Source organism: Pedobacter sp., assembly GCF_965249885.1.
Lineage (GTDB): Bacteria > Bacteroidota > Bacteroidia > Sphingobacteriales > Sphingobacteriaceae > Pedobacter.
This window is the reverse complement of sequence record NZ_OZ252254.1, coordinates 3,056,587-3,114,257: the sequence shown is the minus strand read 5'-3', so window position 1 is coordinate 3,114,257 and position 57,671 is coordinate 3,056,587. Positions and strand designations below refer to the sequence as shown.

Sequence of the window (57,671 nt, the reverse complement as noted above, 5' to 3'; positions counted from 1 at the left end):
TTAGTACTTTCTTCTGGGCATTATTGAAAACTTTCGGGAAAAAGCTAACTTTGTGAACTGGAGATAGCCTATGTAACTGGGTATATCATCAAATTTATCTGAATTATGGAAGATATTAATGCTGTATGTGATTATGTGATTTTCCGCTTGAAAGCGGAAGGTAATGGAGAGTTAAGCCATCTTAAGCTTCAGAAACTATTGTATTATATTCAATCGTGGCACCTGGCTTTTTATAAAAAACCGCTGTTTGAGGGAAAGTTTCAAGCATGGATACATGGACCTGTTAACAGGAGAATATACAACAGATTTAAGGATACAAAGTATATGTACTCCTCTATCAACATTTCAGACATGCACCAAGAGAATATCGTCGAGATACTAAGCCCTGACACCAAAGAACATATAGATAATGTTCTTGAGGTTTATGCCGGTTATTCTGACACACAATTGGAAAAGAAAACCCACTCAGAACAACCATGGATAACTGCAAGAGATGGATATGAGACTTACCAAAGGTGCGAAGAAGAGATTGATGAAATACAGATGGGTAAATATTACGCAGCGCGTCTATAAAAATTTGAAATGGGCAAACCTAAACCCGCGAAGCCTGTTGACGTTTCAAATGATATCCAACTCAAGCCAAAAGATATCAAATCAACTCATGAGCGACTACTACCGAAAGATACTACCAGGGTAAAGAAAGTCTATTGGTCTTTTGGATTTAAGTTTTTTGAACAAGTAGAGTATTTCGGGCTGAATAAGATGGAGACTAGTTGGTTTGTCTCCGTGATTGAAAGGCTTAAGGACACTTCAAAAATGGAGTACACAGGAGTAACGGAAGTACTTGAAGATGGCTATAGATACCATGAGATCAATTGGAACGCCAAAAATATACCTCTACAACGTAAAGATTTTACTTGGGTCCATAAGGACTACCTGGACAATGAGCTGGAATTTCCTTTTTGTCAATTTCATGTATCGAAAGGAAAAGGACGAATTGTGGGGTTTTGGGACGAAAACAACGTATTCCAAATTTTGCTCTTAGATCCACTGCACAATTTGCAGCCGTCTAGTTTTACCTCTTATGAATTAAGAGATTGCTTTCCCGCAAAAAGCGAATATGATATTCTCCACTGCGAGATACAAAATATATCTGCGCAGTCGTGTACAGATCCCAATTGTAAAATTCTGGACGCGGTAAAAAAAATCCCGAGTTATGCCAACCATCCAAATATTGTACTTGCACATTTGGATGATTCCTTCCATGCAAAACATATTGAAATTCTACAAAAAAAGACATTCACAGAAATACTAGAAGCCGGGATATTCTCAATGATCACTTAACCAGCAGAGATTTCACTAACTCCCTGGATATGCCTGTTATATCTCCCCCTGTCGGGAACTAATAAGCATTTAAAATACTGAATTGCTTAGTTATATAACGCTATCCAAAAACACCTATACGATTGACCTGTAGGGCTGCGCATTAATCAGATCATGTTTAATCCCAATTGCCGACCAATGCTATGCTTGCCGATCAGATAACGTTCTATCTCAAAGGCGTCCACTCGGGTACGCCCTGCAGCGCAGACAACGTGGTAAGATCCAGTTAAGATATGCTGATGGTCATCATTCAATCCTAACACCTGCGCCCTACGGGCCTTGATGCTTTCGCCCAGGAGCTTTGGAAACCTTCTGTGCGTCCCGCGCATAGCCAACTTGACGTGTTCTTGAAAACGCCTCATCCAACCTCTCTTTGTCACCCCATAATACACAAAGGTTTCCCCTTCATCAATGATCAGCGCATGTAGATATACCATGTATGTTGCAGTCAACGGGGGAAGCCCTTTGAGCAAATACCTTATCGGTATTTCGACACGTTGAGGGATATTCAGCGCAGGCGAATGCAGATTGATGTGCATCATTGGGGGCAGGCCGAGATCATCCAATTTCCTTCCGACGGTAAAGGTACTAAACGGCCTACCGTCTTTCAGGTACTTATCAAACTTCATGATGATCTGCGCTCCGTCGACTTCAAGCGTGGAATTAGCACCGTGGCTTACATTATGGGAAACGATCTGATCTAGCAGGCCCATCTGCCCGTTAAGTTGTTGCAAAGATTGATCGATCATTTCCATGTCGGAAATAGCTAAGGTTAAATCCTTGCACAGATAGCGAAAATTCTCCTGGTTCAAATATTTAAAGCTCATTTCGAATTGATTTTATTGATCCTACCAAAGGGCGGTCGTAAGACAACTCTTAGCATCAATCCAAAATACACTAAGCATTCGGTAAGATCAAGGCCATAGCATAATTGGTGATCGGGATTGATGTAACTCAGAAATGTCTGTACATCTAAATTGAGGCCTGGCAATACAACGGACAAATAAGTATCTTGGATTATAAAACCTTATCAGCATTATGGCCAAAGTAGATGACGAACTAAGACAAGTAAGAGGATACCTCACATTTTGGACTTCAGGAATAAAAATCGCCAACGCTACCGGACTTTACGATATCAATAAAGTTTCCGAAGGGATAGCGCAACAAGTATTAAACATGATCTACGGCTACCAACTGAAAGACCTGAACCGGCCCAAGATCAATTTTCCTGGCATTGATCTTGGGGACCAGGAGCATAGCATGCTCGCCTTTCAGGTAACCTCTGCAATCAACTGGGGCAAGATCAACCAGACGATCGATACCTTTAAGTCATACCAACTTTATGGCAGTTATACCCATGGGCTCAAGTTTTTTGTGCTTGGCGACAGAAAGAGAATAAGGCCTGTTGTTGATGATGATATCAATTTTAACTCCGCAAGGGATATTATTTTCGTTGAAGATCTTATGGAGGAAATTTCTGACCTCTACTATAATGACCAGTCCAGGTTCCAGAGTGTCAAAACATTTTTAGCGCGTGAATTCCCTGCCATTTCCAACGAAGACGATAGCGTTGCTCCCAGGCCAACCCTTCCCAGTATCAGGACGGACCTGATCATTCTGGAAATAGACCGAATTTGGTACCACTTTAATCACGTAGGAAATGATTGGCATGATAAAAGCCCGATATTCAAAAAGCTTACACGGTTCTTGGATCACTCCAATGAACATGTAGCTGATCGGGTCTTTGCCTTTATTGAAGAAATATATGATCTAAGAAATGAAAAGAATGCAGAGTCTAAAGCTTCCGACATCAAATCGATGCTTTTGGATTTCCTCCCAAAAGGTCTGGGCAACGGCAATCCCATGGGTGTAGAAAATGGAAGAACCTGCTGTCATATCGGACACGATTTTGCCTACGACGGCCTGATACATCTCAATGATTTAAGGGTGGCAACCCATGGTCTATGGATTATGAAATACGTTTATCGGCTAGGTAAGAGGAATGGCATTGAAGCACTGGTCGATTACGTTCACGCTGAATATGATCACCTACAGATGCAACTGGACAGACCCGAAAGAAACGACTTGGGGAATGCGCAGCAATTGACTTCGATCTTTAGGACAGATCTGGATGCCCCTGGTATGTTCCTGCCCAAACTGCCGACAGAATTGATGATTTTAGTTTAAGGCGAATCTTTTTTCAACTACGCAGCTAGGAAGCGTAGCTGAAAAATAACTTTGAACAAACTTTAATTCCTTAACTATGGAATCGCAACCATCCAAAGATCAAGATAAGTTAAGTAAAAGATCCCTTGCCCTGAAGGAAGAGGCTCAAAAGATCGCAGGGATCCTTGGCGAAGCCTAGGAAAGCCTGAAGATCATGGAATACCTTACCAAGGGAGACCCTGCAATAGATTTCTACAGCGTAACCCACAAGACATGTGCCGGATCCTGCAGTACCAATCATCGCGCCGGACAGGAACTGCTTGGCAATCGACAGAGACCTCACTTACCTAAGTACCATCCTTTGCTCCCAGTTGCGGAGCAGCCATAGCCTTACCTGAAGGTGGGTGAGCCGCTTTTCGGGAAGAAAGATCAACATCTCTTCTATTTTCAGTAGTTGATGGTAGCGTATGCCGCTGTCATCCATCAGCTTGTTGACCATGCAAAGCACCTGCGGGCCATCGTGCCTGGCGAAGACGAAATGGTCGCCGAAAACAGAAGCTGATGAAGGTGGAGATTGGTCCGGACTCCAGGTGTAGCGCGACTTGAGCAATAATTCTTTTCTGGTAATTTTCATGTTGTATGGAAAGTGGTGTACGGTGAATGTTTTTCTATTGACAAATCGACTGTTCTCAGGCAGCACCCTGTTTAGGATACGATCCCATTCTGCACGGCATACCTGATCAGTGAGGTGAAGCTTCTGGTACCCGTTTTTTTAAAAAGGAGCCCAAAGTGCCGCCTTACAGCGGGCAGGCGCATAGAAAGCTGGCGGCCGATGGAAGCTTCGGTCATACCTCTGGCCAAAAACTGTAGCAGCTGCACCTCGTGCCGCGAGAAGGCCGTCTGCTGGCTGGCAAAGGTTTCTAGAAAGGGACTGTGCCTTAATTTGTCGGCCATGATGGCAAGGTACAGCTCACTGGACAGGTATCTTCCGCCGTCGCTGACCAGCTGCAGGCAGAACAGCAGCTCTACGGGGTCAACGTTCCTCAGCAGGTAGGCATCGATCCCGTCTATGAACTTAGGAACGGCAAAACTGCCGTCCTGGTCGACGGGAACGAGCCAGACGATACTGGTGGCCGGCGAGACCGATTTGGTCCAGCCCACCAGTTCTGCGCGTTGGCCGAAGGGAAGCTCCAGTCCGATCAGGATGGTGTCGACCGGCTGACCGCTGAGGTAGCCGCCCAAGTCCCCGGCATCGGGGCCCTCCCCGAGGATGGTCCATTGGCTGTCGGCCCCAACCGAACTGGCAATGTTGCTCCTGAACATTGGATCAGCGTCGAATAGCAGTAAATTTTTCATTAAAACTGGATAAGCCTATGTTAAGGTAATCAAGATCGGGATTATAGGCGGTCCAGAACCGGAAGAGGGAAACTACTTGATAAACAAAGATATCCGCAAAAGGTTTTGGTTAAAACACGAACATATCATTATGAGCGCCGGAAATATAGTCCGTTTGCAAGGAGCGAAAAACTTTGGAGGCTTAACAATACAGCTCTACCCTTTTAAACTTATAGTGGACAAACGCAATAATAGTTTTTTTGTCCTGTTCATGGCAAATGCTGCACTTAGAGCGCACAGATGAACTAAGGTTTGACAGTTCCGAACAATGCCCCTTACCAATCTGTAGCGGATAGGCGTTCGACAATCAAGCAATAGATACACCTGTAGGAAAAGAAACGACCAGGCAATTAATCTGATAAATAATCACGGACTGATCGAAATCGCTTCTTTCACTGCAAAAGTCCAATTCCGATGCGTTTTGCCCGATGAGTTTCTATATTTATAAAATGGAAATAAATGATTTTATCGGGGATATCAAATTTGTAGCGACACAAAACCTGTTCTACCAATTGGCCAACGAACTGGTCGTCAAAAAGCTGGACCCCACAGGCGTTACGTGCCAGATCGAACTGGTGGGAGAAGGCGAACTCCATCAGACCAACGAATGGCTTGCCGTTCCATCATGGATAAACATGGTCGTCTCGCCGACCTTTATAACCGATCATTTGATTCCCCAGACCGATGGGTTTTCTAACTTTCAGGAAAACTTCATATCGCTATCAGCAATGCTCAACCATAAGGGTGATGGGCAAGGAAAAGAAAATGAGTCTCCTTTTGATAACTTTCATCCGATCACCTTGATCTTCGTGACAGACAAGGGGGATAAGCTCAGGTTTCTAATAACGCAGAATAATAAACAGAAAATTACAGAAGCCTATCTGGCTGCCCTGGATGTCATCAAAACGATTGTCAGGGGCAAGAGTAGTCCAACCACGGCTGCCATTAATTCTGTTTTCAAACAACCTGACAACATGGTATACTTAACATTTACCGAAAGTGGTTGGAAGGTCATCGATATCTTAGGGCACGAAAGCTCGAAGGCCAGTGAAACATACTTGAATAGAAATGACTTCCGAGTCAAAAAACCGTGGATTATTTTCCAGAAAAACAATGTCCATCGCTATAAGATCATGGACAATAATTGGGTACTGAACTTTGACAACTTGGAAACCCTGATGTTGCAGCCCAATGATGTGTCTATCTATTCAAACATCTGCCAACAAAATCTGCAGATGGCAAGTGAATTCTATGGCGAACACATCTTACCAAGGCAAAAATACCACGATGGCTCGTTTCCACCTATCGAACAGCAACGGGAATATTTCGATTACTTTCAACTGATCATTACCTCGGTCATCTTTGCCTACACCGCAGTTGAAGCTTTCGTGAATATCTGCATCCCCCAGGGATTCGAGCATGTCGAGGAAAAGGAAGGTAGTCGAACGATCTATTCAAAGGAGGGCATCGAGCGTAAATTCTCATTAAAGGACAAGCTCAAAAAAATATTACCGAAGATTCTGGAATCCCCAGATCCGACAAAAGAGAAATGGTGGGGCAAGCTTGTTAACCTAGAGGACATCAGGAACGAGATCATCCATACCAAGGAGGCCAGATCAGAAGAACGATACTCCAAATTGCTTTCCAAGAATATCTTTGAGCTGATCAGGGCGCATGGCGAGATCATCCGTTATTATGGCAGATATATCGACCGCAATAAACCACATTGGCTAGAGAAATTCCCCTATAATTTTGGATATAACGGTGTAGTGCCAGGCTTATCCGATTCTGAGGAATGCAAAGAATGGACCGTCGACGTTGTACGGCACCGGCGACTAACCAAATTGAAGGATAAAAACGACAGGATAATTTGATGTCGTATATGCCCAAAATATCAACACCTTGAATTGATTGAGGTCAGATGATCCTTCATGTGCCAATTTTGATCAAATTGTCGAGAGTTTAAACATTAACTTATTTTAAGAAACGTCGCCGACAGGCTGTAATTATGCGTTAACCAGCGTGTTGCCTTTTATGGACTTACCGAACAAGGCCGACCACCTTATACAAGACATAAATAATAAGCTTTAACAACAAGACAAGGAACTCGTATTTGAGTTACTTGATTCCTTTATCTCCGATAGAAAAATAAAAAATGCACTGGGGTGAGGTTTATTTGCTGTTAAATATCTACAAATAGAATTATATTACCCTATAAGAAATATGTCTGCTACTTGCAGATCTTGAGTTAGTTCATCACTATTGGGGGATATTCCAAAAGTGGCCACCTTTTTTTTCTCCAAAGTGGCCACCTATTACGCTCTAAAGTAGCCACCTGATTTCGCTTAAAAGTGACCACTTGACTGATTTTAAAGGGTTTTAAGCATTGAGATTGTTGTTCTGGATTGATGTGTAGTCACTATGTTTTACATGCTTTAGAGCTTCTTAAACTTATCTAAAATCGAAAGATTGTTGCCTGTTCCGATGTAGTTGAATTCTTGTTCTATATTCTGTTGATAAACGGAGTAGATGTGGCCTTTTGCGTAGCAAAAGAGGTTTGGAAAGAGTAGCTACTGGAAATTCCCTGGATCCCAGATTATGAATATCGTATTACCGATGGGATAGGTTCGCAAAGGCTGAACAATCGGTTTGGTGGCCAGTTTGGAACGAAAGATGGTGGTTACTTTTGACGAAATCTACACTTAGCCATTGTCCTAGCTGCTATCATCGCTTTCTTTTCTAAATTGTTATTAAATAGACTGCAGCAGTCTGGCAAGTACCAGGGCGACAAAAAAATCGAATTCCAAAGGGGAGACATTGCCAAGTACAATGCAATTCTCTCCTCATTTTTTCAAAACCACCTTGCAGCTTCCCAGAAAATATTCGACACTAGGGTAAAGGCTTACGAAGCTCTGTGGGAAAAGGTATTAAAACTCAAAGAAGAGTTTCCAGCGGGGATAGCTTTGGTTTATCAACTTCTAATGGATGACGAGCTAAATGCAGAAGATGCATTCCAATCATTGGACAAAAATCCTAAATTCGGTCCAACCCTTAGAAGCTACGATCACGATAAGGAAATGATAAAACTTGTAGACAGCAAATCTTTGCTTCCCAAATTCAGACCATACATTGCCGACAAATCACACCAATTATTTGTAACCTATAATAGTTTGTACGGTAGAATTACGCATTCATTTATTTGGAATTATCAAAAAGGCATATTATACAACTGGAAAAAAGACGAAGCTCTTATAAGCATTCTACAGATAAGTCTTACGGCAAATGAACTAAAATTCGTAATGCAACAGAAATCCAGAGCTCTAAATTCTTTGGCAGAAATGTTAGAATACAAGATCATGGCCGACATGAGGGAGCAACTGCAAATTTCGGATAGTCAAAAGGATTCAATCCAATATATTAAAGACATCGACAGACTGATCCATCTAAAAGACTAGCTGCATAATTAAATTCATAAATACCAGAATGCCTAAATTCCGAACGCACCTCATCATTGAAAAAAGGGAAGCCGATAAAATCAGGAAACTTTCCTTCCAAAAATTTAAACTTGAATTTGTTCCTGAGCCGACCAATTGCTACTGGGAGGACATTGACGGCAAATCAAGCATGATCAGTTACGGAGGAAGAGATCCCAAAACGATAAGAGAAGATGAAATACCAATGAGCGAAATGCTGATCGAAACAGATAGTTTAGAGATTTGTGAGGATTTTATTTCGATAGTTCAGGGCGGAATTTTATTGGCCTATCCCGATATCTCCTTTACGCATCATTTTCCCTTTATCGATGAGTATATACAAGAGCGCGACAGACTATATTCTGATAAGGCGTTTTTTGACTATTTGAAGAAAATCGAAAACGTAGCATTTGGATGCATTATCGCTGAAAGGGTAATTGAAAATAACCAATTAGTCTATGCCATTGAAAAATATAAAACTAGTCTAGGATTAGCTTCATTTAATCCTAATGCGATTAATCCCAGGTACGGCCAGTATTTTGACCACTACGACATAAAAAGGGAATTCCATACAAAGGCAGCCTTTGCAATCATAGCGGCTTTTTCTGCCATTGAAGAATTACAACTTGAAGTTCGATCGAGCGCAAAACATCCGCGGTTTTTAAATACCGATACTGGCGAATGGAACCCCGTCGTTCTTGAAGATGTAAAAAAACGTTTGAAGGACAACAACATTCCGCATGCTTTGACAATGGATTGGGTCTATAGAGGAAAACCGACTTTTATTGAAAAGGATATCAAACCTTACTTTGGCTTCAATTCGCAATGGATCAAGTATGGAGAGAACGTGAGAGATCAGACATTAACCATACCTGAAGCTATCCATAATGCAAGTTATTTGCGAAATTATATCGCGGCTCACAAATTTCAAAAACTCACTCAATACATCAGCCCTTACGATGTTTACAACGTTCAGGCATTAGTGAGGTTGCTTATCCTGCACAAACTCAATTTTTGGGAGGTAATGCTAAAGAGAAACAAATAATCATTTTGTTTTACAATCATCCATCTTGATTGAAGTTATTATTAATTAGTAAGTTGCAAGGGAGATTTCATAACTTATAGTTTAAAATACAGTTTGTAATGGGAAACTATCAATATGATATCGCGATCCACGGAGACTATTTTTTATCAATCAGACTGAAGGCGACAGGAAGAGACACTTTTTCCAGTTATCGTTCCTAGATGACGAAACGTTGATCGGTAAACACAAACATGATTTTGTTTACGTTATTTTCCAAGGCCAAATAAAGGAATCAGCCCCAAAAGAAATTTGATTATGCGAAAGGAGTTATAAAGGGCCACCTCTTTCGATAAGCTTCAAAAAATCCTCCCGATAGCTTTTGCCAAGGGGGACTTCACGATCCATGTTCAGCACAATGGTGTTGCCGTAAAACTTGGTGATCTTGCTGAAGTTGATAATAAAAGAACGGTGCACCCGCATGAAACCCCTACCTAGTAGCTTTTCCATATCGCTCAGGCGCACGTGCGTTCTGATGGACGGCAAATGGTCAGTGAAAACAACACAGTAATGGGAGCTTGCCTCCACGTGCGTAATATCCCTAAGTTCCACATACGTAATGGTATTGTTCAAACCATGCCTGACTCCAATTTTCTTACCTTCGGGAAGTTGTAACGGCTGTGCTGGCAACATCAAAGCTTTAACGCGGTTAACGGACTGGGTAAAGCGGGTAAATAGCACAGGCTTCACCAGGTAATCTACCACGCCCAACTCGTAAGCCTGAAGGGCTAACCTATTGTCACCGGTTACCAGAACGATGTAGGCCAGGTGACCAGCCTGAGCGGCGAAGTCCAACCCATTGAGCTGGGGCATTTCAATATCAAGAAAAATGAGATCTACCACCAGTTCCTTGGCGATCAGCTTGTGCAGGGCATCTAGTGGATCGATGTAAGTGCCCGCCAATTCCAATTCCGGTGTGCGCTCTACCAATCTTTTCATGAACTCAATGGCGTAGGGTTCATCATCAATTATCAAACAGCTAATTTTCATAAAATCATTTCTAAGTAAAGGTTGTAGTGGTTGCGTTCTTCGGTGCTACGGAAAAAGTAACGGCCGGGATATAACAGATCTAGACGTTTGCGCAAATTCTGCAGGCCAATGCCGGTTTTACGATAAATGCTTTCTGGCCGTTTGAGATTGTGGATTTGGACAAGCAGCTTTTGATCCTGTATCTCAATAATGACCATGCCGCATTCATCTCCCCTACTTAAATCTCCATGCTTAAACATATTCTCGATCAAATTCCCAAGTATTCCAGAGGGCAGCTGCAAGTTTGAGGCAGCGGCCTCAGCGTTGATGTTTAACTGCAGATGCTGCTGGTTATCGCTACGCAGTGTGGCGAGTTCTATGTATCGTTGTATATAAGTGATTTCGTCCCGCAAGGGGACGGTATTGCTTTCAGAAGTAGCTTTCAATGAATAATGCATCAACTCGGCCAACAATTGTAGTGCCCTTAACGCCTTGGGCGAATTGAGCTCAACCTGATATTCAATAAACTGTAACGAGTTGAACAACAGATGTGGATTAATTTGAGAACGTAGGAAAGCATTTTCAAGTTCAACCTGATTGCGCTGTCGCTCAGATATGACGAGTTCTTTCTCGCTGGCCAACTTGGCTTTTCGAATGCCAATACGAGCCTGAAAGTAGGCAAAGCTCAGCACAACAAGGTATATGTATCTGCTCGAGGCTTGCTTAAAGAAAAAAGGCGTAACACTCAATTGAAAGACCCCTGTCTTTAACATCTGAATGGTCGAAGCAATGACAGCATGAAGGGCAAAAAACAAAACGATCGCCAGTAGACCGACACCAACCAACCGTCTTCTTTCAATTTCCCTATCGTTAATTTTGAACATGAGCGATGCAGAGAAATAGAAAAAAGGGATTTGAACAAGATAGTATAAAAGATCGGGGACTATTATTCTACCGTAGAACATGAAAATGCTACTTTGTTCATAGGCAATTGCGCATACAACTCCCAATACGTGTCTCCAGTTTTTATTATAAATTTTCATATTATTTATCGTGATATCATTTTTTCTACGTTAGCATTTAATATGTCTACGCTATCATTTCAGCTTTCTGGGCATACATTTACATCGATTCACAGGTATGAAATAATTTAGCGTTGAACTTAAAATCCGAACGAGATGAAAAAACTAAAAATTCAAAAGCGTATGCTCTTCAGCTATCAATCAGTGCGTGACGTGAAAAAAAATGGCGAACTGAGCGGGAACACGACGACGGTAACCTCTATGATCCCGACCTGTCCCACAGGTACAGGTCTGAAATAGATAGAGGCACAACCAATCGAGCAAAAAGACGACAATGGATATTCTCCACTCAGAGTTTATCCATTGCCTTTTTTAAATGTACTCTCTTTTTATTTGTTATCACTCAATAAGTCCTACGGACTTATCCATTTTATCATTGCGAAAATCTTTCTATTCTAATTCGGTCAATGCGGTAGAGTAGTTACACTTAAACTACAGACGGTTAACCCTTATCCATACTTCTCCCCGCAGGCCACCACTAATTTATGTATCACTCTTCCTTTGGATCGGACAGTCCGCCACTGGAAAGATTACCGTATACATTTTATTTGTTTAAACAATTCGCCATATTAGGACCACGTTATTAATCAATCCCGATAAATTCTGTTCATGAATTAAAATTTAGACATGCCCAGTTTGAATGACATTGAGCACCTAACAGAAGATTTTACCAAACAAATACTTGGAGAAACAGATTATAAAGAGATGTGCTATACAGTTTGTTACCCCCTACAGATATACTTGGAAATAAAGCAAATCAAATGTTCATTGGAAGGAGGCCAATATCAGCTATATCCTGCTACCGAAGGTCTGCGTGATCATTTCTGGCTCAGTCTCTTGGATTATCCTGGCATGGTCGTGGACCCAACAGTAAAACAGTTTGGACCAAACGCTTTAAAGGGCAACGTTTTTCCTATCACAAGTAGCTACCTACCGCACCAAGATATCGATTGGCCTTCAATACAAAAAGCATGGTGCAGCCCGTTGATCAATCAAAGTACAACTGGGGTTGACATTCGGAAATATGTTCCGGTTAATTTAAAAGCCGCAGAATTCGTGCTTTCCCGCAAGGAAATTGAAAATCAAACCCAAGAATGGTGGAATGGGCACGGCACTTACCTAAAGGCCATAGAACAGATCTTTTTGATCTATCAGGGACAGATGGGCATCGATTGCAAGCAATATCCCAAAGTATCTGAATTGCTGCTATAATTCGCTGAGATCCAAGTTGACAGTCAACAATCTACTTTTTTTTGCTTTAGACGCCACTCCATATTCAAGTTTCAACTGTTTGCCTTCGAAGTAAGAACCACTGCAAATTACTAAATTATTTAGTAATATTGCCAAACTCAAATTTTTGTGCCATGGCGGAGTGCTTCTATTTTCTGTGCAGCAAAGGTGTGGTGGAAATCAGCCAGAATAAGGGTGAGAGAAGCTACAAGGTCTTTTTGAATCGATTTTATATCGGCAGCATTACCAATTTCAATAACGAGGGCCTTTCCTTTATCCATCAGGTAAGGGACAAGCCAACTTTTACACCAACGGAAAGTAAGATGCTTGCCGATATTGCATCTGGGAAGATCGTCCCAAAAAGTATCATTATCCCAAAGCCGATCCGCATAAATGGCGAGCGTTGGACCATTATGATGTTTGCACCAAACCAATATGAACTTAAAAACGAGCAGGGAATGGCAAGTGGCAAGTTATGGCCAGCGGTATTCAATGGCCGTATGACCTGGGTATCGGAAACATTAGATCCCGCCATCCTACAACAGATTGGCCTACAGATGCAGGTGGTTGATGGCATTGATGGCACTAAATAAAGATCCCGTCTAAAAAGACGGGATGTAAACGAGCTACCACCATAGCTACATCTTTGGAGCCACCACTCCGTTTTTTGTCAAGTATAAGGATCCCGATTGGGGGCAGTAAGATAATACAGATCGACATATCAACCTCGTAGATTACACGGTAAATCCGCACGTTTTTTCACCCTTGTTATACAGCTAAACCCAACGCTAAGCAATAACCCTTAAGTGTTTTCTATAATGGGTTTTATGACGTAAGTTGTATCGCTATTATTGCATTCGCACCACCATTTTGTTCGTCTGCGTACTGGAAGGCTTTATCCACGCAAGAAACTTGGTCTGGCTATCGCTCCCATCCTAAATTGCTTTCTGTTGATCGTCTGTATATGGACAGCCCAGTCTCCGTGGGAGAACGCTGTTCCAGATTTAACTAACAAGAATGCTGTATATGAAAATGCAAAGGATTTTCATTGCGTTGATCTGTGTATTGTTCGGCTTCCTCTGGCTGTACGCAGGCCTGCAGAAACTTGGAGATCTGCCAAACTTCCGCAACCAGATGTCGAAGAGCCCGATGCTTACCGGCATCGCTCCCATACTTGCATACGCTGTACCCTTAGTTGAACTAGCCCTTGTCTATATGCTCATCTACAAGCGCACAAGGCTATTTGCATTATATGCCTCGCTCTTTCTGATGGTCCAGTTCATTACCTATCTCTTTCTGATTCTCAACTATAGCTTCTATGTGCCCTGCGCCTGTGGTGGCATCATCAGTGGAATGAGCTGGCACGTACACATACTTTTCAATACGGGCTTTGTAGTGTTAGCCGTAATGGGCATTGCAATGGAGACCAAGCGAAGATACGCTCCTTTGTTGAAAGAGGGTGAGCTCGATCATCTGACGATTAGGTACACCTGACCGGTTTAGGACTGCAGCATGTAAAGCCGCCGTGCTGCGAGCTGACCAATAAGTGACATAGCGGAATTTTCACACATGCTGCCGCTCTGCTTAAAAATCGAAGTCGAGGGCATAACAGGTATTTTTTAATCAAAATTTCAAACAACATGAAGATCAATTTAAAAAAAATCTTGCCCGCACTGGCCTTAACGGTTTTAATTGCCAGTACCGTAGCCGCAACCAACGCCGGTACAATAAGTTCTTTTAAAACTGAGGGACAATGGTACGGATTGCCGCAAAACCAACCCCGTCAACAGTTAGATCCAAACACGCAACCGAATCCCGAAACCGATTGTGACGGGTCTAACCACAATTGTGCAGTGTATGTTGATGGGGATACCGAAACGCCTTTCCCCGGTGGTTACTATATGCCACAATAACAGCTGAATAAATACAATTCGGATGTACTGAACAATCACTTATTCATAATTTAAAAATCAAAGATCATGAACAACAGAATCAAAGCGTTGATGCCTGCATTGGCCCTTACCGCTATTTTAGGCGGTACATTCATCGCAAATGCGATGGAACGTAAAAACAATGATATTGACCTCACCTACTATGGCGTACGTAGTAATGGACAAAGGGTGCTGCTCGATAATCCTCCTTCGTCTAGCGATTGTGATGGGACAAATAAAATCTGCTATTTGACGGTCGATGAAGAACAAAACGAGGCACCATTTGGTGGCGGAGCTTACATAGGCCAATGATCACAATTCAAAAACTATTGCCAGGTACTGTGCCCTGGCAATAGTTCTTAATATTTCTTTTATGAAAACAATCAAAGCTACTGCCCTTACTATATTGACGGCCAGCCTTTCTGTACTGTTACTAGCAATAGTAACAGGCTTGTTTAAACCCATACCTAAAAATGGGTTTAACAGAAAGATCCTTACTCAACTGCAGGCCATCCACCAGATAGAAAAGCCCGAGCAATTACTTACCTACATTGGTAAGTATCATAACCGCTACTACTTTTCTGGAAAGAAAGTAAACAAGCTGTTTAGCTATGGGACAAACCTAAACGGTTTAAAGGAATATACTTTAGACATACCATATAATCAGAAATGGCAGAATAATTTTGCACATGCAATAAATGGTGACAGTATTTATAGTTGGGCAGCACAGGTGCCCGCAATTTACAGTTTTGCGATAAATGGTACACATACCCTTACCACCACCAAACTGCCGTACACGTTTACTAGGGCGCAACAAATTGGTGGGCGTAACTACTTGCTCAGATCTTTTGATCCAACCGACAGTGTTTTTGAGCAGGTATTTATAAAATATAACGCGGCAACTGGGAGCATGATCAAAAACACATCCGTAACTGAGCACTTAAATGATGGCGGGATGCTTACTGATGGCATGCTGTTGTTTGATAGCTCAAGCCTTACCGCGCTATACATCTATTTTTTCGCCAACCAATTGATATGGCTGGACACCAATTTAAACATTATCCGTAGAGGCCACACCATAGATACCTTTGCTACCGTAACGGGTAGTATAGAAATATACCAAAAAGGCAGCGGCAAAAGGGCCACCTTTAATGCGCCACCCAAAATTGTAAACCTTTATAGCCAGCTTAGCGGTGGCTATTTGTTTAATCTTAGTGCCAAACAAGAAGACAATGAGACCAAAGAACGTTTTAACGGAGGCAACAAAATAGATATATACAAATTTTCAAATGGCCAATATGTTGGATCATTGAAAATACCGTCGATCAACAAAGAACAGTTTGAAAGTTTTGCAATTGTAGATGGTCAGCTGTTAGCCATCTACAAAAGCTATTTAGTAAGTTACCCCTTAGCTGAACTATTGTTGAGTGGAAAAGAAGAAAGGTGATTTTTTATCACTAATTATTACCATATCAATTACCCTTTCAGCTTCTTCAAAAGTAAGATCGTATTTGACCAATGCGGCATTTACACTTTTCCAGTTTGTCATTTTTGCATCTAGGTTAATATCAATGAGTTTATCGCCCGCAAAGCCAGTTTCGTCCACGATTGGCGTTTTTAGGTTTTGAAGGTCAATTGTTAGCTTCATCATAAATTTATAAAAGGTCTGACCACTCATTTGAGAACCATAAAAGGTGGGTTTGATTTTGTCTAATGAAGTCTGCATTCCATTATTGGCAGCAATTCTATCAGCTTCCGAAGTTCGTCTTAATACTAGGCACTTTACTTTTCTTTTCTCGGCATAGGCCGATAGATTTAAAAGTGATTTGAATTTATTGTTGAGATCGTTAATGGCTTGCTTAGCCAGTTTTACTCGATCAGAAGTATCGGTAATTTTCATTTCATAACAAAACCTATGAGCATCCATAGTTTTCCTCCAATTTGGATCTTTATCTTTAATCAGATCGTCAATATAATCGTTACTATACTTTAATAAATCCGAGTTATTAACATCCCAGATCACCCTATTGTCATAAAAAAAATAAAAGTGACCAGATTTGGGCTTACCACCCGTAAGTACAAGACCAAAAAGTGAATTAAAAATATTGCTTATTCCAGTGTTTAAAATTAGAATATGACCTTCCGACCATATATAGGGTAACACTAATCCATCAATCTTTCGGGTAAGGATACTTGATGAATAAAGATTCTCAACAGGAATATTTTCCTTTTGCTTTTCTCCATTGATCGTTACGGGCACGAAGAGATTAAAGAAGGTTGGAGCTGGATCGAACCTTTTAATTACAGTAGATTTATTGTTAAACATACTTGATTGCCCCAAAAGCAACTGGTCAATGTTTTTATCATTGATCTCCTCCTCTTGGGCATCAGCTATGTAAACCCCTTCTTTATTTATAATGACAAAATGAGGTATGGCCCTGAAATTAAATAAATTCCTAATGGCTGTGTCTGCCACTACCGAAAACAGATCTATTCCTTTGTCATTTTTTATGGCCTGCAATAGCGGTGCGACTTTTGTCAAAGGGTCACTTGTCACCGGTAATATCTGTATTTGCCCATTATATTTTTTCCGTAGGGCCTCCATTTTAGGGAAAGCGGCAATACATGGCCCGCACCATGTGGCCCAAAAATCGAGGATCAGAATTTTTCCTCTAAACTGGGAAAGAGCTTTCTCTGGTCCTTTGTAATTGTAAGTTTGTGCGATCGGAAGGTCTGGCATTGTATCCCCAATTTTCAGCTTGTTATTAACTGTGTTTTGGGCAAAACCCACTAAACTGCCTATACCAAGTACCAACAGTATCATTATAAATATCTTTTTCAACTCATTTTAAGGTAATGGAACTTTCATTCCTGTCATACATCATTATTGGGCGTTGCTTAGATGATGGGAATAGTGACTGAATTATACTAAGCCTCGCTCCGAGCGAAGTCAAAGTATTCGTTACGCCAAGATATCCTCTAGTGAAGTTACCTCTCGTTTTGTGGCATACCGTAATTACGTATTTCTATTTCCGGGATAGCATAAGTATAACGCTTATCGTTCGGCGGTAAAGTATAGTTTTCACCATTAAGTACTCGGACGAGAGTAACGGCAAAGCGATTGTCTTGATTAAGACGGCGCAGGTCTGCCCAGCGCAGTCCTCGGTAGATCAATTCCTTTCGTCTTTCGGCTAAAATTATTGACAAAGCAGCATCTGCATTGGAAGCCGTTAACGGTACGTAAGTTCCCATAAAACGTTTTGCCAACAGGGAGTTTAAATCTGCCATCGCGTCGACTGTTCGCCCTAACCGGGCACAGGCTTCAGCTCTGATAAGATAAACCTCATCAACAGCTAACCCTCCGAAAATAGAAGTAGTCCCAGTGTAAGAAGATTTACGTGTCAACTTCCCATTGAGGGTGTAAAAATAAATAACCTTGCGAAGGTCGTTGGCGCTGTACATCTGATAAACATTGCTTGGTACAATTAAGTTAGCAGCAAGCAAGTTAGTAGAATTGGAAAAGCCACTGTAGTAGATGGTTTCTACGTTATCTCTCCCTATTGGTAACGTGCTAGTCAAACTCAAAGTATTAAAATCGATCAAAGTATTTTTTAGCTGTAGGCAACTGTCAGCATATTTTTCTGCGTTGACATTTTCGCCACGTATTAAATAAACTCGGGCTAAAAGGGCATAAGCGGCAGGTTTGCTTGGCCTTGTGGTAAACAGAGGCGTAACGGGTAACAAAGGAATGGATGCTTTGGCATCGGCAATAATCTGATCGTAAGTTTCCTGTACGGTACTGCGAAAAGACCTTTCATTGATATCAGCACTTAACCTTAACGGAATGCCAAAATCATTATTGGATGTGTTCTGTAAATAAGGCTTGGCATACAAAGTAGCCAAATGATAATTCGATATTGCTCTTACAAAAAGAGCCTGTCCTTTGGCAAGGTTATAACTTGAAATATTGTTGTTATTAACTGCTATCTTCCCAAGTGTTTCTAATGCTACATTGCTCACAAAAACATATTTATAAAAATTATTCCAGTCCGCCTGAATATCACCTTCCCAAATATCGCTTTTCCAGATATATGCATTTCTCCATCCCACTAGTGCCGCGCTTAACCATGAAGTATACGTTAGCTCGTAATCATCTGACCCTAACTCCAAAGTGGGATAAATAAGATTTATATTATTATTATCGTCCAACAGAGCCTGTGCATCTGCAATAGTGGTGGGTACGACTTGGCTATCGCGGGGTTTCACATCTAGCCAATCTTTTTTACAGCTTACCAAAGCAAAAAAGCTCAACAGTATACATATTTCAAATATTTTTTTCATAATTCCAAAAAATTAAAAGTTCGCACGTAGGGCCAATGAGTAGCTTGTAGGGATGGGATACAAGCCAGTTGTGTATAAATCGGGATCGAGACCTTGTTTATTGGCTCGCCAAACAACACCTAGGTTGCGGGCATAAAGGGTTAAATTAAGCTGTTTAATACCTAAACGCTTCAAGTTGTTATTAGTAAAGGCATAGCTTAGGTTTATATCCTGCAAGCGAATATGATCGCCTCTTTGCACTACAGCCTCGCTACGGTTGTAAAAGGTATCCCTAGTGCCTGCATTTACCGTTAAAGACGGAATGGAGGGTACATTCGTGCGCAGTTCATCTCCAGGTTGTTGCCAGCGTTGGGTAAAATCGGCATAACCGGCTCCATCACTAAACAGACTGCTGTAGTAAATAGAATTTTGACGTATATAATAGCCCAGTTTAAAGTTGAGTTGTACAGAGAGAGTAAAGCCGCTATAAGAAAAAGTATTTTGTAGCCCACCAGAATATACAGGTTTAGCCGGACCACTGTATACAACATCATCGATACTACTAGGATTGATCAGATTGGTGTAATTTTTAGAAATTGTACCATTTTCGTATCCTTGAGGATCACCAGTAGCCGGGTCTAAACCAGCCCAACGGTAACTAAATACACTATAAACTGGATAACCCGCTCTTGGATAAATAAGCCCTGAATTATCATTACCGTTTTGAACTATGTTCTGCACGGAAGTCAACACATCATAAGCGGTCACCTTGTCTGTCGCATAGCTAAACAATAATCCGGTTTGCCAAGTGAGTTTCCCGTTGAGATTATTGGAGTTCAGCGTCAGATCTACACCATTGCCCGAAGTTTGTGCGAAGTTTCCTCTCAATGCGCTTACTCCTGTACTAGGAGGGAGTTCGGCATCGCCAATGATATCTTCTCCATTGCGCTTGAAGTATTCAATACTGCCAGATAACACCTTGTTACTTAACCCAAAATCAATTCCCAAATTTAAAATACGCGTACGCTCCCAACGCAGCTGAGGGTTTGGAGGATTGGTAATAGATGCATAACGCAAACCGGTGTTTGGTGCAGCACTTAAATAAAGCGCAGTGGTGTAAGCTGATAAGGTCGAGTTCAAGTTACCATTATAGCCGTATGTTGCACGTAATGAAAGTTTGGAAAACAAGGCCAATTTATAAAAACTTTCCTTATCAAAATCCCATTTTACACCCACGCTCCAAAGTGGAACAAACTTTTGATTCGTTTTTACACCGAAGTAATTGGAGCCATCTACACGGCCGCTGCCCGATACCGTGTAACGGTTTTTAAAAGTATATGCTGCATTGCCATACCACGAAAGATACCGGTTGATGGTATTGTTGATGCCGTCTGTGTAAGGGATGGCGCCGCTACCGTTAGGCTGCAAATTAAAACTGGCCGTAGTATTCACCTTGGTAACGGTAGCCACATTGGGATCATAACCATAAAATGTACCACCTGTAAAAGTTTGCTTAATCTCCCTGATCTCATACCCGCCCAAGGCCGTGAAGGAATGATCACCCAAAGTATTATTGTAGTTGAGCTGAGTTCGCAGGTTGTTGGCTACAATCTCATTGCTGCTAAAAGTAAGAATATTGCCCTGCGGTATATTATTCAGCGTAACGATTCCACCTGTGTTTACCGTAGAGTAACGATTAACCAAATTTCGGGTATAAAAACTCTCCGAGTTTGCCAAAGTATTATTCTTGATCATTTGCTTTTGGTACTGATACCTTACCTCAGCCGATAAACCTTCAATAAACGTATACTTCGCAGCAGCATTGAGCCTATTCTCGTTGTTGTTACTTTTGGTAACCTGTTTACCAAATTCGTCTAAAGGCACAAATGCCCAGTTCAAAAAGCCCTTGCTTGGCGCTTCGTTCACATAAGTCATCCTATAGTTGTTCACAATTGGCAATGCAATTCCATTTGGATCAGCCAATTGCGTATAGGGATCTACATAAGACGGGAACCTTGTCAAAACATTGTCTGATAGATTGTTGCTCTGCACATAAGTCAAACCCGCGCTGAACTCCAAATTCTTAACAGGGTTATAGGTCGTCTGTACATTGAAGGAATAACGCTGGTATTCGGAACCTACTGCAATCCCACGGTTCTGATCCAAACCGCCAGACATGTAATAGGTCATTTTATCAGCACCGCCACTCAGGTTCAGCGCATATTGTTGATTTACGTTCTGCTGGTAGAAGTATCTGGAAAGATCATCACGGTAGTCTACGCTGCGCAGACTATTAATCTGCGCATCTATGACCGCAGCCTGTGAAGGATTGTCTCTTTTCTTAATTAGCAATTCTACAACTGGTGAAAGGGGAGCCTTTGCTACTGAGTTTTCCGCCGCCGTATAGAAACCTGCTGCAAATAACTGCTGTTCTACGTTGATAAAGTCGTTGCTATTTAAAAAGGCACGATCATAATACAGATCGGGCTTATTGCCAATGGTAACATTGCTATTGAAATTGATGTTTAAGGGCTGATTTGCCCTTCCTTTTTTAGTAGTGATCACGATCACCCCATTTCCCGCACGTACGCCCCAAATACTAGCTGCTGAAGCATCCTTCAGGATCGTAATGTTCTCTACGTCGTTCGGGTTAATGTTGTCCAAACTTCCCTCATAGGGAAAATTGTCGACCACGATCAGCGGTTCCGCATTGGAAAAGATCGTGTTCTGTCCTCGTACACGAATCTGCCTTGCCCCCGATCCGCTCCTGTTGAAGACTATGCCGCTGGCTACGCCTTCCAGGCGATCAATGATATTGGTGCTGATCTGCCTTTCAAGTTGCGGACTGCCAACGCTGGCAAAACTACCAGTAGCCCTTTCCTTTGGAATCTGTTGGAAACCGGTGCTAACGACATTGACTCCCGAAAGCTGTCCAACGATTTCCTTCATTTCCACATCGAGCGTACTACTAGTGCCAATGTTGACCTCTTGTGTTTGGTAGCCAAGATAGCTGAACAGCAGGACAGCACCTTCACCAACTTCGATAAGATAGGTTCCATCGCTACCGGTGACCGCCACCCTATCGGTACCCTTGGCCCGAATACTTACCCCAGCCAAGGGCTGGCCCGTACCATCGGTGACCTTTCCGCGAATTTTCCGTTGTGGCTGAACCGCTCTGGTGGTCGGCGTTGGCGTTGGTTTCTCCCTGAGTACGATGCTCTTTCCCACCACGTGATAAACCAATGGGTATTTGCCGAACAGCTTCTGCAACGCACCTTCCAATTGATTATCGGAAATGGAAAGCGTTACCGGAGGTTGCTGCCGTAATAGTTCTTCATTATAGATAAAAAGGTAGCCTGTCTGTTTTTCAATCTGTTTCATTACACCAAGTAACGGCGTATCGGTCACATTCAGGGTAACGCGCTGGGCCTTTACCGCTGCCGAAACCTGCATGCTGGCTACGAATAGAAACAGTATGAATTTCATTGTTACAATGATTTTGAATGGCCTGCCCTGCCAATGGCCGGCTGCCATTGGGAAAGGTTTGAAAAAATTCATAAGTTTGTTCTGTTAGGGTTAGTTGATTGAGGATTCTTCAATAGGTCATTAGCCCAAACGCTGCCGATGGTTGTTCGAGAACCATCGGCTTTGTTTTTTTACGGGACTATTAATTAACCTAATTATTTAAAAATTTTATGTTCACTTCATTGGCGTTTGGTTAAGGTTATACATTCTGTTACTTGTTCGGTCTATCTGTGTTGATATCATGGGGTCAACCGGCACCCTTTTTTTCGTTGTTCATCCATCCTTTACCTGTCAAGGACGATGAGCCTTTGTCCGGTTGGCGTCTGCTCGATTTCGAATTTCAGTCCCTGCAGGGCCAGTATGCGCAAGAGCACATCCAACTTGTCGCTCCGCCTGATCCCTCCGCTCAATCTCTCACTTGGCAGCGCTCCCCTGTAGATGATCTCTATGTTGTACCAACGTGCAGCCTGCTTGAGGATCTCATGCAACGGCGCATTCCTGAACCGTATTTCGCCGTTCTTCCAGGCGACGGCCAGCTCGGTATCCGCTGGGATAACCTCCAGGCCATTTTTGCCAATGAGCGTCTGTTGCCCGGGCCTGAGCAGTGCGGAAGGTCTATCGCCCCGTAGTGCAGAAACCTTTATGCTTCCCTCGAGCAGCGTGGTTACCACATTTCTCTCATCGGCATAGCTGCTGACATTGAAATGGGTGCCCAGCACCTGGATCTGTTGGGAGGCGGACCTGACGATGAATGGCAGTCGTTGCTTGCCCGCACCTGACTGCTGTGCGGAGAATATTTTAGCGACTTCAAAGTAGGCCTCTCCGCTCAGTTCCACTACGCGAGGTTGGGATAATGACATATTAGCCTGGTAGCGGAGTGTTGAGGCCGCGTTGAGCCATACTTTAGAGCCATCAGGCAAATGCACCTGAAATTGTCCGCCCTTGGGTGTACTGATGGTATTGTAGCTGCTAACCTGGCGACCCTGCTCATCGCTATCATTGGAACCGTGGATTGCTTTCTGGTAAACGAGTTGTCCGCTGGCAGACTTGCTGATCTTTACACCCTGCTCGACAGCAACTGTTCCGGTTTCCGTTCCACCTAGGTCCACGACCTTTCCTCCCGCTAGTGTCAATGTTGCCCTATCGGTTCCCGGCCGTACATTTCTGGCAATGTCAAAAACATCATCAGTTTTACCGGCACGGTGCAGGTCAGCAGTGAGCAGCAACCAATAAATGCCGTATGACAGCAGTGCGGATAGAAAAATAGCTGCCCACAGGATGATGTTGTTCCGCTTTCTCCTGCGAACATTGATAAGGTACCTTACGCTGGACAACGACCTTTCCGTATCGTCGATGCGCCAACCGGCGATCTGTTCTGCTATGGCCTGCCCATCGGTCAATTGGATAAATGCATCACGGTTCTTCGGGCTGCTGGAGGCCCATGCGTTCAACTCCGATTGTTCGGCATAGTTTAATCTTCCGGCGTTGTAGCCACTGATCAAATAGAGTATGCGGGATTGCGACGATTCTTCCATTTTTTTTAAACTATGTAACTATAACCGCCCGTGGAAGAATTAGTACCTAATGGTGAAGAAAAAAATTAAACCACATCACCAGATCAATGCATGATACTGGTTGAAGACAGTCAAGCGTTTTGTAACTTAGCTTGCAGAATGGTTAAAGAAGATATCCTGGCCGCCTATGAGGCGATGGCCGAAAAATATAATGAACTGATTGACCACAAGCCGCACAACGCATATTATGATCGTCCCAACACCTTGCGTTTGCTGCCAGAGGTAGCGGGCAAGGTTGTCCTTGATGCGGCCTGTGGCCCCGGAAAATATGCCGAGATCCTGATCGGCAAGGGAGCAGAGGTGGTTGGCTTCGATCTTAGTCCCAAGATGGTCAAGTTAGCAAGGGAAAGAAATGGCAGCAACGGACAGTTCTTTGTCCATGACCTTGCCCAGCCTATGGAGATGATAGAAAGCAGTTCATGCGATGTGGTACTTTGCGCCCTGGCGATGCATTATCTGCAGGACTGGACCAATACTGTCAGGGAATTCCATCGGGTATTAAAGCCGGATGGCATGGTTGTCATTTCCATTGAGCATCCTTTTTTTGAGTATACCTATTTCAGGTCGAAACGATATTTCGCCGTGGAGCATGTAAAAGCAACGTGGAGCGGCTTCGGCAAAAAGATCGAGATGAACAGTTTTAGGAGATCATTACAGGAATGTATCGCTCCGTTTACCGCCAATGGGTTTTATCTCCGTGAACTGGTGGAGCCCAAGCCGGTCAGTGAATTTGAAAAACTCGATCCCAAGCATTACAGGGAGCTGAACGAGTTTCCCGCGTTCATGTGCATCAGTGCCGTTAAGAAAAACTGTTGAGGATTATTTCAGATGGGCCAACATCAACAGCAATATCAATGCGCTGTCGGACAAGTTATCCTTCAGGATCTTCAGTCCACGCGTCTTATGGTTCTTTACCGTTTGCTCGGACAGTCCCATTTCCTCTGCGATCTCCCCATTGCTCTTTCCATCTACATAGCTCAAGGTGATAACCCTGGCGCATTGGAGCGGCAACTGGTTGATGGCACGATAGACTTCGGCCAGCACTTCTGCGTGCATCATCGTATGCAGGTGGCTTTCCACATCGATCAGCGTCTGATCGGCCACGACCCGATGTCGTTTGTTGGTGTTGTTCTTTCTTTCAATATGATTCAGACATGCATTCCTAACCGATAGGTAGAGCAGCTTACGGATATGCTCCTCGTCGTTAAGGGTCGTCCGCTTTTCCCACAACCTGACGAAGATATTTTCTACCAGGTCAGATGCGTCTTCGGCATCCACGAATTTTTTGGCGTAGTAGACCAATGCCTGATGATAGGTCCGGTAGACCAGATCAAAGCTCTCATGTTGCCCCATGCAAATGGGAAACTGCATGATGGTGATGGCATTTGGCGTATCCATTGGTTTTCAACAGGTTTGGTTTATCAAAGTTAAAAAATTACAGGCTCGTTTGCAAGCAAAATCTCATAACGCTTTAGTCATCCCCATTTTGAGGCGTTGTTCGGAACTGACGAAGCGGTAGGCCGAGCAGTGGAAAAAACAAGGCTGTCCCGCTGAACTGGATCGGTTGGCGCCTACCCACCACTCACACCCATGGGTTGTCCGTGGCGATCTCTGAAATGAAGGACTGCCCGGCAGGACTAAATAAAAATGATCACTGCAAGGGGATCAAGGTCGATCTTGTGATCAAGGCCAACAGGCAGCGTGGACAGGGATGACCATAAGGTCCGACAGAACGGGAATGATGCGGGAACCGGGCCGAGGGTTTGCTCGACGTGCTACCTATGGCAGTCATGGCCATAGGCCGCCTCAGCAATCAGACCGGGGGAAAGATCTCCCGCAACATCCGGCCAATGTGCATCGGACACTGGACATCCCTAATTTTTGACCGGGGGATTTCCGAGCAAAAAAGCGCAGGCACGGGGACTAGAATAAGGTCAGCTGTACCTGCGAATGCTGAAATGCGACAATGTCGGCAAGGGTCTTTACGATCACGGCCTGTCTGTAGTTCATGGTATCGGGATTGCCGAGCACTTTGGAGAACTTGGCCTTCAGGTCGGCAAGCCCCGCATCGATGGCAGCCTGGCGGGAAGGAAGCGGCGGGGCATACACGCTCAGACCATTGACAGATCCTGCCGTACCATAGGAACACCAAAGGCCATAGGTCCATTTGCCGTTGGGACCACGACCGATCTCCAGTTTACTTTCACAGTGCAGACGTTTGGCGTCACCAAAAGCAAACTCTTCCTGGTCCAGGAACAGGGCCCGTTTGAGCCAGCCATATTGATTAAACTCGATCGCTGTAAAACCATACTCCAGTCCATGCCGGTAGCTATGGACGTTCCTGATGATCTTGTGGAAGCATTCGCCAAACTGTCGGAAGAACCCGAGCTGGGCGACATCACTGGCGGCGATGTGTGCGCTGAGTTCCCCGGCGATCTGCTGTTCATCGCAACCGAGCGAATGTTCATCGAGATAGGTCTGTAGCTGCTGCGCCGTAAAAAGGCTAAGGTTTACTTTTTCCATGATCATAATGATTTATTTATGGAATGGTAATGGAGATGTGCCATGGGTCAAGGGCGGATGGTACATCCGTTCATATACCCTTTACCCATGAAAGCCCATCGGAATAACTTTGCATCAATAAATCGTCCATGGAAAAGTAAACGCCGGCAAAGGACAGGCATGCCAGTCCGAGATCAGTTCCGCTGGGGATAGATCGCTGGCGGGGCTATTCTTTTCCATCACCGCCATGCAGCAGCAGCCTCGTGGTTACGGGCAGGCTGACCGTTCCGCCAGCCCGCCGGGTCCAAAGCGGCCCCGAGAACTTCGCAGTAATGATCGAGCTGGCATTTTTCCACCGGCCAGAATAGATTCAGGCCCATTATGTATGTAGGGTGTTGGTACGATTGGGCGCACAGACGGTTATGTTTCTAAAGTCTGTTATCCCGAATGATGAAAGCACGAAATCAAAACGAATTAGAGGTCCCTTGCCGGGCAGTCTGCCGCAGTCCGCTGTTTCCAATAGACACGACGTTGGATCGGGCCTGGCCGACGCTGAAGCGGCTGATCAGGGACAGTGCGCCGGAGTTCTACCCGATCATCGCCGAACTTGAAGCGGAAGATCTGGCGGCCCAGTCCGAAAAGGTGCGCTTCACCGTATGGAAATATTTCAACCGCAGCCGATACCGCGCCACTCCCTTCGGCGAATTTGCATCCGTGTCGCTGGTCCCCATCGGGGGCGATGGGGGCACGATCACACTTGAACAGCAAATGCAGGTCCTTGCACGGCCCGACTGGAAGGCTGTCCAGCAGATCGACTATAAGAGCCGATCGTTGGTGAGGGCAAATTTTCGCACCAATCCCCTGTGCTATGTCCATGGCCAGGAGTTCCACTACCTGTACCGTGGCCAAAAGCAGTTTGAGCTCAATGCCATCGGACGTAGGGAGGATATTGATCTGCTGCTGGACTACTGTAGGACACTTCGGTCCTTCGATGAGCTGGCACTGCTGGTGTGGGATAAGCTTGCCATGAAGAAAAGGAGCTTGCTCGCCCTGTTGAAGCAGCTGTTGGAACTACAGGCACTGGAATGCGACTTGCAGGCAAACATCACCGGAGAGGACTATTTTGTGCGGACGCAGCAGGCTCAGACCACTGGACAGGGTTACGCCATTGCCAGCCGCAGTCACCTTGGCGGCGGATTGCAGGATAGCATCGCGGGCGAGCTGAAGGATTACGCCCGTTTTATCAGCAGGTGCCTTTGGCCGCCATCGAACCCGCTGCTGGAACAGTTCAAAAGTAGTTTTTTGCAATTATGGGAGCAGCGCAGCGTGCCGCTGAGCCTGGCCTTGGATCCCATCCTGGGCATTGGCTATGGCAATGCAGCCGAGATGCCACAAGATGGCGTGGTGGGCAAACTGCAGCAACGAATCCATGGCGAAGAAGTTCCCCGCATTGCCTATGGAGCGTTTGAACAGTTTGTCCTTTCGAAATTGGCCAAAGGGGGAGCCATCCAGTTGGCCGACTTCAAACCGGCACCATCCGCACAGCCGCTGCCCAATACCGTTAGTATCCTATTTCATATCTATCACGGCCATGCGGTGATCCATCAAGCCGGGGGAGCAACGGCTACGGCCCTGTTGGGACGCTTCACGGCAATCGAGGGGATCAGGGAGCTTAGTCTTTCCCTGTCGGAAATCGAACAGGCTTCCAATCCCGGAGCGGTCTTCTTTGATCTGGCCTATCAGTTCGAAGGGCGTACGGACAACGTGAACCGTCGGGAGCACCTATATGCCACCGAACTGCCCATCGGCAGTTGGTCTACCCTTGCCGAGCCACTGCGATTGGAAGATATCATAGTCAGCGTTAGCGAAGGACAGATCTTATTGCACCATGCCCGAAGTGGCGCAAGGCTGGTGCCGCGACTAGCCTCTGCCTATAACCACGGGCGTTCCGACCTGGATCTGTTCCGCTTTCTATGTGACCTGCAATACCAGGGCATCCAGTCCAGATTGGGCCTAGACCTGCAGGCGATGTTCCCCCATCTGGAACACTATCCCCGGGTTTACTTTCAGGAAACGATCGCCTGTGCCGCCAAGTGGAGATTGCCACAATCGGTAAGCGCCGAAAGCCTGCCGGGATGGTTAGCCGCGCTGCAGATCACCCATCCATTTACCGTTGGCAAGGGGGACCAGACCTTGGTGATCGATCCGGCGATTGCCGCGGACCTGAATTTTCTGGCGATGTACAGGAAGCAGCAGCAATCCGGGGATATCTACCTGACCGAGTGGGGGATATTCCAAAAGTGGCCACCTTTTTTTTCTCCAAAGTGGCCACCTATTACGCTCTAAAGTAGCCACCTGATTTCGCTTAAAAGTGACCACTTGACTGATTTTAAAGGGTTTTAAGCATTGAGATTGTTGTTCTGGATTGATGTGTAGTCACTATGTTTTACATGCTTTAGAGCTTCTTAAACTTATCTAAAATCGAAAGATTGTTGCCTGTTCCGATGTAGTTGAATTCTTGTTCTATATTCTGTTGATAAACGGAGTAGATGTGGCCTTTTGCGTAGCAAAAGAGGTTTGGAAAGAGTAGCTACTGGAAATTCCCTGGATCCCAGATTATGAATATCGTATTACCGATGGGATAGGTTCGCAAAGGCTGAACAATCGGTTTGGTGGCCAGTTTGGAACGAAAGATGGTGGTTACTTTTGACGAAATCTACAGCCAGGAAGAACTATTGAGAAAATACTGCGCCCTAAATGACATCGCAGTACGTGAAGTCTATGTTGAAGACCACTCGGCAAAAAGTTTCGATAGGCCAGCTTGGAAGACGCTGATATGGAAGTTGAGAAGGTATAGGGGAAAAACGGACTTACTGCTGTTTCTAAAATGGGATCGCTTCAGTCGCAATGCTGGCGATGCCTATTTCATGATAGCCACGCTTCGAAAATATGGCGTCGAACCACAGGCCATTGAGCAGCCTCTGGATTTAAGTATTCCAGAGAATAAAATGATGCTCGCCTTTTATCTTGCCGCCCCCGAAGTGGAAAATGATAGAAGGGCATTGAACATTATTGATGGTATGCGACGGGCCCGAAAAGAAGGGCGCTGGATGGGCTCGGCTCCTTACGGCTACATCAACAAAATAGATGATAGCCGAAGGAAATATATCGAAATCGACAAAAGCCGAGAGGATCTCATCAGATGGATATTCCAAGAAGTCGCCAACGATGTTTATAACGTCCAACAAATTTACGTCAAGGCAAAAGACAAAGGCTTCAATGGTGCAAGGAGTCTTTTCTGGTCAATTATTCGTAGTCCGGTCTATTGCGGAAAAATCTTTATTCAGCAATACAAGAATGAAGAGAGTTTATATGCTAAAGGGCAACATGAACCTATTATCACTGAACAACTTTTCTTCAAAGTCCAAGAAATTCTCGATAAACGATCAAGAGGTGATTACAAGGTAAAGTACATCTCCAAAGACCAACTTCCATTACGGGGTTTCATACAATGTCCGCAATGTAGTAATACTTTATCTGGCAGCACCTCAAAAGGGAGGTCAGATTATTACTCTTACTATCATTGCACTGGAAAATGTAGATTCAGGGTCAACGCGGTCACAATAAACAATCAGTTTCTGTCAATACTAAAAAAATCGGTACCCAAGGCTTCTCTCATTTCCATTTACAAAAAGGCGATTCAAGATGAGTGGACAAAATTCAAAATTGATTCTACACTTCAACAACAGACAATCTCAGAAATAAGAGAGATAGAAAATAAGACACAATACATCCGAGAACTGCTTTCAGCGAGGGAAATTGATCCGGACGACTACCGGGAAATGAAGTCTGGCTTCAATGAAAAACTAGCTAAATTGAAAGCTATTTTAGACATGAGCTCAATGCAGACCGACAACATTAAAGAGCTGCTGGATAAGGCGATGAAGTCACTTTCAAGGCTGGAAACTATGTTTTTAACGGAGGATATAGAGAAGCAGAGAAAAATAGTTGGTTCGATGTACCCTGGAAAACTCTATTTTGAAAATAATGCTCTTCGAACCGCTAATAAAAACACTATCGTCGATCTAATACACATGATAGACAACAAGTTAGAAGACAAAAAAAGAGGACAAAAAACACTAAGTCGATTTTTGTCCTCTCAGGTGGAGAATATCGGATTCGAACCGATCACCTCTTCACTGCCAGCGAAGCGCTCTAGCCAAATGAGCTAATCCCCCATATTTTTTATACCATTCCCGGTCACCTTCCCGAATCAGTCGGGACGCCTAGCCAAATGAGCTAATCCCCCATATTTTTTACACCTATCCCGGTCACCTTCCCGAATCAGTCGGGACGCCTAGCCAAATGAGCTAATCCCCCATATTTTTTATACCTATCCCGGTCACCTTCCCGAATCAGTCGGGACGCCTAGCCAAATGAGCTAATCCGGTGTGCGAGCAAAAGTAACGATTTTTGATAATTCTGCAAGTACAAAATAAAAAAAGGGAAGACTATCCAGCCCTCCCAAACACAATAACATAGTTAAGCGGAGAATAGACAAACAAATTCTGTTTGCTTAACCTAAATTTGTTCAAATATAAATTGGTTCACTTATGGATAAAATACCCAGAAGTAGGTATTTTTATTTCGTGTATGGAAAATTACGAGAAACTTTCCTCATCATCCTCTCCACCAATACATCAGAAGACGAGAGTACATTATCATCCATACTCTTGAAAAACCTCCAAATTAATGAGCCTTTTTCTCCATCGTTGATGGTAAGCGTTAATGTTCCTGTACCTGTTTTAGAGCCAATTCCGCCAAATAAAATCGTGGTTGCGATAGCTCCAGCTTCCGAGCGTGTTTGTTCCGTTTCAAATTGCCCTCCAATAACTGCATCAACTTGCAAAATCTTTGCAATTTCATCCTTCGTCATTTCATTTAACTTATCAAACACACCTGCTTTTTTTAACAATATGTTTGTACGCTCTACATCCTGAAATTCTACAGTGTAATTAGAAGCTTTACGCAGTAAAAAAGTATACAAACTTGACTGGATAGAAGTTGACAATTTGTCTTCCTGCGCTTTGTTGGACTCTGCACTGTAATCTTTTGGTGGTTTCCTGAATGAAATCCTTGTAGCAAATGGCAAAATTGCTACGATTTTGTGTTTGGCAATTTCACTTTTCAGGTTAGGACTTTCAAATACTTGCTTACTTCCTTCAAATTGGGCATTTGCCGCAAATGTTGCAACTACGAGTAGCGCTAATAATAAGATTCGTTTCATCTAAATAGTTTATTAATCCGCAATTATAACTAATAAACTCTTCTTATTTAATATTTTGTACGATTAATTTTGCAGTCCTTTCAGAAGCACCCGCATTCCCCATTAATTCGTGAAGTTTCTTATAGTCCTGTAACATTTGCTGCCTTCCCGTTCCAGAAACGATCTGTTGTAGCTCCTCAGTAACTTTCTCGGCAGAACAATCTTCCTGAATCAACTCTGTCACTATTTTTCTATCTACAATTAAATTCACTAACGAGATAAAACGGATTTTAACCAACAACCTAGCGATAGCAATTGAAATGGCTCCTCCTTTGTAAACCACCACTTGAGGCACATTAAAAAGTGCAGTTTCCAATGTTGCTGTGCCCGATGCCACTACCGCAGCATAAGCACGATGTAACAAATCATAAGTTTGATTGAAAACCAATGTCACATCTTTATCTCCAAGAAACTGCTGATAGTAGTTGGCGCCGAAAGTTGGTGCAGCTGCTATTACAAACTGATAATCGGGAAAATTCTCCGTAACACTTAACATCACGGGAAGTAATCTTTCTATCTCTTGCTTTCTGCTACCTGGTAAAAGGGCGATAATTGGTTTTTCACTAATCCTATTTGCTCCCATAAAACTTGCATTGGGTTCAAAAGCAGCAATTTCATCTAATAGCGGATTTCCTACGTAGTCAACCTTCATGCCCCATGTTTTGTAAAAATCAACCTCAAAAGGTAGAATACAGAACATACGATCAACAATACGCTTAATTTTTAACACTCGCTTTTGGTTCCAGGCCCAAACTTTAGGTGAAATGTAATAGCAAACCTCAATACCTTGAGCTTTTGAAAACTCCGCAATTTTCAAATTAAAGCCTGGGAAATCGATCAGAATTAAAACATCTGGCTGATAAGCCAATATATCTGCCTTGCAAGCTTTTAAATTTCTGAATATGGTACGCAGGTTCAACACCACTTCGGTAAAACCCATAAATGCCATATCCGCATAGTGCTTCACCAATGCACCGCCTTGGGCTTGCATCTTATCGCCACCAAAATACCTAAACTCGGCGCTAGCATCCTCAACTTTTAAAGCTTTCATCAAATTTGCTCCGTGTAAATCTCCCGAAGCTTCGCCTGCAACTAAGTAATATTTCATTTTTTAAGGTACCAGTAGTCAGTGGTTAGTAAACAGTTGGTAGTGTTCGGCTAGCAGTTAACCAGCGCTAAACTTCTTGCATAATTTTATAAAAGAAAAACGCAAAAGCACACAAAAAAGTAGCGCTTACTATTCCTCTTGTGACGTTTTCTTTATTTAAGTGGTTAAAGTATTTCACCCAAGCCAAGTTTACGGCCACACATCCAATCAGCAGCAAATCAGCTTTGCGGAAAACAGTGGTATAATGCATTAAGTACCACGCTATGGAACCTAATATTAACGGGCTAGCAAGACCAAGGCCTAAGCCAACCAGCACATGATTTTTTACAGATGAAAACAATTTTGCCATTTTAACCTAAATTGGAGCCATCGGCGCCGTGTGTTGTTTTAGCTTGAGTTGAATTACCTTCGAAATCCCAAGAGTTAAGTTCTTGAATGGCATGATGCGCAGTCAAGTCAAATTGTACAGGAACTACCGAAGCATAGCCGTGGTCCAAAGCCCAAACGTCAGTATCTTCTCCTTTGTCGTAGTTTTCAAATACCCCGGTTAGCCAATAGTAAGGTCGGCGGTAGGGATCCTGACGCTCCTCAAAATCTTCGGCCCATTTGGCATTAGCTTGCCTGCATATTTTTATTCCTTTAATTCGATCTCCTTTGGGAAAATTCACGTTCAAAAGTGTACCAGCTGGTAAACCATTGGCTAAAACCTGCTTCGTAATTTGTCTGATGTATTTTTTGCAATGCGAAAAATCCGCATTTTGTGCAAAATCGTCCAGAGAAAAGCCAATTGATGGAATTTTCTCAATAGCGCCTTCCACTGCTGCTGACATTGTCCCAGAATAGATCACGTTAATGGAGTTATTCAACCCATGATTGATTCCCGACACGCACAAATCTGGCTTTTTACCTTTAAAAACTTTGTTTACTGCCAATTTTACGCAGTCAACAGGAGTACCGGAGCATTTGTACATCTCGATAGGTGGGTACAAATCAACCTTATCAAAGCGTAGCGGCTTCCCTATAGTGATGGCATGTCCCATTCCTGACTGTGGCCCATCAGGTGCCACAACGGTAACCTCCCCTATCTCACTCATCACTTCAATAAGGGCTTTTATTCCCGTGGCCGTGATGCCATCATCATTCACTACTAATATGGTGGGTTTAGTTTTCATGCTTTAATTTTTAATGTGATTGTTAATCGTCCTCTTGTTAAATATTTTTTTGCGCAAAGCGATCAACTGAGCTCTCGAAAAGTAGAAAAGCCTTCAATAACAAACCAAAATTACGAGAAATATGCCAATTACCCCAAATTACCAAATTTATTGATGCAACATCTTTTTAATTTAATTGTCTTTGTATATTTGAATGATAACTTATTACAACATGAAAAGACTTTTATTTTTTGTAGGTCTGCTTTTTACTGGTTCAAGCCTAATGGCTCAAAATACCACTTACCAGTGGAAAACAGCTACGGCTGGCGGTTACACATATAAATATGTGACTAACGACCCCTCAAAAACAAGGTTCTACACCTTGAAAAATGGCTTGACAGTGATCTTGTCGCCAAATTATAAAGAACCAAAAATTGAGTACCGCATGAGCATCAGAGCGGGAAGCAATACCGATCCGAAAAATGCTACAGGCTTGGCCCATTATTTAGAGCACCTTTTATTTAAAGGCACTGATAAATTTGGTACTGCCGACTGGGCAAAAGAAAAGCCGTTATTGGACAAAATTGATGCACTTTACGAAAAGTACAATAAAACTACTGATCCAGCGCAGCGCAAAGAAATTTACAAAGAAATTGATAAAGTATCTGGTGAAGCATCGAATTTTTCTATTGCCAATGAATACGATAAAATGATGCAGGGCATTGGGGGTAACTCAACAAATGCACACACTTGGTACGAAGAAACTGTTTACAACGAAGATTTCCCTTCAAATGCTGTGGATAAATTTTTAGCTATACAGGCTGAGCGTTTCCGTAAGCCAATTTTCCGTATTTTCCATACCGAGTTAGAGGCCGTTTACGAAGAAAAAAACCGTGGTTTAGATAACGACGGTTGGAAACTGGATGAGGCGATGATGGATAAATTATTTCCAACGCACAATTATGGCCAACAAACCACTATTGGTACAATTGAGCATTTGAAAAATCCTTCATTAGTTGAAATTAGAAACTACTATAACAAGTATTATGTGCCTAACAATATGGCACTCATTTTAGCTGGCGATTTAAATCCAGATGAAATGATCAAGAAAGTAGATAAAGCTTTCGGTTACATGGCATCAAAACCAGTTAGCCTTTATAACCCAGCACCTGAAAAACCACTAACTCAAATCCAAAAGGTAGATGTTTATGGACCAAGTGCTGAGATGTTGGAAATTTACTATCGTGGTTATGCTGAAAATAGCAAAGAAAGTGTGATGCTTTCGTTGATCAAAAGCATTTTAGCCAATGGTAAGGCAGGTTTGTTTGATATCAATTTAAACAAACAACAAAAAGTGTTAAGAGCTAATGCCACTTATCAGCAAATGAAGGATTATGGCGTATTCAACTTATCGGCACAGCCAAAACAAGGTCAGAGTTTAGATGATGTAGCCAAGCTTTTATTAGAGCAAATCCAAATGCTGAAAGATGGTAAATTTGATGATGATTTGTTGAAAGCTATCGTGGCTAACAAAAAATTGAGTTTCCTACAAGCCTTTGATAACAATGGCAACAGAGCTGAAAGCTTATCAACGGTGTTTATTATGAACCGTGGAACTGGTTGGGATAGAGACTTGAACGAGAACAATGAAATCGCAAAAATCACTAAAGCTCAAGTTGTTGCTTTTGCAAAAACTTTCTTCAAAGACAATTATGTAATTGGTTACAAGCACAAGGGTGAAGATAAAAACACAATTAAAGTGGAAAAACCTGCGATTACACCAATTAATGCGAATGCTGGTTTAACCTCTCCTTTTGTAAAAGAGGTTTTAGAAGGCCCACTTAAGCCTATCGCCCCTAAATTTTTAGATTATCAAAAAGATATCAATTTTGGAAAATCTGGCATTGCTGAAGTGATGACGATTAAAAACACTGAAAATTCGATTTTCAGAATGAGCTATCGCTTTAACTTGGGTTCTAACAATTATAAATTATTGAGCTACGCTGCTTCATATTTACCGTATTTAAGCACCGACAAGTATACCGCCGAAGAATTAAGCAAACAGTTCTACAACATTGCGTGTAGTTATAGCCTAAATGTTGGTACAGAAACCACCACAATTAACATTAGCGGTTTACAAGAAAACTTTGATAAAGCAGTTGCCTTGGTTGAGCACATTTTTGCTAATGTAAAAGCGAACGAAAAAGCTTTAGCAGAACTTAAGAACAGTATCTTAAAATCAAGAGAGAACAGCAAATTAAATAAAGGCGCTATCATGAGCGGATTAACTTCTTATGCGCAATATGGCAAGTTAAATCCGTTTAATAACGTTTTAACTAATGATGAAGTAAAAAACATTAAAGCAGACGATTTAATTTATTTGATCAAAAACTTGAATAACTACGAACACGTGGTTACTTATTACGGTCCTAAAGATTTAGCTGCTTTTACAACGAATATCAAAACTGCTCATGCTCTTCCTAAAGAGTTTACGCCAGCTGCACCAGCGAAAGTTTACTCATATACGGTGCAAGATTCCAATAAAGTATACTTTGCCAACTATGACATGGTTCAATCTGAAATTCGTTGGTTAAGAAATACTGGCTTGTACAATAAAGCAGATGGTGCAACTATTGAGGTATTCAACAACTACTTTGGCGGAGGTATGGGATCAGTAGTTTTCCAAACCATTCGTGAATCTAAAGCCCTAGCTTACTCTACATTCGCAACTTATGCTTCACCTGATAAGGCTGACAAACAATATAGCATGGTAGCTTATGTTGGCAGTCAGGCAGACAAAATGAACGAAGCTGTTGCAGGAATGAATGAACTTTTAAATGTGTTGCCAAAAAGCGAAAAAACATTTGAAGGCGCCAAAACCAATTTATTGAGCAATTATGAATCTGACAGAGTTTTGAAAGATGCCATCTTTGCCCACTACTTTGCTGATAAAAAATTGGGTTACACTTACGATTCGAGAATGGATAGGTATAAAGAAATCAAACCTATTACTTTCGATGATATCAATCGTTTCCACCAGCAAAAAATTGCCAACAAAGCTTATACTTATCTTATTGTAGCTTCTGATAAAAAAGTGAAACAAGAAGATATGGCTAAATTTGGCGCGGTAAAAACGTTAACACTAGAGGAAATTTTCGGTTACTAAAAAGTTTCAAAAATATCTCACAAGCGGCTTTCCTAAAAAGAGGCCGCTTTTTTAGTTTCTATAATATTTTCATTCCATATTGTACACTGCGCCTAATCGATTTATTATTAAATTAGTTATATTGTGAAGCAAATAGATTCACTTAAATGCATTCAGCGTTCAAATTCTTTTTGCTTCTTTTGATATCCAACAAACTATGTGCTCAAGATCCTTTAAGTACGTTGTTTAAACAATACTCAACTAGCAAAACTGACGATGCGCTATTTGTACATTATGACAAAAACGTCTACTCCAATAACGAAATAATATACTTCACCGGCTATCTTTTAGCATCGCATTTAAACAATCACAGTGTTTTATCAGTAGCCTTAATTAGGGATGCGGATAGTGTAGTAGTCGGTCATAAAAAGTTTATGATGAGTAGCGGCATTGCTTTTGGCAGCCTGATGATTCCAGATAGTATTTTAGTTGGAAGTTACCACTTGTTAGCCTATACTAACTTGACGCTAAACGGAAAACCAAAAGTGATATTTACACAGCCGATTAGCATAAAAAGTGGCAAGGAGCCTCCTTTTTTAGCATCACTTAAAATTGTTAAATCAGCTACCGAAGAACAAAAAACAAACTATGTTCTGCTTTCAGTTACCTCTAATGACAAACGATTTTTACCCAAGCCAACTACAGTCACTTACAGCTATAATGGCAAAACAGCGACTACTAAAACCGACGGATTTGGACAAGTTGCACTTCAATTACCGTTGACTTCTTCTCAGCAAAACCTTACGTTCAAACTCAAATATGAGAAAGATAGTAGTTTTATGAATATCATCTTGCCTAAGCCCAAATACAAGGCAGCTGTAAAATTTTATCCTGAAGGTGGCGATATCATAAACGGCGTATTAAATAGTATCGCATGGGAGGTTAAAGATGAGAGAATGTCGCCTATTTCATTAAAAGCCGTACTTTATGAAAACGAGATTATCATTGATACCATCGAAACAAATAGTTATGGTATAGGGAAATTTCGTTTATCAGCAAATAAGCAAAACCGCTACAAAGTAAAACTGATACATTCCCAGTTTGTAGATAGCACTTACTTTCTGCCAAAAATAAAAGATGATGGATTTGCGCTTGAAATAAGAAAACCCTTATGCTTAGATACGCTCGAAATGATAGTAAGGACCAATAAAAAACAAAATGCTTGGTTAAGAGTACATAATTTCAAAGAAATTTTTACCTACGCTCCCATAAATATTTCTAATCAAAAAAGGTTAAAAATACCAGTTACTTTCAAAGGTTTGGCTACGGTAACGATTACAGATAGCTTAAACAGACCACTTGCTGAAAGAATGGTATTTGGCAATTATGATCATGAAGCCCAGGTGACTTTAAGTACTGACCAAACAGTGTATCAAAAAAGACAGAAGGTAACACTTAGCCTTAAGTTAAGAGACACCAGCGAGCTGGCTTTTGTATCGATAGCTTGTGTTCAAGATAATAGGATTCAAGTAAGCAAAATGAACGATATACAGAGCTATGCTTACTTATACAATCAACTGCAGCAACTTCCAGCAAGCGGGTCTTTAAATGCTTTACAAAACATAGACTTTGTAAATAGCATTCTTTCGGTAAAAGGATGGAGAAGATATTCGTGGAGCGATTTTTCAAATACATCTACTGCCGAAGAAGTACATGCAGATAGCCTAAAAATCCTAGGAAAAGTTGTTACCAATCAAAATAAACAAATTAAACATAGTGCATCGGTAGTGAGCTTTGGGGGGCTAAACCTGTTACAATTAAACACCGACAACAGTGGCAACTTTGAATTTCCATTAAATGATGCATTGACACCATTCGATAAGAAAATGTATTTGTTTGTAGCAAAAAACAGTGATTTACAAAAGATAGAAATATTGGATGATTATGAAGTACAAAATCAACTATTAGCAAAACCATCTACGTTTTTCACTCAGCAACTACCTTCAACCTTAGTTAATATTGAAGAGATGAAGCTTAGTAGAAAAGAAAAAGTTCTTCAGTTAAAAGAAGTTACAATTACAAAGAATAACAATGGAAGCTTTTACGGAAAAAACGGAGCAAATGCTTGTGGAGATTACGTTTGCACTTACAATATATTAAATTGCCGCAACCATTTGGGCGATGTTAACAATACGCAGCCAATTGCCGGACGAACTTACTTAGTTAACGGAATACAAACAATTTATGCTGGATGTTCGGAGGAAAAAAGTCAAAAATATATTGTTGTTAACGGCTTATCTATGGCTAAGGAATTTTATGTAGATAATTATTTGCAACCAGAAGAGCCAGCGTACTTCTCTACGTTATATTGGAATTATTTAAAAAAAATTGATAAAAGTGCAACGGCTACTGTTGAATTTTATACTGGAGACATTGTGGGCAAATTCAAGCTTATAGTCCAGGGAATTAGCAGTAACAATTACATCTTCCAGCAACACGAAATCGAAGTAAAAGAATGAGTTTTTAATGCACATTAAAGTAAACTGCCCCATAAAGTGGCTAACTTTTTTGGGGCAGTTCAAAGGCGTTTTCTATAAAGATTTAATCCATTTCACTAATTCGTCCCTACCTTTTCCAGTTTTTTGTTGAAGCTTTCCTAACAACTCTTCATCTTTTCCGTCTTCATATGCTAAATCATCATCGGTTAAATCTGCATAAGCTTGCTTTACCTTACCTTTAACTTCGTTCCAAATTCCTTTTAATTCTAATTTATCCATGATTAAATGTTTTTAATATTAAACTGTTTGAATTAAAATACTAACAAGGAAATCATCTCCATGTTTTAAAACTAAGCAAGCATTACAAAGATTTATCGATTATAATCTATCACCACCTGATTAGCAATAAGTCTATTTCCATTATTAACAAGTTTACTACCTGATGGAACTTCTACAACCAACAATGACATATGCTTTTGTATGGAAAGATTTACGCTAGTCTGGACATTTTTTGCTACAAACTTTTTGCTAACCATGTCATACAAGTCAGTCCTGCTATTTGCTTTTACCTGATATCGTATTGTTTTACTTTGCCCGTACGGATTGTAAATCAAGAAAGTAGGATACGAACGATCTCTATAAAAGTCTGTAGCTAACACGTTCAACTTTAAAATGCCTTCTATGTTAGTAGTTTGAACCATACTTCCGAAAATACCTACATGACCACTCCCATAAACACTAAATTGTGATACAGATGGATTTTTACCTGGTACCCATTTAGGTCCATCACCCTGGGCTACTGGCGCCTGTAAACTTTGGTAAAGCGTATCAAAAGTTGAGCTCTTGGCTATACCTTCATAAGCGATAACACCTTTAGTTACTTCTGCGAGCTCTGGAATAGTTTGATGAGCTTTTGGCAGGTACTGCGGATAGAAAAAACGAGATGCATTAACTGCATTTAGCATCCATTTACCAATAGCATTGGCATATCCCGGATGATATTTCACCAAGGGAATTAAAGGCCAAGCGGCATCGTAGGTATTCATCAAAAAGCCATATCCTCCGTGGTCTACCGTACTTCCAACAATGCCTGAAATATCATATCCGTTCCAATTGCCTACTAAAACACCCCAACCTTCTCTGCAAACAGCAGTTCCGTCAAAAGTCCATTCTAATAATTTTTTAACGTCAAACTTCGTCCCCTGTTCAGCATTCATCCTAGCGGCTAAATACGCTCCAAACGGCATTAATAATTCATAAGTAGGGTTAACGGAATTACGCTCCAGAGCGGTCATTGCGCTGATGGCACCTTTTAGATAACGTCGATCTCCAAATTTCTTATAAGCAGCATAAAGTACCCATGCGTGTCCAGCAGCGGCATCTTGTTGCAAGCATATTTGGTTTTTCATAGGTTTCATTGCAGCATAATCAAAATAGGAGTAGTTATAATTTCCCGCCAATACTGAATCTGCTTTATAGAATTTTTCAGCAATGCTTTTTGCAATATCCTTGAATCCTTTCTCGTTAGGGTACTTTTCAAAAATGGCATAAAAAAGTACGTTGGGATACACGTCGTACCACCAATCTCTTCCGTACCCACCACCCAAAAGCGCTACCTCAGGAGCAGTATTATTCATCATGATGTTCCATTTGGTATCACTATTAAAATAATTTTTAAGCATTCCAACGTAGTTAAAACCATTTTGCTTGCTTTTATCTAAACCTACCAAAGAAGCACCTAGTACCGCACCCATGTTGGCCAATGCTTCGTGGAACATCCCTTTGTTATTTACTAGGCCCTGTCTTACATCGCCAATGGCTGTATACATGCCCAAGGTAGGTTGTTTGAAATTTTTACCACTTTTATCTAACCAAACTAATGGCCAGTAAGGAGCGCTCGCCTTAAAGTCATAAACTTTTTTGTCAAAATCCTGACTCAATTTCTTATAGTCTATAATTTGTAATGGTTGAGGCAAATTTGGCATCTCATCCACCCTTTTTAATGTTATTTGCGCTTGCTGAGCCTTTGCTAAACCCAAACCACAAAAAAGCATTACATAAAAACATGCACTTTTCAATTTCGCCATATTGTATTGTATTTAGTTATATACTTTACCAAACTTAATCAACGATTGGTACTGTTAAATTAGGTTCATCATTGTTTACCGGTTTAGCTTCCGTAATGTTATGAATTTTACCCGTCTTAATAATGTCTTTTGCAACCCAGTAAGACAGTAATTGTAATAAAGCAACGATAACAATAGCGTAACGGAGTGCTATTTCGACCGAAAAGCTGTAGGCCAGTAGCAAAAAAGTACCAGCGCCAACTAAACGTCCTATGTAAAGGCCTGCTTCGTGATTTAAGATGTAAGCAAATTCACTACGTTTTTCCTTTTTAGTTAAAATATCTATAACACTAAATTGAATAGGAAAATAAGCTAAATCTAACAGTGGTTTAGCCAAAAGTAAAAACAGCATAAATAAGATTACGCCAACGCTGTTAAAAAGCAAACCATTAATAATTGCGGCTAATGCAAACAATGCAAGTCCTACACCGAAAACCTGTAGACGGTGTTTGGGTGAAGTTTTACGACCGATGATATACATGGCTACCGCTGCTATAACAGCACCTACCGATTGAGCTGTGCCTAGCGCACCTTCTTTACCGAGCAGCAACATAATAAGCATTGCCGGGGCTGTAACCAAAAAACCTTGTACTAAACCTTTTAATGATGCAAGTCGGAGCAATTTATACCAATAGGGATCGAACTTAAAAAAGACGAACTTTTTCTCTTTAGGGTTGGCAAAATCCCCTCTATAACACATAATAGAAGCAAAAATAGTGATTATGAAAACTAGTCCCGTTACTATTTTATAGGCAAATGCGGCATCACCTAACGATGCGTAAATTTCAATAAACCATCCGATAAAAAATGGTATGATTACCGCAATAATGGTGTAAAAGAAAGTTTCTAAGCCATAATAGTAGTTCCTATTATCATCGTTGGTGATAGCTAGCGCCAAAAAATCTCTATTAGCCCAATAGAAACCAAAGGACATGCCCATTATTAAACCCGCCATGCCAATTCCAGTATTATCTAGCGTTGTTAAAGACATCATTACCATCATTGAAACCCCGCTTAGCATCATACCTAATGCATAAAGTGTTTTAATGGAAATTTTTCTTAGCAGATAGCCATTTAAGAAAAATGTTATCGGGATTCCAGTATAAATGGTTAGCTGATAAATGACCACTTTTACAGGATCATTAGAACTACGCATAACATAAGCGGCCACAAAAATATCTATTACAGGCAATACTATGCTATAAATTAAATTGGTTAGCGTTAATACCTTAAAGTTGTGCGATTGATTTTTGAAATGCGATATTTCAGTTTTTATTTTATTAATCATGATAATAAGTTAATGATGATAATATTTCATCAATTGAAAAATCGGCAGCGCAAACAAACTCATCTGCAGCTCCATAATAAATGGTTAGTTTGTCGCCATTTACAACATGCCCGTTAGTGAATACAACATGTCCGAAAAACCCACATTGTTCATACGTTGCTACTGGTTCCATAATTGGGTTTTCGCTTCTGGCAATTACTTTCGTGGGATCATTCAAATCCATTAAAAATGCGCCTAAACAATACCTATGAGCATCATTTGCGCCGTGATAAATTTCCAACCAACCTTTTTGTGTTTTAATTGGAGCTGCTCCTGCACCTACCCTTTTACTATCCCAATGATTTTTTCTGGTTTTGATAATGCATTTGTGCTTACCCCAATGAATCCCATCTGGAGATTGCGCCAACCAAATGTAATTGCCTCCTAAATCAACACTGCTTGGACGATGTAGCGCATAAAAACGACCATTGATTTTCTCTTCGAAAATGGCGCAATCCTTATTATGAGGAGGAATAATTACACCATGATTTTCAAACACTTTCCAATCCTTAGTGGTACGCATACCTACGCCAACACCGTGTGCTGAAACTGAAGTGAAAGTGAGGTAAAATATATCATCAATTTTAGCTACCCGGCAGTCCTCAATACCAAAGGCCTCATCCGGCCCCTCGCCCTTTAAAATTTGGTAACCTTCTGGCTCATAAAACTTGACTCCGTCATCACTGCATAACAGTCTTAAATGAGATAAGGTAGTAAGATAGTCGCTCCCCTTGTAATTAATCACTCTTGGATCGTCAGCAATTAAATGGGGATCATTTCTGTTGATCTCTATTATCTTTATGCCCTCTTCATCCAAAACTGGAAATGAAATCAAATCACCTACCTGCTTAGGCCTTTCGGCGACTCTTACAATCATCCATGTTTTACCCTGAAAAGTAAACACGCCCGGGTTTAATAAGCAAGTAATCTCTAAACCGTCAACACTTGGCTTTAAATCTGACGGGGAAAGTAATGGGTTTTGACTGAATCTATTTGCAAAATCTGTCATAATTATGGGTATATAATGCTAGGCCAAGTGAAAACTAGGCTAAAAAATAATTTAGTTTAAGAAGTTGAGCTCGGGTTGATCCCCAAGCTCAATTAGAAATTAATAGTCTTTATTTTGCTTTAACAAGCCTGCTGATGCATCAACCTCACCTTGTGGGATAGGATACAGGTTATGCTTGTCCTGAAAGTTTTTGCCATTGGCCACAAGTACAGTTTTTGCGATTCCCCAACGCTTTAAATCTAAAAATCGTTGAGATTCAAAGCCCAATTCTACTCTTCTTTCCTTGATAAGCCAGTCTTTTACTACAGCCTTATCAGTAGAAACTGGTCTATCTGGCAAGGTACCTACAGGTGGGAAAGTGCCATCCGCCGCCATGCTATTTCTTGCCCTAGCCCTAATGGTATTGATAATTACGATGGCCTCAGGCAATCTATTTGTTTCCAAATAAGCTTCAGCCTTCCACAAAAGCACATCAGCGTATCTGATATAAACTTTGTTATTTGCAGCATCATCATTGCCTTTGTTGGAACCGTTTGTACTACCTAAAACTTTATTTAGGTTTTGATTTGCCACATCAACAGTGTAAAACTTTCTTGGATCATTTGCTTCGAAAGCGTTTAAAAAGCTAGTGCTTGGCGCAAAAAATCCCCAACCTAATGGTGCACAAATACCGTTTCCATTTCGAGGATTAGCGTTACTTTGATGATCATACACGAATATATTTTCGTTCTCTGCAAACTCTTTAGTTTGATTGAAACTGTCAAAGTAATTACTATTTAAACTGTAAAAATTAAGCGTTTCTAATTCATTTACGAACGTAATCACATCTGCCCACTTTTGTGTATACAGCGCAGCTTTAGCTTGCAAGGCAATGATAGCACCTTTTGAAACTCTCCATTTTTCCGAACTTGAGCTATATTTAGCGTTGGGCATTAAAGGTTTTGCAGCGGCAAGATCAGCTTTAATTCTATCCCATACTACATTTGCATCAGCTCTAACTGCAACTTCGAAGGCTTCTTGATAAGATTTAACAGGTCTTAAAATCAGAGGAACGCCACCGAAATTAGTGACCAATGAAAAGTAATAATACGAACGCAAAAAGTACGCCTCGCCCAGTATTTGATTTTTCCTAGCCGTAGAGATTCCTGTTATTTTTTCAATATCCGGATTAGTCAACAGTTCAATAGCGATGTTAGCTCTTTTAATCCCTTCATAATCATATTTCCATAAGCCGTTTGGCCCGCCATTGGTTGAAGTGAAAGTAAAATTGTTGATGTCGTCCATCCAAGGCTGGTCACCGTCTGGATTCCATTTTTTTTCTGCATCGTCCGAAGCAACATCCTGTAGAATCAAGTCATTTTGAAATACTAAACCTCCCGTCCAGTTCCACTGTGCCAAAATATTTAATCTGTTAGATAACAGCTGATATGAAGAATTAACCGATGTTTCAACAGTAGTCAAAGTTGGCGTAGTGTTGATTTCTTCTTGCGTGGTAAAACCGATAGGATCGGTAGTAAGTTGTTTTTCGCAGCCTGATAAAGCAACCACTGCTATTACCAGAGCCGATAATGATATATTTTTCATTATAATTTCTTATTAAAGACCAAGTTTTAAACCTAATATGAACGCTTTGGATTGAGGATAAGTTCCTTTATCAATTAACGATGTTGACTCAGGATCTAAGCCTGTATAGTTGGTAATCGTAAATAAATTTTGACCTGAAGCATAGAGCCTTACGTTTCTAAATCCGGCTTTTTTAATGTCAAATGTGTATCCAAGTTCTACGTTTTTCAAGCGAGCGTACGAAGCGTCCTCCACAAATACACTGGATACGTTTCCACCGCCGTTATTATTAAAAGTTAAACGAGGCAACGTGTTACTCGTACCTTCGCCTGTCCAAGAGTTTAAAACGGAGGTCATTGAGTTAAATGGGCGGCTATCAAAATTGATAATCTGTTTCAAATCGTTGTACACATCTACATCAGCAATTCCCTGTATTAAGAAAGAGAAATCAAACTTTTTATATGATGATGAGAAAGCAAAACCATAGGTAAATTTAGGTATCGGATTTCCTATAAAAGTTCTGTCATCTGCATTGATCTGACCATCGCCATTTAAATCCTTAAATCTAATATCGCCAGGTAAGGCACCGTTTTTATTAGTGAATAAATGTGTGTTGATTTCGTTGGCATTTTGATAAATCCCGTCAAATACTAACCCGTAGTACGAGCTAATAGGTTGTCCAACTTCTGTCCTTGTATGGGTTGCATCATCAATAATGTTTTTAACGTAAGTTTGAAGTTTGTTAACCCTGTTTGTTAATGTAGAAAAGTTGGCGTTTACATTATATTTAAAAGCGTGATCCATATTTTTTAGACCTAAACCAAACTCAAACCCTTTATTGGTTACCTCTCCTGCATTTACATAAGTTCTATCAATTACACCTACTGATACTGCTGGCAAGCCCACAGTTAAAAGTATATCGTCTGTTTTCTTCACAAAATAATCGGCAGAAAACGTTAACCTATTTTTCAACAATCCCAAATCAAGACCAAAGTTAGTTTGTGTGGTAGTTTCCCATTTGATATCAGGATTACCGTACCTCACTACATTTACAACACCACCAGCTTCTGAAACAAGTGTTTGATAGGTATTGTTAGGGATTTCCTGATTTCCAGCTTTACCCCAACTTAGTCTCCATCTTAAGTTACTAACCCATTCCACGTTTTTCATAAAGTCTTCGTTTGACATTAACCAACCGGCAGACGCAGAAGGGAAATAACCCCATTTATTATTCGGACCAAACCTAGATGAGCCATCGGCCCTTAACGTTGCTGTAGCGAAATACTTGTCGTTAAAACCATAGGTACCGCTTGCAAAAAACGAGATAAGATCAAATCCACTTGCCGAACCAGAATTGTAAATATTTGTCAGACTTCCGTAGTCTAAATATTGAAATCCTGATGTGCTCTTATTGAAATTTTGGCGACTTCCACCTATAGCTGAACTTCTGCTGGTGATGTTTTCCGTTCCTAGTAGGAAGTTCACATTATGCTTCCCGTTGAAAATTTTTGCATAGTTTAAAGTATTGCTAAAGGTAAAAGTCATCACCTGACCTCTATTTTCATCTAAATTATTTGGTTTGTTATTACGGCCCATACCCGGATAAAGTTCGTCCGGATTGTTATCGTTGTCGTCACCGAAGTTCTGAGCAAAGTTTTTGTTGTGTGAGAAGCTGATATCGACTCCAACATTAGATCTGAATTTCAGCGATTTATCTGACAAAAAAGCATATTCTGCGTATACATTTCCAAAAGTTTGAAAAGTTTTCCTCTTATCGTTAGTAAAGTGTACAATGGCGATAGGGTTTGAGCTGAATTCAAAATTCTTATCCCATCCGTTGTTGTTACCTGTATAAAAAGGTAAATCGGTAAAAGGGTTAGATGGGCTGTAAGTTGGATCAGACGGATTTTTATAAACGCCCAATAATGGCGGACGTAGCAAAGCATGTCTGATTACACCCGGTACATCGCCGCTTGAAGAAAGCTTATCCTGTTTCGCATAACTCAATTGCAGATTGGTTCCTATGCTGAACCTATCAGATAATTTAGCATTAACGTTGCTTCTAAAATTAAAACGTTCGAAAACATCTTTATCCTCAACCACAATTCCATCTTGCTTGTAGTATCCTGATGAAAGTAGATACTGTACTTCTTTGCCTCCACCACTTGCAGAAACCTGTAAATTTTTCGACTTACCTGTTTCAAAAAGCTCACCTAACCAGTCCGTATCTGATAAATCTGTCCTACTTCTGGCTGCTTTATACGGGCTAGTTGCACTAGCAGCATTACCTAAAGTATTATGCCAAGCGATATCCTTAACCGTAAGATATTGGTCTGTATTTAGCATCTTAGGCAGGTTAGTTGCATTGTGGTAACCTTGAAAATATTCAATATTTGCAGTGGTTTTACCAGATTGTCCGCTCTTTGTAGTAATTACAACAACACCACCGGCTGCTCTAGAACCATAAATGGCCGCTGCCGCAGCATCTTTTAGCACCGTCATTGAGCTAATATCATTTTGATTCAAAAAGGTGATATCTCGAGTTGGCACCCCGTCAATGATATATAAAGCATCGTTGTTTCCTAAAGTACCTTCGCCCCTAATTCTTAGCTTAATGCCGTCACCGGGCGCACCAGTGTTAGCCGCTACAAAAACGCCTGGCACCTGTCCTTGCAATGCTTGAGCAACATCAACAACTCTGGTTTTAGCTAAATTATCCATGTTTACATTCGAAACCGCAGCGGTAATGGTAGATTTCTTCTGAGCAGTATAGCCCAAAACTACAACTTCGTTCAGGTTTTGCATGTTTGATGTTAACGATACATTGATAGCTGAACCAGTGTAAGGGCGAGTAATTGTATTAAATCCTAAATAGCTAAAGGTTAATGACTGATCCTTATCACCCGCTAGTGTTAATGTATATACACCTTCACTATTAGTTGCTGTTTGATTTTTGGTACCCGTTTGCATTACCACTGCTCCAGGAATTGGCATACCTTGTTCATCTGTTACTTTACCAACAACTTTTGTTTGTGCATAGGTATACAAACTAATTGTCGATAAAAAAAAGGATACCAACGCAATTAAATAACGTTTGTTTTTTTTCATCTGATTTATATTTGATTAGAAGCAAATTTAGGAGCGAGTGTAAAAACAGTGGTGTACTATAGTCACATTTTAGTTCACTATAATTACATTTTACAGTATAGAAGGGCATTATTCGCCAGCTTCGCTTTGATGTTGAAGCTCCCGATACTCGTTAGGCGCAAGGTGATAAATTTTCTTAAACTCCCTAAAAAAGTAGGATTTATTATTAAAGCCGGTAAGATAAAATATTTCTGATACAGTTAATTTTGAGTTGCGAAGTAACATTGCTGCCTTTTTTAGCCTAATTCTCTTGATAAACTCAGATGGAGTCATTCCCGAGAGCGACTTAAGTTTCCGATATAGTTGCATTTTGCTTATGGAAAGCATGTCCTGTAACTTAGCAGCATCCAAGTCTGGCTCGGCCAGGTTTTCTTCAACAACACGAACCAAGGCATTTAAAAATTCCTTGTCGCTTTGGTCCATTTCTACATTTACGAACTGTTCGTTAATATTTGCATCCTTGATCAACTCTTCAGTTTTCCTTTTATAATCGATCAATTTTTTAATCCTTACCTTCAAATAGTTGATATGAAAAGGCTTAGGAATGTATGCATCGGCACCAATTTCATAGCCCTCCACCTTATTTTCCTCACTTCCTCTAGCAGTTAACAAAATGAAAGGTATTCCCGCCAAAGCTGGAACTGATTTCACATATCTACAGAATGCAAGGCCGTCCATTTCTGGCATCATTACGTCACTAATAATGACGTTTGGTTTATTATTTTTCAGGAACGATATAGCCGAATTTCCGTTATCAGCTTCATAAATAATATAATTCTCTTTAAGTACGCTCTTTAAAAGGTGTCGTAAAGATTGGTCATCTTCAACAATTAAAATACTATCCCTTTCACTTTCTTCAACATCTTTAATTAAAGCAACTTTATTGTTCTCTGCTATATCGCTGGAAATTTCTGGTTGATGAGAAGTTAATATCGTATCCAAAAGATATGATGGTGCTGAATTAGATACCTCTTCTGTATTATTTTCACTTTTAAGATTAACGGGTAGTACAAAATCAAAATATACCCAGCCATTTAATAAGTATGCCTTGATATTTCCTCGCAGTATTCCTACTAGTTCATTAGTAAATGCCAAACCAATTCCAGTACCAAATTTATCAACCCGGTTTTCAGTAGCCATGTGAAATTGGGTAAATAGCCGATCTAAGTCATCCTGTTTAAGTGTAGTACCCGAATTTGCTACAACTGTTCTAAGTTCATTGGTTGCTTCGTTATAGCTAACTTCAAGTAAAATAACTTCCTTTTTAGGTGCATACTTTATCGCATTAGAAAGCAGGTTAAACAATATTTTTTCATATTTGTCCTTATCGATATAGCAATTGATATGTTGCTGAATTTTAACTTGGTATTGCTGTCCGTTTCTTTCAGCAGCTGTTGAGAATAGACCTGACAAGCTATTTAACATCTTTGAAACATCCAAATAGCTGTCGTTACGCGTTACAAAACCTGCCTCTGCCTTCCTAAATTCTAGCAATTGTTGTACTAAATAGGTTAAACGAGCCGTATGTTGACGAACTGTGGCTAATAAACTATTCTCTTTATTTAAGACAATTTTCTGCTTTTCTATGAGATGCTCAACAGAACCTAGGATCAGGGTCAAAGGAGTTTGTAATTCATGTGCTATATTAGTAAAGAAGTTCACCCGTTGCTTATGAATTTCTTCATCTTTTTGTCTAAAAAGCGTTTCTCGTTCTAATTTGAAAGACATCTCAAGTTTGTTCTTCCTGTAGCGATGAAATGTATAAGCGGAAGCCAATAATAACAGAAAATAAACCAAATATGCTGGTTTAGTAAGCCAAAAATATTGCTTTACTTCAATCCGCAGTGCTACAATTTCCTGGGTCCAAGCTCCCTCGCCGTTACTCCATTTTACCAATAAATTATATTTACCTGGTGGAATGTTATAATAAGCAATCTTTCCGTTAGCACCACTCAATCTCCAAGTCCTATCCAATTTGCTTAGTTTGTAGGCAACCTCATTTTTTGAAGTGTTAAAATAGTTTAAGGCATTAAATGAAAATTGAAAAAAGTTATTTTTACGTTCTATCTGAAATTCTTGTACTTGCTTCGGTTTGGAGCTGATCACAAGAAACCTTTTATTTTGAGGCACGTTACCGCCGAATTGCAAATCGTAAATGAATATGTTGGGTTGCGCAAGCCGTCCATTAATTTTTTTTGGATCAAAGAAATTGGCACCATAAATACCGCCAAAAAACAACATATCCCCATCCGATTTGTACGCGGCGCCGTCACTAAATTCATTACTTTGTAAGCCATCACTTTCCAAATAATTAGATAAAGTGCCCTTCTCTGGATTTAATTTAGCCAATCCTTTATTAGTGCTCAGCCAAATATTGCCATATTCATCTCCTTCAATAGCGTGGATTGTATTATTAAGTAGCCCGTCATCGGTAGTAATGTTTTTAAATTTAGAACTTGGCTTACCTACCTCACTTGCTTCAAGGCAATTAAGTCCAAAACTAGTACCAATCCACAACCTTTGCTTTTTATCATAAAATAAGGATATCGCATCGCTATGCGAAAGTCCATCAACTTCACCAGTGGCTTTAAAAGTCCTAAATTGATTTTGCTTATAATCAAACAATGTCAAACCGGAATAACGACAGGCAATCCAAAGCTGGTTTTGCTTTCCTAACGCTAAATCGTATATAATGTCACCCGCAAGTCCATTTGTAGATTTAGTTGAAGATTTATACTGCTTAAAATATATCAATTTTATCTTTCCTAAATCCTTCTTAAACTTCAACTGAAGTAAACCGTACCCGCTTGTACCAACCCAAACCACACTATCTTTATCTTGTACAATAGCGTAAACAGATTTAAATTTTGGAAATGTACTAGTGCCTTCAATAGTTGCCCACGGATGTATTTTTTTATTCTTTTTATCATAGATAGTTAAACCCTCACCATCCGTACCGATAAATACCAAGCCATCTGTACCACTTTTTATCGTAAACACAGAATTATTAGGCAAACCGTTTTTTATGTCCAGTTGATGTTGATTCTTCGGCAGATTACCTGCCCAAAATCGGTCGTATATCAATATTCCGTCACCCTTTGTACCTACCCATAAATTGCCGTCCACATTTAAAAATGCCCTTACAGGGTTAGCTATCGGCTTGCCTTTAAATTTTACCAAAGCTTTAAACTGGCCTATTTTCGGAAAAACTTGTATAATCCCATTGCCATCTGTGCCTATCCAAAGAATTTGATTTTTACCAGTTGCTAGTGAAGTAATTTTAAAGTTCTCTAATTTCTTCAGCTCATTCTTCAACAGATTTGAAGGTTTAAATTTCTGATCATAAGCGCTTGCACCATGGGAGTCCCAAGCAATGATATAATTTGAGAGATAATAGGTAATTGATTTGATCTTTGCTTTTTCTAAGTTGAGATCTTTTGATCTAAGACTCTTATCAATTGCAAAGTGTTTGTCTAAGACGCTATAAATTACTAGGCCGTTAATCGTAAAAAAATTAGTGATCTTATTTTCACGTTTAAATTGCGCTTGTAGCAAAAAGTTTTTAGCAGATAAATTGTAGGCATTGAGCTTTCCATTTCCAAACAGGCACCACAGCAAACCATTAGAGAATGCCATTTTTATTATTTGACCTTCGCTACGAACTCGCTTTAGGTTTATAAATTTATCGGTGTTGGCATCGTACTTTTTCAGCCAACCATCTGTTCCATAGCAAAATACCTCACCTACTCCATTAATTGCAATTTCAAATTCCTTTTCTGCAGTTACGTTTAATTGGGAACTCTTATAAAAGTATCTATAGAATTTGCCAGTACTTTTTTCGTATCTAGAAATGCCTCCAACTGTATTAATCCATATATTTCCACTTTTGTCCTCGGCAATATCATGAATGACATTACTACCTACGCTATTTACCAAACGGCTTATACTGTGGTTATATACATCGAAATTTGTACCGTTGTACGAATTGAGACCATCCCAAGTACCAATCCAAAGCAGCTCTTCGCTATCTTCAAAAATGGCATTAATTGCACTGTTAGAAAGTCCTTGTCTATTATCTAGCTGTTTGAAGTTAAATACAGAATCCGCCTTACTCGATGTTTGAGCGTAAATGTTGTTAAACGCAACTACCAGCAAAAGCCAAAAAGCAAATACTTTTTTCATTGCTAAAAGGTAGTTTTTTTTAATGAAATAGGACTATAAAATTCCAAAATAGCATATTAAAAATCAGAAAGTATTTGCGATAGGTAAGTCGGTAATTTAAAAACCCGTCATCATATTAAATTTTACAAGCTTAATTTATTTAGATATACATCAACAAATTCGAAGTCGACCGTCAATCAAAATTAAAACTAATAGTTGTAGCCTATTACTAAATTTTATTCCGAATAAACAAAAATACACCGCACATAATTTTATAAAATTTGGAAAATGCTTACCGTTTAGCTAAATTGTATTATTATCAGCTAATTATTAACTAAAACTACCCAATTTATGAGAAAACTACTATTCAGTGTAATGTTTTCTTTCGGTTTAATTACCCTAGTGCTAGCACAAAACAAGGTAATAACCGGAAAAGTAACCGGGGGCTCTTCAGGCCCAATTCCCGGAGTGAGCGTATATGTTAAAGGCGCCCCATCAAATGGAACACAAACTAATGCTGCGGGCAATTACCAGCTCACAGTAAATGAAAAAGCAAAAACGCTCGTTTTTACGTACATTGGTTTTAAGGTACAAGAAGTCCCGATTACAGGCAGTACAATCAATGTTAATTTGGAGGAAGAAAGTACCACATTATCCGATGTAGTTGTTGTGGGTTATGGAACGCAGAGTAAGAGGGACCTGCTAGGTTCGCAAGCTAGGGTTACCTCGGCAGAGATGAAAGACAGACCCATTGCTACTGTTGAAAGCGCACTTCAGGGTAAAGCTCCCGGCGTGTTCATCAACTCAAGTAGTGGAAAATTAGGTCAGGCCCTACAAATTCGCGTACGTGGTATTTCTTCAATTTCAGCAAGCAATCAGCCTCTATTTGTTATCGATGGTGTTCCGATTGTTACTGAAGCTTTAGGAACCTATACCGAACCTGACAATCCGTTAGCGGCAATTAGTCCGGACGACATTGAATCCATGGAGGTATTGAAAGATGCAGCAGCGGCAGCAATCTATGGTGCCCGTGCTTCAAATGGAGTTGTACTTATCACCACAAAAAGAGGTAAAGAAGGAAAAACAAATGTAGAATTTGGTTATTTCGCTGGATTCAGTGATCCAACAAAAAAGGGCGAATTCCTCAATGCAGACCAATATAGGCAACTTTTAGACGCTGCGTTTAAGTATGGCAATTACGACGGTGGAGATTATAATAATGCGGCAGAAATGTGGGAAGATTATACCGGAACTACCGACTGGACAAGCAACAATAATACAAACTGGGTTAACCAAGCGTTTAGAAGAGGCCACGTTCAGCAATATAGTTTAAACATAAATGGTGGCAATGCCAAAACCAGATTCATGTTATCAGGAACTTACAATAATAATGACGGGATCATTATTTCAAATAGATATGTACGTACTGGAGGCAGATTAAGCTTAGACCATAATGTTTCTAAAATATTTGATGTAGGAGGTTCAATCAACATCTCTAAAGTTGACAACTACCGCATCCCGACAGATAACGCATTTTCCAACCCTTTACAATTAAATGCATTACCACCAATTCAACCTGTATACGATGCGTCTGGACAGTTAAACAATTCAACTGTTTATTACAATAGCTTAATTGATATTGACAATGGAAAAAATCTATCTACTACTTACAGAACTTTTGCCAACGCTTATGCTAGCTTAAAGATTACGCCAGATTTAATTTTTAGAAGCGAATATGGATTCGACTTTAACAATTTAGAGGAAGAGCAATTTCTAGGGTCAAGAACCCAAGATGGTGGTAGCACCGGCGGATATTCCTCCGACTACATGGCAAAGTCTATCAACTTTAATACTAACAACACATTAAACTACAATAAAATCTTTAATGATAAACATAGCTTGAACGTGCTAGCTGGTTTTGCATTTCAAGACACAAAATTCAGATATTCTTCGGTAGAGGGCACGACGTTACCGTCTGATAGTTTCACTAAGATTGCAAGTGCGGCAATTATATCAGCTGGTTCATCTTCCGAGACAAGACATACTTTTGTCTCTTATCTAGCAAGGGTTAACTACAAATATCGCGACAAGTATTTGTTAGGTGCTTCAATCAGGACAGACGGTTCGTCTCGATTTGGTGCAAATAACAGATACGGAACATTTCCCGCGGTGTCTGCTGGCTGGATTGTTAATCAAGAGGAATTCTTAAAGTCAGTTAATTGGATAAGTCAATTAAAATTAAGGGCTAGTTACGGTTTGACAGGAAATGCTGAAATTGGAGATTTTGCATCAAGGAATTTGTACCGAGGCGTAAATTATGCTGGCATCGGTGGTACCCGTCCATTTCAACTTGGCGACCCTAACCTTACTTGGGAAAATACTCAGAATTTCAATATTGGTGTGGATTTCGGCTTATTTTCTGACAGAATATCAAGTACCGTAGAATACTACAAAAAGAAAACCACCGATTTATTGCTTAATGCTCCAATAGTGTCAACTAACGGTTTTTCATCCATCACTCAAAATATCGGTGATATGGAAAACAAAGGTCTTGAAATTTCATTAAATACAAGAAATTTAGTGGGCGCATTTAAATGGAGTACATCCTTCAATATCTCTTTCAATAAAAATAAAGTACTTCGGTTGGTAAACGATCAACCTATTTTTCCTGGAGGTAGATTTTTAGGAAGAGTTGCTGTTGGTGAGCCTTTGGGTTATTTCTACGGAAAAGCCTATGCCGGTGTAGATCCAAATAATGGTGATGCAATATATTATGTAGACGCTTCTAGAACAACCACTACTAACGATTATGCTGCGGCTCAAAATCAAACTTTAGGCAATCCAAATCCTAAATTCTACGGTGGCTTCGGTAACCAGTTGTCATACAAAAACTTCGATTTGGATATTCAAACACAATTTGTATCTGGCAATGATATTTACAACATGGCTGGCGTTTTTCAATCTGCCAATGGCGATTATTTTGACAACCAAACTATTGATCAGTTAAATTATTGGACTCCTACTAATAGAATAACCAATATTCCGCAACCAAGATTCAACGAAGGCAATGGAACTAGTCCTTCTTCCCGTTGGATCCAGGACGGCTCGTATTTTAGACTAAAAAGTGTTTTGTTAGGTTACAATGTACCCATGTCACTTGCAGGCAAATATCATTTACAAAGATTGAGACTCTTCGTGTCGGCTGTTAACCTTCTCACTTTTACAGGATATAAAGGTTATGATCCAGAGGTAAATACACCAGCAAGCGGCACTTCAACCCAGTCTAATAATATACAGCTGGGACACGATTTTTATACACCTCCACAAGCAAGAACAATTACTTTCGGCGTAAACATTGGTTTATAATAATACTTAGTTATGAAAAAATATAGAAATATACTGGTTGCACTTTTACTTATCGTTGGCGCAACCAGCTGCAAAAAGCAATTGGAAATAGACCCAAAACAACAAATTGATGCTTCTGCAGCCTTAAAAAATACCGCCGATGTGCAAAATGCGCTAACAGGCGCATATACCTTTTTAGCTCTAGGCGACTTATACGGCACAAACTTGGTGATGTTACCAGATCTGTATGCTAGTGATGGCTATCTTACTTGGAGGGGCAGTTTCACGAGCTATAGAAATATATCGAGTAAAGCAATCATCTCCAATAATGTTGATGTAACTAGAACTTGGGTTACCGCATATGCTGCCATCAACACTGCAAATATTGTTTTATCAGCACTGGGTGTAGTAAATGATGCCAACACCAGAAATGTGATAGAAGGCAAAGCGCTATTTATAAGAGGTATCATGCACTTTGAATTAGTTAGACTTTACGCCTTACCTTACGATGCTAGCGGCACTAATAACAATTTAGGTGTACCAATTATGACTAAACCCGTTAAAACAGTAGATAATGTAAGCAATAACGTGACTCGCAAAACGGTGGCCGAAGTTTATACTGCTGTAGAAAACGATCTTACCACCGCCATCACAAAGTTGGCTTCAGTAAATGATCAATATGCTGCTAAAGCCTTTTTGGCGAGAGTTTACTTACAGGAAGGAAAATATGCGCTAGCTAGAGATTTAGCGAACGACATTATCACCAACGGACCTTATTCTTTAATTACTAATTCATTAGAAGCGCCTTTTAGAACCAAAAATTCAAATGAAGGCATCTTCGAGATCAAACAAAATGAACAAAGTAATGCTGGTACTTCCAACGACGGATTAGCAACTTTTTACGCCAGCTACCTCAACAGTACAGGTGGAAACGTGGGCAGGGCAGATGCATTGGTGAACACTACTTTTTATAATTCATTTGAGGCCGGAGACAAACGACAAACGGAACTGATCTATGAAGGCACAGGAGCAAGAACTGGCTATTTCACTAAAAAATGGTACAGTTATTACGACAATATTCCTGTATGTAGAATTACAGAGCAATACCTAATTAGAGCAGAATGTAACTTTAGA

Annotated in this window: 41 protein-coding genes, 1 tRNA gene and 1 pseudogene (1 of these 43 running past the window's edge); 20 read left to right on the top strand and 23 right to left on the bottom strand. The window is 40.8% G+C overall.

Going from position 1 to position 57,671, the window contains the following annotated elements; translation table 11 throughout:
- Positions 1-105 precede the first annotated feature (105 nt).
- A complete protein-coding gene (locus ACY2A0_RS13255; RefSeq protein WP_461791563.1) occupies positions 106-573 on the top strand; it encodes a Panacea domain-containing protein in 468 nt (155 codons plus the stop codon).
- A 9-nt stretch (positions 574-582) separates the two neighbouring features.
- On the top strand, positions 583-1,344 hold the full coding sequence (locus ACY2A0_RS13250) for a hypothetical protein (protein WP_461791562.1): 762 nt from the start codon (positions 583-585) through the stop codon (positions 1,342-1,344).
- A gap of 146 nt (positions 1,345-1,490) precedes the next feature.
- On the opposite strand, the gene ACY2A0_RS13245 is transcribed toward ACY2A0_RS13250, so the two are convergent.
- Positions 1,491-2,210, bottom strand: coding sequence for a hypothetical protein (locus tag ACY2A0_RS13245; RefSeq protein ID WP_461791561.1), 720 nt, complete (start codon positions 2,208-2,210; stop codon positions 1,491-1,493).
- Between the two features lie 211 nt (positions 2,211-2,421).
- Here ACY2A0_RS13245 and ACY2A0_RS13240 point away from each other — a divergent pair, with 211 nt between their 5' ends.
- The gene (locus ACY2A0_RS13240; protein ID WP_461791560.1) at positions 2,422-3,570 is read left to right on the top strand and encodes an SMEK domain-containing protein; all 1,149 of its coding nucleotides are present in this window, start codon (positions 2,422-2,424) and stop codon (positions 3,568-3,570) included.
- A 322-nt stretch (positions 3,571-3,892) separates the two neighbouring features.
- Here the strand turns inward: ACY2A0_RS13240 and ACY2A0_RS13235 are convergent, their stop codons facing one another.
- Complete coding sequence (locus ACY2A0_RS13235; RefSeq protein ID WP_461791559.1) at positions 3,893-4,183, bottom strand: hypothetical protein; 291 nt, start codon at positions 4,181-4,183, stop codon at positions 3,893-3,895.
- 71 nt (positions 4,184-4,254) lie between these two features.
- Positions 4,255-4,905: a DNA-binding response regulator gene (locus ACY2A0_RS13230; RefSeq protein ID WP_461791558.1), complete on the bottom strand. Its 651-nt coding sequence runs from the start codon at positions 4,903-4,905 to the stop codon at positions 4,255-4,257.
- A 488-nt stretch (positions 4,906-5,393) separates the two neighbouring features.
- Between ACY2A0_RS13230 and ACY2A0_RS13225 the strand changes: the two genes are divergently transcribed.
- From ACY2A0_RS13225 to ACY2A0_RS13215, 3 genes are all read left to right on the top strand, one after another.
- A complete protein-coding gene (locus ACY2A0_RS13225) occupies positions 5,394-6,818 on the top strand; it encodes a hypothetical protein (protein WP_461791557.1) in 1,425 nt (474 codons plus the stop codon).
- An 870-nt stretch (positions 6,819-7,688) separates the two neighbouring features.
- Positions 7,689-8,399, top strand: a complete 711-nt coding sequence (locus ACY2A0_RS13220) for a hypothetical protein (RefSeq protein WP_461791556.1) — start codon at positions 7,689-7,691, stop codon at positions 8,397-8,399.
- A gap of 28 nt (positions 8,400-8,427) precedes the next feature.
- A complete protein-coding gene (locus ACY2A0_RS13215; RefSeq protein ID WP_461791555.1) occupies positions 8,428-9,462 on the top strand; it encodes a hypothetical protein in 1,035 nt (344 codons plus the stop codon).
- 306 nt (positions 9,463-9,768) lie between these two features.
- Here ACY2A0_RS13215 and ACY2A0_RS13210 read toward each other — a convergent pair whose 3' ends face one another.
- Both ACY2A0_RS13210 and ACY2A0_RS13205 read right to left on the bottom strand, forming a co-directional pair.
- Positions 9,769-10,488 (bottom strand): LytR/AlgR family response regulator transcription factor, encoded by a 720-nt coding sequence (locus ACY2A0_RS13210; RefSeq protein WP_461791554.1) that lies wholly within the window; start codon positions 10,486-10,488, stop codon positions 9,769-9,771.
- On the bottom strand, positions 10,485-11,510 hold the full coding sequence (locus ACY2A0_RS13205) for a sensor histidine kinase (RefSeq protein ID WP_461791553.1): 1,026 nt from the start codon (positions 11,508-11,510) through the stop codon (positions 10,485-10,487). Before ACY2A0_RS13205 ends, ACY2A0_RS13210 begins: the two co-directional genes overlap by 4 nt.
- Before the next feature lie 135 nt (positions 11,511-11,645).
- Between ACY2A0_RS13205 and ACY2A0_RS13200 the strand changes: the two genes are divergently transcribed.
- The 7 genes from ACY2A0_RS13200 (at position 11,646) to ACY2A0_RS13170 (ending at position 16,157) form a co-directional block, all read left to right on the top strand.
- Positions 11,646-11,789, top strand: a complete 144-nt coding sequence (locus tag ACY2A0_RS13200) for a hypothetical protein (protein WP_461791552.1) — start codon at positions 11,646-11,648, stop codon at positions 11,787-11,789.
- A gap of 387 nt (positions 11,790-12,176) precedes the next feature.
- Complete coding sequence (locus tag ACY2A0_RS13195; RefSeq protein WP_461791551.1) at positions 12,177-12,761, top strand: hypothetical protein; 585 nt, start codon at positions 12,177-12,179, stop codon at positions 12,759-12,761.
- 152 nt (positions 12,762-12,913) lie between these two features.
- Positions 12,914-13,372, top strand: a complete 459-nt coding sequence (locus ACY2A0_RS13190; protein ID WP_461791550.1) for a hypothetical protein — start codon at positions 12,914-12,916, stop codon at positions 13,370-13,372.
- A gap of 433 nt (positions 13,373-13,805) precedes the next feature.
- Positions 13,806-14,273 (top strand): MauE/DoxX family redox-associated membrane protein, encoded by a 468-nt coding sequence (locus ACY2A0_RS13185; RefSeq protein WP_461791549.1) that lies wholly within the window; start codon positions 13,806-13,808, stop codon positions 14,271-14,273.
- Positions 14,274-14,419: 146 nt separating this feature from the next.
- The gene (locus ACY2A0_RS13180; protein WP_461791548.1) at positions 14,420-14,692 is read left to right on the top strand and encodes a DUF6520 family protein; all 273 of its coding nucleotides are present in this window, start codon (positions 14,420-14,422) and stop codon (positions 14,690-14,692) included.
- Between the two features lie 66 nt (positions 14,693-14,758).
- On the top strand, positions 14,759-15,022 hold the full coding sequence (locus ACY2A0_RS13175) for a hypothetical protein (RefSeq protein WP_461791547.1): 264 nt from the start codon (positions 14,759-14,761) through the stop codon (positions 15,020-15,022).
- Between the two features lie 61 nt (positions 15,023-15,083).
- Positions 15,084-16,157 (top strand): hypothetical protein, encoded by a 1,074-nt coding sequence (locus tag ACY2A0_RS13170; protein ID WP_461791546.1) that lies wholly within the window; start codon positions 15,084-15,086, stop codon positions 16,155-16,157.
- Here ACY2A0_RS13170 and ACY2A0_RS13165 read toward each other — a convergent pair.
- From ACY2A0_RS13165 to ACY2A0_RS13150, 4 genes are all read right to left on the bottom strand, one after another.
- Positions 16,128-17,552, bottom strand: a complete 1,425-nt coding sequence (locus ACY2A0_RS13165; RefSeq protein ID WP_461791545.1) for a TlpA family protein disulfide reductase — start codon at positions 17,550-17,552, stop codon at positions 16,128-16,130. The genes ACY2A0_RS13170 and ACY2A0_RS13165 overlap by 30 nt on opposite strands.
- A 146-nt stretch (positions 17,553-17,698) precedes the next feature.
- Complete coding sequence (locus tag ACY2A0_RS13160) at positions 17,699-19,051, bottom strand: RagB/SusD family nutrient uptake outer membrane protein (RefSeq protein ID WP_461791544.1); 1,353 nt, start codon at positions 19,049-19,051, stop codon at positions 17,699-17,701.
- Positions 19,052-19,063: 12 nt separating this feature from the next.
- Positions 19,064-22,516, bottom strand: coding sequence for a SusC/RagA family TonB-linked outer membrane protein (locus tag ACY2A0_RS13155; protein ID WP_461791543.1), 3,453 nt, complete (start codon positions 22,514-22,516; stop codon positions 19,064-19,066).
- Positions 22,517-22,839: 323 nt separating this feature from the next.
- A complete protein-coding gene (locus ACY2A0_RS13150; RefSeq protein ID WP_461791542.1) occupies positions 22,840-24,090 on the bottom strand; it encodes a FecR family protein in 1,251 nt (416 codons plus the stop codon).
- A gap of 138 nt (positions 24,091-24,228) precedes the next feature.
- Between ACY2A0_RS13150 and ACY2A0_RS13145 the strand changes: the two genes are divergently transcribed.
- Positions 24,229-24,945: a class I SAM-dependent methyltransferase gene (locus tag ACY2A0_RS13145; RefSeq protein WP_461791541.1), complete on the top strand. Its 717-nt coding sequence runs from the start codon at positions 24,229-24,231 to the stop codon at positions 24,943-24,945.
- A gap of 3 nt (positions 24,946-24,948) precedes the next feature.
- On the opposite strand, the gene ACY2A0_RS13140 is transcribed toward ACY2A0_RS13145, so the two are convergent.
- Both ACY2A0_RS13140 and ACY2A0_RS13135 read right to left on the bottom strand, forming a co-directional pair.
- Positions 24,949-25,527 carry an RNA polymerase sigma-70 factor gene (locus tag ACY2A0_RS13140; protein WP_461791540.1) on the bottom strand — a complete coding sequence of 193 codons (579 nt, stop codon included), beginning with the start codon at positions 25,525-25,527 and terminating at the stop codon, positions 24,949-24,951.
- A 525-nt stretch (positions 25,528-26,052) separates the two neighbouring features.
- On the bottom strand, positions 26,053-26,652 hold the full coding sequence (locus ACY2A0_RS13135) for a hypothetical protein (RefSeq protein ID WP_461791539.1): 600 nt from the start codon (positions 26,650-26,652) through the stop codon (positions 26,053-26,055).
- Between the two features lie 426 nt (positions 26,653-27,078).
- Between ACY2A0_RS13135 and ACY2A0_RS13130 the strand changes: the two genes are divergently transcribed.
- Both ACY2A0_RS13130 and ACY2A0_RS13125 read left to right on the top strand, forming a co-directional pair.
- A complete protein-coding gene (locus tag ACY2A0_RS13130) occupies positions 27,079-28,977 on the top strand; it encodes a lantibiotic dehydratase (protein WP_461791538.1) in 1,899 nt (632 codons plus the stop codon).
- Between the two features lie 347 nt (positions 28,978-29,324).
- Positions 29,325-30,017, top strand: a pseudogene (locus ACY2A0_RS13125) (recombinase family protein); the annotation flags it as partial.
- 778 nt (positions 30,018-30,795) lie between these two features.
- On the opposite strand, the gene ACY2A0_RS13120 reads toward ACY2A0_RS13125, so the two are convergent.
- The 5 genes from ACY2A0_RS13120 to surE all read right to left on the bottom strand — a co-directional run bounded on the left by ACY2A0_RS13120 (position 30,796) and on the right by surE (position 34,237).
- Positions 30,796-30,869, bottom strand: a tRNA-Ala gene (locus ACY2A0_RS13120).
- A 404-nt stretch (positions 30,870-31,273) separates the two neighbouring features.
- On the bottom strand, positions 31,274-31,918 hold the full coding sequence (locus ACY2A0_RS13115) for a hypothetical protein (RefSeq protein ID WP_461789971.1): 645 nt from the start codon (positions 31,916-31,918) through the stop codon (positions 31,274-31,276).
- A 43-nt stretch (positions 31,919-31,961) separates the two neighbouring features.
- Positions 31,962-33,065 carry a lipid-A-disaccharide synthase gene (gene lpxB, locus ACY2A0_RS13110; RefSeq protein WP_461789970.1) on the bottom strand — a complete coding sequence of 368 codons (1,104 nt, stop codon included), beginning with the start codon at positions 33,063-33,065 and terminating at the stop codon, positions 31,962-31,964.
- A gap of 67 nt (positions 33,066-33,132) precedes the next feature.
- Entirely contained in the window at positions 33,133-33,414 is a 282-nt protein-coding gene (locus ACY2A0_RS13105; RefSeq protein ID WP_461789969.1) for a stationary phase survival protein SurE, read from the bottom strand.
- A 1-nt stretch (position 33,415) separates the two neighbouring features.
- Positions 33,416-34,237: a 5'/3'-nucleotidase SurE gene (surE, locus tag ACY2A0_RS13100; protein WP_461789968.1), complete on the bottom strand. Its 822-nt coding sequence runs from the start codon at positions 34,235-34,237 to the stop codon at positions 33,416-33,418.
- A 211-nt stretch (positions 34,238-34,448) separates the two neighbouring features.
- On the opposite strand from surE, the gene ACY2A0_RS13095 reads away from it, so the two are divergent.
- The gene (locus tag ACY2A0_RS13095) at positions 34,449-37,382 is read left to right on the top strand and encodes a M16 family metallopeptidase (RefSeq protein WP_461789967.1); all 2,934 of its coding nucleotides are present in this window, start codon (positions 34,449-34,451) and stop codon (positions 37,380-37,382) included.
- Between the two features lie 179 nt (positions 37,383-37,561).
- The gene (locus tag ACY2A0_RS13090) at positions 37,562-39,880 is read left to right on the top strand and encodes a hypothetical protein (RefSeq protein ID WP_461791537.1); all 2,319 of its coding nucleotides are present in this window, start codon (positions 37,562-37,564) and stop codon (positions 39,878-39,880) included.
- A gap of 72 nt (positions 39,881-39,952) precedes the next feature.
- Here the strand turns inward: ACY2A0_RS13090 and ACY2A0_RS13085 are convergent, their stop codons facing one another.
- The 7 genes from ACY2A0_RS13085 to ACY2A0_RS13055 all read right to left on the bottom strand — a co-directional run bounded on the left by ACY2A0_RS13085 (position 39,953) and on the right by ACY2A0_RS13055 (position 53,213).
- On the bottom strand, positions 39,953-40,138 hold the full coding sequence (locus tag ACY2A0_RS13085) for a CsbD family protein (protein WP_461789965.1): 186 nt from the start codon (positions 40,136-40,138) through the stop codon (positions 39,953-39,955).
- A 92-nt stretch (positions 40,139-40,230) separates the two neighbouring features.
- The gene (locus ACY2A0_RS13080; protein WP_461789964.1) at positions 40,231-41,946 is read right to left on the bottom strand and encodes a hypothetical protein; all 1,716 of its coding nucleotides are present in this window, start codon (positions 41,944-41,946) and stop codon (positions 40,231-40,233) included.
- A gap of 34 nt (positions 41,947-41,980) precedes the next feature.
- Positions 41,981-43,273 (bottom strand): MFS transporter, encoded by a 1,293-nt coding sequence (locus tag ACY2A0_RS13075; RefSeq protein ID WP_461789963.1) that lies wholly within the window; start codon positions 43,271-43,273, stop codon positions 41,981-41,983.
- Entirely contained in the window at positions 43,266-44,321 is a 1,056-nt protein-coding gene (locus tag ACY2A0_RS13070; protein WP_461789962.1) for a glycoside hydrolase family 130 protein, read from the bottom strand. The genes ACY2A0_RS13075 and ACY2A0_RS13070 overlap by 8 nt, the downstream gene beginning before the upstream one ends.
- Before the next feature lie 99 nt (positions 44,322-44,420).
- Positions 44,421-45,905 (bottom strand): RagB/SusD family nutrient uptake outer membrane protein, encoded by a 1,485-nt coding sequence (locus ACY2A0_RS13065; RefSeq protein WP_461789961.1) that lies wholly within the window; start codon positions 45,903-45,905, stop codon positions 44,421-44,423.
- Positions 45,906-45,917: 12 nt separating this feature from the next.
- Positions 45,918-48,992, bottom strand: coding sequence for a SusC/RagA family TonB-linked outer membrane protein (locus ACY2A0_RS13060; protein ID WP_461789960.1), 3,075 nt, complete (start codon positions 48,990-48,992; stop codon positions 45,918-45,920).
- A 108-nt stretch (positions 48,993-49,100) separates the two neighbouring features.
- Positions 49,101-53,213, bottom strand: coding sequence for a hybrid sensor histidine kinase/response regulator (locus ACY2A0_RS13055; RefSeq protein ID WP_461789959.1), 4,113 nt, complete (start codon positions 53,211-53,213; stop codon positions 49,101-49,103).
- A gap of 330 nt (positions 53,214-53,543) precedes the next feature.
- Between ACY2A0_RS13055 and ACY2A0_RS13050 the strand changes: the two genes are divergently transcribed.
- Positions 53,544-56,558 (top strand): SusC/RagA family TonB-linked outer membrane protein, encoded by a 3,015-nt coding sequence (locus ACY2A0_RS13050; RefSeq protein WP_461789958.1) that lies wholly within the window; start codon positions 53,544-53,546, stop codon positions 56,556-56,558.
- A 12-nt stretch (positions 56,559-56,570) separates the two neighbouring features.
- Positions 56,571-57,671, top strand: partial view of a RagB/SusD family nutrient uptake outer membrane protein gene (locus tag ACY2A0_RS13045; protein ID WP_461789957.1) — the 5' portion only. The gene runs 276 nt beyond the window's last position; the window shows 1,101 of its 1,377 coding nt (coding positions 1-1,101); its start codon is at positions 56,571-56,573; its stop codon lies beyond the right edge, outside the window.

Excerpts from the sequence above, each read along its gene's own strand:
- ACY2A0_RS13065 (WP_461789961.1), bottom strand. The coding sequence starts at position 45,905 with ATGAAAAATATATCATTATCGGCTCTGGTAATAGCAGTGGTTGCTTTA.
- ACY2A0_RS13105 (WP_461789969.1), bottom strand. The coding sequence starts at position 33,414 with ATGGCAAAATTGTTTTCATCTGTAAAAAATCATGTGCTGGTTGGCTTA.
- ACY2A0_RS13085 (WP_461789965.1), bottom strand. The coding sequence starts at position 40,138 with ATGGATAAATTAGAATTAAAAGGAATTTGGAACGAAGTTAAAGGTAAG.
- ACY2A0_RS13255 (WP_461791563.1), top strand. The coding sequence starts at position 106 with ATGGAAGATATTAATGCTGTATGTGATTATGTGATTTTCCGCTTGAAA.
- ACY2A0_RS13095 (WP_461789967.1), top strand. The coding sequence starts at position 34,449 with ATGAAAAGACTTTTATTTTTTGTAGGTCTGCTTTTTACTGGTTCAAGC.
- ACY2A0_RS13225 (WP_461791557.1), top strand. The coding sequence starts at position 5,394 with ATGGAAATAAATGATTTTATCGGGGATATCAAATTTGTAGCGACACAA.
- ACY2A0_RS13060 (WP_461789960.1), bottom strand. The coding sequence starts at position 48,992 with ATGAAAAAAAACAAACGTTATTTAATTGCGTTGGTATCCTTTTTTTTA.
- ACY2A0_RS13180 (WP_461791548.1), top strand. The coding sequence starts at position 14,420 with ATGAAGATCAATTTAAAAAAAATCTTGCCCGCACTGGCCTTAACGGTT.
- ACY2A0_RS13210 (WP_461791554.1), bottom strand. The coding sequence starts at position 10,488 with ATGAAAATTAGCTGTTTGATAATTGATGATGAACCCTACGCCATTGAG.
- ACY2A0_RS13240 (WP_461791560.1), top strand. The coding sequence starts at position 2,422 with ATGGCCAAAGTAGATGACGAACTAAGACAAGTAAGAGGATACCTCACA.
- ACY2A0_RS13250 (WP_461791562.1), top strand. The coding sequence starts at position 583 with ATGGGCAAACCTAAACCCGCGAAGCCTGTTGACGTTTCAAATGATATC.
- ACY2A0_RS13235 (WP_461791559.1), bottom strand. The coding sequence starts at position 4,183 with ATGAAAATTACCAGAAAAGAATTATTGCTCAAGTCGCGCTACACCTGG.
- ACY2A0_RS13215 (WP_461791555.1), top strand. The coding sequence starts at position 8,428 with ATGCCTAAATTCCGAACGCACCTCATCATTGAAAAAAGGGAAGCCGAT.
- ACY2A0_RS13190 (WP_461791550.1), top strand. The coding sequence starts at position 12,914 with ATGGCGGAGTGCTTCTATTTTCTGTGCAGCAAAGGTGTGGTGGAAATC.
- ACY2A0_RS13185 (WP_461791549.1), top strand. The coding sequence starts at position 13,806 with ATGAAAATGCAAAGGATTTTCATTGCGTTGATCTGTGTATTGTTCGGC.
- ACY2A0_RS13050 (WP_461789958.1), top strand. The coding sequence starts at position 53,544 with ATGAGAAAACTACTATTCAGTGTAATGTTTTCTTTCGGTTTAATTACC.
- ACY2A0_RS13080 (WP_461789964.1), bottom strand. The coding sequence starts at position 41,946 with ATGGCGAAATTGAAAAGTGCATGTTTTTATGTAATGCTTTTTTGTGGT.
- ACY2A0_RS13245 (WP_461791561.1), bottom strand. The coding sequence starts at position 2,210 with ATGAGCTTTAAATATTTGAACCAGGAGAATTTTCGCTATCTGTGCAAG.
- ACY2A0_RS13145 (WP_461791541.1), top strand. The coding sequence starts at position 24,229 with ATGGTTAAAGAAGATATCCTGGCCGCCTATGAGGCGATGGCCGAAAAA.
- ACY2A0_RS13160 (WP_461791544.1), bottom strand. The coding sequence starts at position 19,051 with ATGAAAAAAATATTTGAAATATGTATACTGTTGAGCTTTTTTGCTTTG.
- ACY2A0_RS13140 (WP_461791540.1), bottom strand. The coding sequence starts at position 25,527 with ATGGATACGCCAAATGCCATCACCATCATGCAGTTTCCCATTTGCATG.
- ACY2A0_RS13070 (WP_461789962.1), bottom strand. The coding sequence starts at position 44,321 with ATGACAGATTTTGCAAATAGATTCAGTCAAAACCCATTACTTTCCCCG.
- ACY2A0_RS13170 (WP_461791546.1), top strand. The coding sequence starts at position 15,084 with ATGAAAACAATCAAAGCTACTGCCCTTACTATATTGACGGCCAGCCTT.
- ACY2A0_RS13150 (WP_461791542.1), bottom strand. The coding sequence starts at position 24,090 with ATGGAAGAATCGTCGCAATCCCGCATACTCTATTTGATCAGTGGCTAC.
- ACY2A0_RS13200 (WP_461791552.1), top strand. The coding sequence starts at position 11,646 with ATGAAAAAACTAAAAATTCAAAAGCGTATGCTCTTCAGCTATCAATCA.
- ACY2A0_RS13205 (WP_461791553.1), bottom strand. The coding sequence starts at position 11,510 with ATGAAAATTTATAATAAAAACTGGAGACACGTATTGGGAGTTGTATGC.
- ACY2A0_RS13195 (WP_461791551.1), top strand. The coding sequence starts at position 12,177 with ATGCCCAGTTTGAATGACATTGAGCACCTAACAGAAGATTTTACCAAA.
- ACY2A0_RS13115 (WP_461789971.1), bottom strand. The coding sequence starts at position 31,918 with ATGAAACGAATCTTATTATTAGCGCTACTCGTAGTTGCAACATTTGCG.
- ACY2A0_RS13130 (WP_461791538.1), top strand. The coding sequence starts at position 27,079 with ATGATGAAAGCACGAAATCAAAACGAATTAGAGGTCCCTTGCCGGGCA.
- ACY2A0_RS13155 (WP_461791543.1), bottom strand. The coding sequence starts at position 22,516 with ATGAAATTCATACTGTTTCTATTCGTAGCCAGCATGCAGGTTTCGGCA.
- surE (WP_461789968.1), bottom strand. The coding sequence starts at position 34,237 with ATGAAAACTAAACCCACCATATTAGTAGTGAATGATGATGGCATCACG.
- ACY2A0_RS13075 (WP_461789963.1), bottom strand. The coding sequence starts at position 43,273 with ATGATTAATAAAATAAAAACTGAAATATCGCATTTCAAAAATCAATCG.
- ACY2A0_RS13175 (WP_461791547.1), top strand. The coding sequence starts at position 14,759 with ATGAACAACAGAATCAAAGCGTTGATGCCTGCATTGGCCCTTACCGCT.
- ACY2A0_RS13230 (WP_461791558.1), bottom strand. The coding sequence starts at position 4,905 with ATGAAAAATTTACTGCTATTCGACGCTGATCCAATGTTCAGGAGCAAC.
- ACY2A0_RS13055 (WP_461789959.1), bottom strand. The coding sequence starts at position 53,213 with ATGAAAAAAGTATTTGCTTTTTGGCTTTTGCTGGTAGTTGCGTTTAAC.
- ACY2A0_RS13135 (WP_461791539.1), bottom strand. The coding sequence starts at position 26,652 with ATGGAAAAAGTAAACCTTAGCCTTTTTACGGCGCAGCAGCTACAGACC.
- lpxB (WP_461789970.1), bottom strand. The coding sequence starts at position 33,065 with ATGAAATATTACTTAGTTGCAGGCGAAGCTTCGGGAGATTTACACGGA.